The sequence below is a fragment of the Staphylococcus sp. LKG3-1 genome (genome assembly GCF_048568385.1).
Classification (GTDB): Bacteria; Bacillota; Bacilli; order Staphylococcales; family Staphylococcaceae; genus Staphylococcus; species Staphylococcus saprophyticus.
Map to the genome: position 1 here is coordinate 1,730,143 of NZ_CP183796.1, position 57,671 is coordinate 1,787,813.

The following is a 57,671-nucleotide window of genomic DNA, read 5'->3' on the forward strand; positions in this document are numbered from 1 at the left end:
TTGTTTCATCATTTTAGTCCATGTATCTACTGGAAATTCTGATATATCAGTGCTCATGTGTGAGAATGAATATTCAAATTCTGTTGCTGTATGCTCATGATATGTTTCTAATGACGGTTGCTTATCGTTTTCGATAATCAGTTTATCTATGGGTTCGATATAATAGCCCTTACGTTCTTGAGTGTAAATATAACCTTCTGCTAGCAACTGTTCATACGCTGCTTTCACACTATTTATGCTAATATCTTTATGTTTGGACATCACTCGCTTAGACGGTAATTTTTCATGGCTATTATATTTAAATGCTAAGATATCTTCTTTTAATTGTGTATATAGTTGTCTATAAATGTATAAGTTACTATCACGTTGCATAGCACACCTCAATTGTTTTGTTTATCAAATCATTATTTATATTATTAAAATGTTTTTCAATTATTCTAATAATTATATCATATAAAAAATCAGTAGTTATACGATGATAACTACTGATTCCAACAAAATTAATATTAAATTAAATGCTCATTTTGACTTTTATAATATTTGTGAGGCTAATTTGGCGATGGATTGTTTAAATTTAATCCAGTTTGAACGTTGATTATAACGTTCTTCTGTTAATTCTTTTGATACTTTTAAATCTTCTAAAAATGCTGCTTTAAGTTGTTTCGTAATTTGTTCGTCATACATAAAGGCATTTACTTCAAAATTCAATTCGAAACTACGGATATCCATATTAGATGAACCGACACTTGCCACTTCATCATCGATAATCATCATCTTAGAATGAATAAATCCATTTTCATAAGTATATACCTTCACACCATCTCTAATTAATTGCGCAACGCTTGTAATGGTCGCCCAGTATACAAAAATATGGTCTGGCTTATTAGGGATAATTAAACGAACATCAACCCCTGATTTAGCGGCGATTCGCAACGCATTAATATAACCTTTATCTGGTATAAAATATGGACTATGCATGTATATGGAGGATTTGGCATTCATAATCATTTTCATATATCCAAATTCAATTTGATGCCAATTATCACTTGGTGCACTCAGTGCGAGTTGCATTGACACATTACCACCTTGGTGCGCATTATCTGGAAAATACTTCATATTATATTCTAACTGCTCACGCTTAGCCTGGGAGTTCCAATCATGTATAAAACTTAATTGTAAGGCATCAACGCCGTCACCTCTCACTCTCAGGTGTGTATCTCTCCAATAACCAAACTTATCATTTAGACCCAAATATTCATCGCCAACGTTAAAGCCACCAACATAACCTGTCATCCCATCAATGACGACAATTTTACGATGGTTTCGATTATTCACTCTAAAGTTGATTAATGGTATTTTAGCTTGGAAAAATGCCTCCACTTGTCCGCCATTTTCTCGGAATTTTTTAAATTTCGACTTATGTACAGATTTAGACCCTACAGCATCATAAAGTAACTTCACTTCAAGTCCCTCTTCTGCTTTTTGTTCTAAGATATTAATGATTTCAGTACCTAAACCATCTAAATTCAATACATAATATTCCATATGAATATACGTTTTCGCATTGCGCAGATCTTCTTTCATTTGACTGAATAAATCATGACCATCTGTATAAATATCAATATTATTATCATTACTTAAAAAAGAAGGTTCTTTTGTTAAAAGTGTTGTTGCAATATCACGGTGTTTTCTCACAATAGGATTATCAGAATCACTGATTTTATTTGTCGAATCTTGTAGTTGGGCTTGAACTCGTTTCATCCCATCTTCTATCTGATTGTGCGCAAAGCCACGTTCACGTTTCTTACGAATACCTCTTCCGAAAAATATATAAATGAAAAATCCTAAAACAGGCATAACAAAAAGTAAAAATAACCATGCCCATGTTGCAGTAGCATCTCTTCTATCCCTGTCTAAAAAGACTATAACAAAGGCTAATATCACATTGATAACAAAGAAGAATGCTAACACACCCCGATATATGGCACTTACACTTGGATCAAATATTAATTGCATAACTTCACCTCATCATTCTTTCCCTAATATCTAAAAATATTTTCAACTATAATGTTTTAGTTCTAAAATTTTATATTACTTATACATATATTAATTTTAGTATAATTGGCTCCAATGTAATCTGATTTATTTCACATTGATTCATACCCATTATATGCCATTATAGGTATATTTACCATTTAAGCTTTAATCTAAATTCTATAAAATCAAGTTAAACACTTCACTTTTGAAGTGATTGTTCGATTGTTCGATTACGTCCTGCTTGTGAACCAAACAAAGTAATGATAACTGCTGTAAATAGTAATATACTTAAAGATGCAATCCAAGTACCCGTCATATCATGTAGAACACCAAATAATAACGGACCCATAGCGGCAAATAAATAACCAATAGACTGTGCCATACCAGATAATTTTGCTGCCGTTTGACTATGTTCTGTACGTAAACTAAAGAACGTATTAACAAGTCCAAAAGCGATTCCCCCAGCAACACCTATCAATATTGTAGAGATAATGGCCAGTTGAGGTACGCATAACATAATGATTACACCCGCAATAAACAACAATCCTGTCACGAAAGTTAATGTAAATTGCGATTTCATCTTAGTTGCAAATATTGGTGTGATAAAAGTAAATGGAATAATTGAAATCTGTAACACAGATAAATATACGCCCGCTTCACTAATAGACATACCACTCTGCGACAAGTATGCTGGCATCCAGTTGATGAGAGAATAAAATATAAGCGATTGCCCGCCCATTAATATCGTGATTTGCCAAGAAATTGGAGATTTCCACACATTCACACTTTTACGAGGTAACGCTGTAGCCATTTCTTGTTTACCTTTTAATTGAAATGACCAAATAATTATCGTCACTAATGTTACGATACCGATTAAGCTTATTGCTACATTATAATGAAACGACTTTAGCAATGGCGCAGTACCGTATGATGATAAACCACCAAATACATTCATTACAACAGTATAATATCCCGTCATGATACCGATATGTAATGGGAACTTCGCCTTAATGACTGCGGGTGCTAGGACATTACCAAATCCAATACCTATACCAATCAGCACTGTCCCAATATATAACCAGGAAATTTCTGTCATTGATCTTACAATAATACCTATAAAAATTAAACATAAGGCTAGAAAAATCGTTTTTTCTAAACCAAATTGATTACTTGTTCGTGCTGCAAATAATGAAATGACTGCAAAAGCTAATAATGGTACTACCGTAATAACACTAACAGCACTATTCGACATTGCTAAATCCGTTTTAATATCAGGCAATGCGACCCCAATAGAAGTAATAGGTGCTCTTAAATTCGCACCGACAAGTAATATTCCTATAAATAACAACCAATTGAATGGTTTTATTTTTCTATAATTTTCCATAATCTATCATTTACCACCTTATCAGGTCTATTTTGAAAACAACACATTATATGGTACGATATGTACGTTATAATGTAAATAGGAGAGATATATTTGTATAATATTCAAAGCATCGTAGCAAAAAATATTGCCGATTATCGAAAAAAGCATCAATTAAGTTTAGATAAAGTAGCTAATGCAACAGGCGTCAGCAAAAATATGTTAAGTCAAATTGAAAAGGGACAATCTAATCCAACGATTACCACATTATGGAAAATAGCAAATGGCCTTCATATTTCATTGTCGCAATTAACTTCTACATCCAATGATACAATCGATTTTATCGACGAAAGTGATATCATCCCTCTCATTGATAAGGAAGTTTCAATATATCCATACTTTCCTTATGATGAGAACAAGAAATTCGAAATGTTTAAAATGGAAATCCAACCTGGTGGCAAAATGCATTCCGACCCTCACCACCCTGGTTCCGAAGAGTATATTATTGTTAATGACGGTGTATTAGAAATCGAAGTCGATGGTAAACAATATACAATCAATCATCATCAAGCTTTTCGATTTAATAGTGATTTGCCTCATAGTTACTTTAATCCAGGAACATCAATCGTAGCACTAACTTCTACAATGTATTATCAATAACCAACGTAACACCCTCTGAATCATTTATGACAACCCTATACATCATTGTTATGTTTCACATTTTAATTGTGTGGAATATAAATAGTAAAAGCAATTTAGGGAGGTAATATGATGACTTTTGAATTTAAACATGATTTAGGTACAAGTGAATTACCAGAAGATATAACTTCAGCAGTAGCATTAGAATTTTCATTCGTTGATGCATTAGTTGCTTTAGATATAGATGTTAAAGGTATTGCCGATGACGGTGATAGTACAAATTTAACATCACCACTTAGAGAAGCAGTAGGCGATTATGTCTCAGTTGGTACACGTTTAGACCCAGATTTTGAATCTATTAGATCATCAGCACCACAACTCATTATTGGTGATTCTGATCGCCACAAAGAGATTTATGAAGAGTTAAGTGAAATTGCGCCTACCATTCTTTTCAAAAGCTTCGATGCTGGTTATCAAGAAACATTAGAAGTATTCCAACGTATTGGTACTGCCGTTTCTAAATCTAAAGATGCTAAAGAGCGTCTAGATAGACATCAAGCTTTAGTTAATGATTTTAACAATCAAATTTCTATAGATAAAAATAAAGAAACATTAGCTGCAGTCGTATCAGAACAAGGTGTGACGGCGCATTCAAATAGCACGTATGTAGGTGAATTTTTAACTAAATTAGGCTTTGCAACAGCACTTAATGATAAAGTTGCAGACACATTACCTGCTTACAGAGAATCAGATTATTTAGAAATGTCTTATGAACAACTTGCAAATGTTAACCCTGAAAGATTAATCGTGATGGTAGAAGACGATAACGATAAAGATTTAAATAAATTACAAAATAGTAATCAATGGGATGACTTAGAAGCAGTTAAAAGTCAGCGTGTACATTTTGTAAGCAGAGATGACTGGGCTAAATTACGCGGTCTTATCGCTTCAGAAGATATTGTTGAAACTCTAGCTAACCTTAATGAAGCATAAGCAATGAGGTCATAACAATGTAAGCTAACAAAAAAACGACCATTTCTATTAAAATAGAAGTGGTCGTTTTTCTGCTTTTCTTTAATATGATTAAAATTTCAAGGCCGCTAATCCAATATTTTTCCTGTACTCAGTGACTCGTATATTTATCTTAATATCTCTTATTCTCTCTTTTTGAATCATCTTATAAGCATTTTTCAATATAAAAGGCAGATTCTTCAATGGATTTATACTCTGTATTAATAACCGTTGCATTTAATTTTTCAAAAACTTCTTCTGCATGAATTAGCTCTTCTCTGATTCTATCCATACTATTATAGTTTGACGGACCCGATAACCCTAAAATTTTAACGCGCTCATTACGAATATTTAAAATATAGTCAGGACTCGCAGTTAAACCAAATACTTTCAAATGCTTATGTTTAAACACCTCATCTGGAATATCAACCTCTGGTACCAATGGAATATTCGCAATCTTATAGCCCTTATTTGCTAAGTACATGCTTAATGGCGTTTTAGATGTTCTTGAAACACCTACAATCAATGCATCCGCCTCTCCAATATCTGTAAAATGTTTACCATCATCATATTTCACAGCATACTCCATTGCTTCGATTCTCTTGAAGTAATTTTCATCTAGTTTACGTAATGCCCCACTTTCTAGTATGGGGTTACATTGTGTTTGTTGTTGAATAATGCCTATCAAATCAGACATATAATCGATATACGGAATTTGCAATTTTTTCGCAAGCTGTTGACCTGCAATATTGAAATCTGGATTCACTAATGTCGTAACAACAACGGCACTCAACTCTTTAGCTCTGTTTAAAATATGCATCAGTTCTTCATCATTTTTAATGAATGGATATTTTTTTATCTCTATTTGTGAAATGTCAGGAAATTGCGTTAACGTCGCATGAATCATTCGTTGCGCTGTCTCTCCTATAGAATCCGATATGACAAATAATCTCAGCTGTGGTGATTGTTGATCATCAAACATGTAATCGGTCACCTTCTACTTCACTTTGCGCAGTTGAAAGCAATGCACCCGGCACTCTAAATGGCGAACAAGAAACATAATCTATGTCTAATTGATTAAAATATTGAATGGATTTATGATCTCCACCTAGTTCACCACACACACCAATTGTTATGTCTGGATTCGCTGATTTTGCTTGTTGTGTAGCGATTTTTATCAGTTCACCTATACCTTCTACATCTAACGTCTGGAACGGGTCGTGCTCTAAAATGCCTAATTCAGAATAAGTACCAATAAACTTACCAGCATCGTCTCTTGAAAAACCGAATGTTAACTGTGTTAAATCATTTGTTCCAAAACTAAAGAAATCACATTCTTTTGCTAACTCACTAGCAATCAAGCAAGCACGTGGTGTCTCGATCATTGTTCCAATCATATAATGAATATGTTCTCCTGCTTCTTGTTGTAATGTTTCAATTCGTGAAATAATTTGCGCTTTCAACGTTGTAAATTCAGCAACGGTGGAAACTAAAGGAATCATAATTTCTGGTTGGCATGACACACCTTGCGCTTTCAGCTCCAATGCACTTTCTATAATCGCTTCTGCTTGCATGATATAAAGTTCAGGATACGTAATGGCTAACCTACATCCTCTATGTCCAAGCATTGGATTCACTTCATTTAAACTTTCAATATACTGGTCTAATTCCTTAATCGTTACATTCAATTGCTCTGCAACTGTTGCTTTTTCGTTATTTGAATTGGGTAAAAATTCGTGTAACGGTGGATCTAACAAACGAATAATCGTTGGTCGTTCACCAGAAAGTTTTAGTATTTCTTCAAAATCATTCTTTTGGTACTGCTTAATTGTGTTTAAAGCAGCAATACGTTTATCCTGTGTATCAGACAAAATAAATCTGCGCATTTCTATGAGTCGCTCTGGCGCGAAAAACATGTGCTCTGTTCGAACAAGTCCAATCCCTTTAGCACCAAACTGATAACCTGATTGAATATCTTGTGCTGTTTCTGCATTCATGCGTACATCTAATCTTGCATTTTCTTCTGACCATTGCATAAATTTCTCAAAAGCATGACTACGCTCTGCTTGGATTGTCTCAACTTCACCAAAATAAATATCCCCTTTGGCACCATCTACTGAAATGATATCACCTTCATATAGTGAACCACCTTTATAATGTACAACCTTATCTGTAATATTAATTTCTAAGTCTGAACAACCTGTGACACAACATTTGCCCATACCTCGTGCTACGACTGCAGCGTGTGATGTCATACCACCATGCGTTGTAACAATTGCCTCACTTGCAACCATCCCTTCAATATCTTCTGGTGATGTCTCAGGACGCATTAAAATCACTTTATTCCCTTTTTCTGCTTGTTGTTTAGCCGTTTCTGCAGAAAAAACAATTGCGCCACTAGCTGCACCAGGACTGGCAGGTAAGCCGACCTTAGTTATAACTGACGTCTGTTTTAATGATTGTTCATCAAAATTTGGATGTAATAATTGATCAATAGATTTCACTTCAACATTCATGACCGCTTTTTCTTTGCTTATCACATCTTCCTCAACTAAATCAACAGCGATATGAATCGCAGCATTGGCAGTACGTTTACCACTTCGTGTCTGTAATATATATAAGTTTTCATTTTCTATTGTAAATTCAATATCTTGCATATCTTTATAATGCGTTTCAAGTTGTGTTGAAACTTTTACAAATTGCTCATGCACATGTGGCATTTGTTCTTTCAATGTTTCAATATCTTTAGGTGTACGAATACCTGCTACAACATCTTCACCTTGAGCATTCAGTAGATACTCTCCAAATAACTTTGCTTCTCCCGTTATAGGATTACGCGTAAATGCTACACCTGTACCACTTTTTTCACCACTATTACCAAATACCATTTCCTGTATATTGACTGCAGTACCAATATCATGTGGTATTTCATTTAACTGACGATATACACGCGCGCGATCATTATCCCAAGATTTAAATACTGCTTCAATTGCCTCTGTTAATTGGTCAATCGGTTCTTGTGGGAATGGTTTATATGCTTCATCTAAGTAAACTGCTTTAAAATGTTCACAAATTTCTTTTAACCCTTCGGCTGGAATTTCTGCATCGCTTTCATAATGATGTTGTGTCTTGTATTGATCAAAATATGTATCAAAAGATGACATTGGAATACCATAAACAACCTGACCAAACATTTGCAACAATCTTCTATAGCAATCATATGCAAAGCGCGAATCATTTGTTTTATTTGCTAATTTTTTTACATTTTCATCGTTCAAACCTAGATTTAATATCGTATCCATCATACCTGGCATAGAAATTTTTGCACCACTTCTTACAGAAACTAGGAGTAAAGCACCATCATCAGAAAATGATTTCTGTATACGTTTAGATAACGCATCCAATTCTACATCTAACTGTTTCAGTAATAAATCAGGTAGTTTTGAATGGTTATTTAAATATTCTATACATGCTTCCGTTGTAATGGTGAATCCGTCTGGCACTGGTAAACCTAAGCGTTTCATTTCAGCTAGATTTGCACCTTTTCCTCCTAATAAATCTTTCATACTTTTTTGGCCTTCATCAAATGCATAAATATATTTTGTCATACTTAATCACCTCTATAAGTTATTATGTTATACTTATTGTTATAGAGTATGTCACATTAAAAAGAAAAAGACAACCATTATATTTAACATCAATAAAATATATTTAATTTTTTGTCTATTATTTAAACAAATACACATTGATAAACTGTACGTTAAATGACTAAAAAAAGCCTCAGTAACAATGAAATCATTGTTGCTGAGGCCATATTGTTTCACCAGTTTATTGTCCTTTTAAGTGAAAATATCTCCTGACATACTTAAATAATGATATGGGTTGGGTGGTAGTAATCAAAATAGACGCATTTATAAAGGCTACCCTATAAATGATAGCTCACGTTACAATGTTTTCTATTTCAAATCATATGTTCTTTAAACTGGTCCTTAAAAATGAGGAATTAAAAGTAGGTGAAATAGATAAAATCTAGAGTCTATGCATTGGGTTTTATAAATGTATACATTTCACTTAAAAGTGACTGAATACCATAGTATAAAGCGTATTCAAGTAGGTACTGTAATATATAATCATTTGAAAGTGGTGAAAGAGGAATACTTGTTATTAAATTACAACAAGTTTAAGGGTTCACTTCACGTTAATTTTGACGTGATTAGACTGTTTGTTTTGTAGTGTAATTATTTTTTACGCTAAAACTTAGTTACAAAATAAGTCATGTGTCATCATATCATACCCATCATATTCACTCCCCATCTTTTTAAATACATCAAAGTAAGATTGATGTGAGTCATTACTCAATAACTCAAAAAATGGCGCCATTTCTATAACAAGTAAATTCAGATTGGAAACAAAACGTTTTGTATCTATAAAGATTTTTATTCTAAATTTAATAGAATTATTTAGTAATAACTTAATTTTATTATATTGTTTCTCGTGTAATTTGTAAAGCGCTTTTTTGTATTTACTAAAATAACATTTTTCTCGCCTTATCATATTTGTAAAATGAAAACCTCAAAAAATACTGTAATCTTTTTAATTGATTATAGCTATTTTATAAAATATTTTGTACTTAATGTCTATACTATTTAACACCACAAAGCAATTTGTAATTTGATTGCATCAGAATATTTTTTGGGGTTCAAACCTGTTTGTAGTTTACATTTTTCTAAACGATATAGCAGTGTGTTGCGATGAATATAAAGATACTTAGCCGTTTGTGCAATATTCAAGTCATTTTCAAATAAACTTTTTAATGTTTCAATACTTTGATTGTCTAACTCACCTAGTATTCTTTTTTTATATCTCTCCCTTATTTCTTCATTTATCTGATAAAGTAATGTTTTTTCTTCCACATCTTCAAATGAAGCGAAAGATACATTTTCTTCGTTTAACATAAACACAAGTTCACATTCTTCGTAAGCATTTTTAAAATCATTTAAACTTGTAAACACTAAACTAGAAGCAATACGTACATCTAAATTTAAAGATGTAAATACTTGATGAATGCGATATATTTTTTGATTCAGTTCATCTTGTAGCTCATCTGTTGCTAAAATAACAATATGATTATAATTAGTAAAAGCGACTGCGAAAGTCGCCTTATCCATTATTTTAGCTAATCTTTGTACAATACTACTTCGTGAAAAAATTTGTTTCTCCAAATTAATAATGATGCATTTTCTATAAGTTAGAAACGCTACATTTAATTGTTTTGTTAAATATTGGATAAAGGATTGTGAGGGTTCACTTTTCAATAATTCCTCGATTAGTAATTCCTGACTACGTAACTGTCCTTCTAATTCATATGTAAAATAATTTTGATAAAGTAACAACTCTGTGGACATTTTCACCAAATCAGCAACATGCACTAATGCTGATGGATCACCTGTAATACCAATCACACCTACTACGTTATCTTGAAATATAATTGGTAAATTAATACCCGGCTGTGTACCTTGTAAATAACTCGTTTCTTCTTCAGACAAGATCACTATATCCCCACTCGCTAATACTTTGCGCGCACCTTCATGAACTTGACCAATTCTACGCTTATCAAACGAAGCAATGATTTCTCCATTAAAATTCATTATATTAATATTACTATTCGTTCTTTTTACTGTTTCCTCAACGATTAATGCAGCTAATTCATCTGTTAATACATTCATCATTTTATCCCCTATCATTTTCATACAAATTAATAACATCATTTTTGTATATTTTAACCCTATTTTCAATAAAATTAAATCGATATAATAGAATAATACAATAATGAAATCGTTTACAAGGAGGATGGCGTATGAAAATTGTTTTAGCACCGGATTCATTTAAAGGTAGTATGTCAGCTACTGAGGTTGCTCGCTATATGAGTCAGGGTATTTCTGATATATTCCCTGAAGCCGATATACATACCTTACCCGTTGGGGATGGAGGTGAAGGCACCATGGAAGCTTTGGTAAATGCCACGAACGGTACATTCACCACACTCAATGTGACAGGACCACTTGGCGATACTGTCTCTGCACAATATGGTGTACTCCATGACAAGGAAACCTGTGTCATAGAAATGGCTGAAGCGTCTGGATTAAAGCATGTGCCAGACAATGCACTTAATGTGATGCAAGCCACTACATATGGTACTGGAGAATTAATTCTTGATGCATTGGATAGCGGTTATACGCAATTCATCCTTGCAATCGGCGGGTCTGCAACGAATGATGCAGGTGCTGGTATGTTACAGGCACTTGGTGCCAAACTTTTAGATCAGCATCATCATGAAGTTGATCTTGGTGGTGGTAATCTACAAAAGATACAGCATATTGACTTAAGTCATTTTGATGCACGTATCAACCAATGCAACTTTACGATTGCCACTGACGTACAGAATCCATTAATTGGTACAAACGGTGCTTCCTACGTTTTTGGTAAACAAAAAGGTGCAACAAAATCAGATTTAAAACAATTAGAACACAACCTGACACATTGGGCCGATTTAGTAGCCCATAAGAAAAGCATTCGTCTGCATGACTTACCTGGCGCTGGTGCTGCTGGCGGTTTAGGTGGTGCTTTCAAAGCCTTTTTCCCTAGTCATTTTGAAGATGGCATTCAAGTCGTCATAGACTATATCAAACTGGATCAATATTTAGAAAATGCTGATCTAGTTATTACAGGTGAAGGTAAGATTGATTTTCAAACTTTATACGGTAAGACACCTATGGGTATTGCCAAATATGCAAACAGATACAATGTCCCCGTTGTTTTTATAGGCGGATCGATTGATGTCGATATCGATCAATTTAAAGATATGGGGGTAATTGGTGCTTTTAGTTTAACCGATGGACCGATGTCGCTGGAGGAAACAATAAACCAATCAGAAAAATTAGTTAAAAAAACAACCCAAAACATTGTTAACCTCTTTTTTCATGAGTCAGCAATTTTATCTAAATTTTCTGAATAATGTTAAACTAAACTTACTAGTCATGTGTTATATCATAATTTGAAGTATAAGGAGGAGATTATTTTGAAAACAAGCATATTATATGGTAAATCCAATGTCGAAATCGATTTACCGGATCACAGTGTATTGATTGAACCTACTGATATCGATGCACTCGATGATGATACAAATGCAATTCGTAATGCTTTAGCAGATCCTATAGGCACTAAACCATTAAAAGAAATGGTAAGTGCAAACCAAACCGTCGCCATTGTCATTAGCGATATTACTAGACCAACGCCTAATCATATCCTCGTGCCATTGATCCTAGAAACGTTATCACACGTACCGCCTGAGAATTTCGTCATCATAAATGGTACAGGCACGCATCGTGATCAAACACAAGAAGAATTGATACAAATGTTAGGTAAAGATGTCGTCGATCAAATTAAAATTGTTCATAATCATTGTAACGACAAGGATACTTTAAGTAAGGTAGGCCATAGTAAATATGGATGTGATGTCTATTTAAATAAAGACTATGTTGAAGCCGATTTTAAAATCGTCACTGGATTTATCGAACCGCATTTCTTTGCTGGATTCTCTGGTGGCCCAAAAGGCATAATGCCTGGTATTGCAGGTATTGAAACAATCATGACTTTTCACAACGCTAAAATGATTGGCGATATACGCTCTACATGGGGCAATATGACGGATAATCCTGTCCAGGATATGACTAGAGAAATCAACGCTATGTGTAAACCTGACTTTATGCTCAATGTCACTTTAAATAAAGAAAAAGAAATTACCGCAGTCTTTGCTGGAGAATTATATGAAGCACACGATAAAGGATGCGCCTATGCTAAGGCTCATGCCATGTTTAAATGTGATGATCGTTTTGACGTAGTGATTGCTTCAAATTCTGGTTATCCGCTAGACCAGAACTTATATCAAACCGTTAAAGGCATGAGTGCTGCGCACAAAGTAGTTAAAGAAGGTGGCAGTATCATCATGTTATCAGAATGTAGCGATGGTTATCCCAATCACGGTAACTACGCTGAAATACTGAAAATGGCAGACTCCCCGCAAGGCCTTGTGGACATGATTAGCGATCCGAATTTTGCAATGCTCGATCAATGGCAAGTTCAAAAACAAGCAGTCATTCAAACATTTGCTGATGTATATTTATACTCTAAACTGACTGATAAACAAACAACAGATGCTATGCTTCATCCTGTACATGAGATTAATAACACATTAAAAGAACTGGAAACAAAATATGGAACTGACATGACCATAGGCGTCATGCCGTTAGGACCACTGACAATTCCATATGTTGAATCATAATTGAGGAGGAATACTATGTTAACTGAAATGATTACAAAAGAACAAAAATTAGAAACGCTTCTTAAAGATATGAACAGTGTTATTGTTGCTTTTTCTGGTGGTGTAGATAGTAGTCTTGTGCTAAAAAAAGCAATCGATGTTTTAGGACATGATCATGTCAAAGCCGTTATTGTTAAATCTGAATTAACTAGAAATGAAGAATTTGATCAAGCCATTGCTTTAGCTCATCAACTCAATGCCCAAGTAATTGAAACTGAGATAGAAGCTTTAAAGGATCCACATATCGTTGAAAATACCCCTGATAGTTGGTATTACAGCAAACGTCTATTATATTCTAAGCTCGAAGCATTACGCGCACAGCTCAACTTTAACTATGTAGTTGATGGGATGATTATGGATGACATCAATGACTTTAGACCAGGATTAAAAGCAAGAACAGAATTTAATGTTAGAAGCATTCTCCAAGAGGCTGAATTGTTTAAATCTGATGTGAGAGCTATGAGCAAATCCAACCATCTACCTGTTTGGAACAAACCCGCATTATGCAGTTTCGCTTCTCGTATTCCTTACGGCGAACCGTTAAGCATTTCAAAAATAAATAAAATCAATGAAGCTGAAAAATTTATTTTAGCTTTGGGCTTAAACCATGTTAGGGTCCGCTACCATCAAAATATTGCTAGAATTGAAGTCAACGACGCTGATATACCTACTGTAATCCATAACAAAGACCAGATAACCGTCTACCTTAAAGAACTTGGATTCGACTACGTTACGATTGATCTTGAGGGCTACCGTACAGGCAGTATGAATGAAGTGATCGATACGCATCATACACATTAACAAAGTAAAGGTGGCAGTCAAATGGTAGAAAAATACGACGCAATAGAACAATTACTGAAAGCTGTACATGCAAATGAATTATCTGTCGACGATGCAAAAGACCAATTAAGTCACTACGACGAGCTAGGCTTTGCAAAAATCGATCTTCATAGAACACAACGCCAAGGCTTTCCTGAAGTCATTTTTGGTGAAGGAAAGACAAAAGAACAATTGCATGATATCGTGCATACACTTATTAAACATGACTCTATTGTTCTGATTACGAGAATTGACCAAGAAAAAGCTGACCATATTACTGCCAAATATGATCAGCTTGAATACCATGAAACGGCACGCATTGTCTCAACACCAATCAAACATATAGCTAAGACAAATCATTATGCCTCCATCATTTGTGCAGGTACTTCAGATTTACCAGTTGCCGAAGAAGCTGCTATCACCGCTGAAGTCATGGGGATTCACGTTCAACGTTTTTATGATGTAGGTGTTTCAGGTATTCATCGATTATTTGCACATATTGAATCTATTCGACAAAGTAAAGTTTCAGTAGTTGTTGCTGGAATGGAAGGCGCCCTTTCAAGCGTTGTTGCTGGATTAGTTGATCATCCGGTTTACGCTGTACCCACGAGTATCGGTTATGGAGCCAATCTACAAGGTGTAACAACTTTATTATCTATGGTTAATTCATGTGCACCAGGTACAAGTGTGCTTAATATTGATAATGGTTTTGGTGGTGGTTACAATGCTGCTATGATTATTAATATGATTGAGAGTCATTAAAATTGGAGTGGTAAATTATGACAAATGGTCTTTATTTAGATTGTCATGCGGGTATCGCGGGTGACATGTTATTATCCTCTTTGGTAGATTTAGGTGCAGATGTAGATTATGTGCATCAACACTTATTATCACTACCTTTAGATCAATTTAGTTTAAACTTTGCTAAAAAAAATAAACAAGGCATACAAGCGATGGGTCTAACAATTGACTTTGAAGAAGCACATCATCATAGAAAAGCGTCAGACATTTTCAACATGATTAACGAGAGCACTTTACCCAACAGAGTCAAAGAACGTAGCATGCTGATATTTGATGTTATTGCACAAGCTGAAGCAAAAATTCATGGCATGAAAATAGAAGATGTCCATTTTCATGAAGTTGGTGCGATGGATTCCATTATAGATATTATAGGTAGTTGTCTTGCATTAGAAGATTTGGGTATTGATGAAATAAAATCGTCACCCGTACCTACTGGAAATGGCAAGATTAAAATTGCACATGGTATATATCCCATTCCAGCGCCAGCAACCGCTGAAATACTTAAGGATATCCCACTTGCAACATTTGATGTTCAAAGTGAACTGACAACACCCACTGGTGCGGCATTTATTAAGGCTTTAGCAACACATATCGGTCCTTTGCCTGCTGTATCAATGTCAAATATTGGTTACGGTTGTGGTACAAAAGACTTTGAGTTTCCAAATGTCATACGTGCTATACAATATACAGCGACAGAAACGACTCCAAATCAAGTACAAGTATTAGAATGTCAAATTGATGATATGACGCCAGAAACACTTGGTTACTTTATAGAGCAAGTGATAAATGAAGGCGCATTAGACGCATTTTACACACCTATTACGATGAAGAAAAGTCGGCCTGCGACTCAATTAACAGTAATAAGTAGCGTCACACAAGCAAAGGAATTCGAAGATTTTATTCTTAAACACACTACATCTCTCGGTGTGCGCAGTTACGCTGTTAATCGCAAAATTTTGCATCGTCAATTCCAAACCATCCATACAACATATGGCGCCATTTTAGTCAAACTAGCAATGAAAGACAATAAAATTATAAAAGCAAAACCTGAATTTGAAGATGTTAAAAATGCAGCACTTCACTCTGGACAGTCTTTCACTAATGTATATAATGACATTCAAAATGAAGTCAGAAAACACATTCAAATAGATTAAAATGAAAAAGTGAGAACCTTCATCTAATCAACTAACTAGATGAAGGTTCTCACTCTTTTTTATAGCAGTAATGACTGCTCATCATTTGAAGAAAATCATCTTTAAACGCTTCATGCGTTCTATTTTTGCGATGGTCCTACTTTGATGTTTGCACTATCCAATGCTTGTTCTAATACTTCAATAACTTGGATACTATGTTCTAACTTTTGGGCGGCTAAATCATTATTTTTCTGTTTAATGATTTGGGCAATTTTTACAAATTCTTCATACATGCGGTGATTATGTGGGTTTACTTGATATGACTGTGTGCCACCCTGGTTATATTTTAATTCGAATGCTTTTAATTCATTGGTCGGTCCCTTTATATTAATTGACGCATTGTCACCTTGAATATAAGACTGATTGTCAGAGTTTGAATCTTTAGCCCCTATACATACTACTTTTACATCATTATAATCCAGTTGTAATATGCCTGATGTGTCTATACCCTTTTGAATGTTAGCAAAATATGCAACGCCCTCGGGTTTACCAAATAATCCAACAGCCAAATGTATGTTATAAACATTGATATCCATTAATGCGCCGCCACCTTTAGACGGGTCAAAAGCAGGTGCTACAATGCCTTCTTTGAACTTGTCATATCTTGATGAATACTGTGAATAATTAAATTGTGCAATTTTGCAGTTTCCAAGCTCATTCATAGATTGTTTTAAAACTTCAAAATTACTCAAATATAGATTGGTAATTGCTTCAATAATAATGATATCATGGGCTTGAGCTAAATCTCTTAATTCTATTAATTCCGCTTTTGTTAACGTAAATGGTTTTTCACATATGACATGCTTACCTTGTTGAATCGCTTTACGTGCATAGGCATAATGTAAGTGATTAGGCACTGCTAAATAGATTGTATCTATCATTTCGTCTTGTATAAATTGCTCATAATCATCATATATCGTTTTAATATTAAATTGCTTTTGTAAATTTTTTACATTTTCTGGATTTCTCCCTGAAGAAACAATACTTTGAAATGTAAATTCTGAAATTTGTTCCATTACAGGTAATGCTTCTTTGACAATTTTCCCCGCACCAACGATTCCAATATTCATTAAATTACCCCTTTTTGTTTTATATTTTTTCCAAAACAATATGTATAGGTATAGGACCATTTACATCTCGTTTAACTTAATTCTTTTTCATTTATTAGCTTTATTCTACTTTATCGGTTCTGTGAATTCAAAATCTATCACTTCCTAGATTGGTTAACTATTTTACCAAACTGAAAATTCATCAAAAAAGTCTGAAACATTAATATGTCCCAGACTATATATTCGTTGTATTAACTTAAAATCACATCTGCAATTTCTTCGGCAGTTGTTTTGCCAAAATAATATGTCAAATCTATCTCATTTAAAGCTGCAACAATGTCTTCTTTTACGACACGCACACCCATTAACTGAGCTTCTACATCCTTTATATCACCTTGACCGAAAAAGTCTCCATAAATACGACATGCAGCAATGCGTCCTTTTTCAACTGCAAGTGAAATGTCAATTGTTCCAGCAGTCAATCTTGCATCTCTATTATATTCATAACGTGGAGAACGTCCAAAATTCCATTCCCAATTATGATATTTATTGTCGAGCATTTCATCAATGACTTTCCAATCCACTTCCGTTAAATCATAACGTTTCGCTTCACTTAAATCATCAATGCCTAAAATTTGCTTAACCATTAAATCTTTAAATTCATGAATCGTAACATCTTGGTATTCAGATGCTAAATACGGTCTGATACTACCGACACGAGAACGCACGGATTTAATACCTTTAGATTCTATTTTTTTACGATTTGATTTCAGTACGTTAACCATTGGTTCATAATCTACATCTAATAAAAGTGAATAACCACCGTAAATACGTCCTTTAATCAATGTCATTGCTGCACCAGATATTTTCTTACCATTAGCCGCTAAATCATTACGGCCACTTTGTACAACTTCCGTTGCTCCAAGTTGATGAAGGGCATCGATACCAGGTTCATAGAATTTTTTGAAATCACCATAAATCGTGCCATCGTTTTCCAATATACAGCACATATTCACTGCACCACGGTCTACATAAACTGCACCACCACCAGTATCACGGCGTACAACTTTAATATTGTGCGCTTCTACATAGTCTTGATTAATTTCTACTGCCGTATTTTGAAAACGACCGATTTCCACTTTAGGATCACAATAATACGGGAAAATGAACTGTACCATCTTTACCAATAACACGGGTATCTTCACCTTCATAACGTACCAGTGATTTAAACGCTTCATATATACCTGCTTCTTTAAGTGGGAGTTGTCCTGTATCTGCGTGAATATCCAATGAACCCCCACGATTTTTATTTATCTCCGGTGATTCCTTTTCAAAAATAGTAAAATTATAACCCTGTTGTTGTAATAGCAGCCCTAGCATTAATCCACCTGGACCGCCTCCAATAATTGCTATGTTTTTAATATTTTTTACAGTCATACGATACCTTCTTTAATTAATATAATTGCTTTAATTCGTTTTTAGTTTTTTCAATAAATGCATCAAACTTTTGTTTCTTCTCAGCGTCATTCAATGCTTCTTTATTTTTTTCCATAATTTCTCTGAATAAATCTTATAACTGCGTACGTGCTTCCTTCATTGCTTCAAAATCCATATTTTTAAAATGTTCTAATCGCTGTAACATTTCATTGTTCATATTTTCATTTAAAAATGCATTACCTTCTTCTATAATTGTGTATATCTTTTTCTTGCCGTCCTGAGAAATAGAAACAAAGTCTCTATCTTCTAACATTTGTAATATCGGATATACTGAGCCAGGGCTTGGTGAATAAAAACCTTTAAATTGTGCCTCTAAATCCTTAATGATTTGATAACCATGCTTTGATTCTTCTTTAAGCATCTTGAGTATGACAAATTGTAAGTTACCTTTTTTAAAAAATCTTTCTCTACCTTGAGGACCTCCAAATCTTTCTTGACCTCTACCAAAACCGAATTCAAATCCTTCACGATTTCTCTTTGTATTATGAAAATGTCTTCTAAACATATAAATCACCTTTCTTTATTTCGATATATCGAAATATGTCAACGATATATCGTTATTCTTTAAAATTTATTTATATCTAACGTAAAATAAAGAACGACACAAACCCAAATTTTACCTTCGGATTTGTCTCGCTCTTATCTTTATTAATTATACTGCTAATTATCTAATATATTTTAATGACTGTAATCTTGCATCATTGCAACGATATTAACCATTTTGTTTTGCGAAAGCTTGGCCAATTGCATTTAATTTATGTGGCGCGTCATGAACACCCATCTTAACTTCAATGAAGTGCATTGTGTCTGGTTGCGCTTCTATTTGAAGTAGTACTTTTTGAAATGCTTCACTCGTATTTACATCATGTACTTGAACTTCATCTTTTCCACCAAATACGGTAGGTAATAATTTATAATCCCACATCTTAATATCGTTATACATAGCATTTTCACCATGGATTTTACGTTCTACTGTGTAACCATCATTATTAATCACAAAAATAATAGGTTTAATCTTCTCTCTAATCATTGTTGATATTTCCTGAACCGTAAGCTGTAGTGATCCATCTCCAATCAACAATAAGTTTCTACGACTTGTATCTGCCATTTGTGTGCCTAAAGTAGCTGGTAATGTGTAACCAATAGAACCCCAAAGTGGTTGTCCAATAAATTTATTGTTATGTTTCAATGCTAAATCATACGCACCAAAGAATGATGTACCTTGTTCAGCTAATATAACATCTTCTTCTCTAATAAAATCTTGCATCATTTTGAAATACGTTTCTTGTGTTAACGGCTCATCAGTCAAATCGTAATCATGTGCTTTCGGTTGTTTAAATTTTGGAAATTCACCATTATTCACATAGTTAATGGTATTCAAGCCGTCCAATAAATCTACCAATGATACTTCTGTATCTTTCGTTTCATTCATTTTAAAATGATGATGATTAATCATAACTACTTCGTCAATATCAAATTGATATGAATAGCCAGCTGTAGCAGAGTCAGTTAATTTTGCACCTATATTTAAGATAGCATCACTTTGATCTACGTAATTTCTAATATCTTCTTCGGCTAACGATGCATCATAAATCCCCATGTAGTAAGGAGATGTTTCATTAAATGCGCCTTTACCTAATGAAAGTTGTACAACCGGAATTTGAGATTGCTTTACAAACTGTTCAAGCTTCTCATGTAATTTAAAACTATTAATTTCATGTCCGGTAATAATAACTGGTTTGTCTGCACTTTGTAATTTATCTTTAACCATTGTCATGTACTTCGTTACATCAGTCTGTGGTCGTTGTTCAATTTCAAATGGTGTTGCTACATCAATTTCACTATTTGCCACATCAATGGGTAAATGAATATGCACAGGTCTTTTTTCATAAAGTGCTGCATTGATTACTCTTGGAATTTCACTTTGTGCATTTTCTGGTGTAATATACGCTTGCGCTGTAGTAATGGATGCATACATATTTCTATAGTCATCAAAATTCCCTTCTCCTAGAGAGTGATGTACATATTTCCCAGCGTTTTCAACTGCTCTTGTAGGTGCACCAGTTATTTGAATCACAGGCACACGCTCAGCGTATGAACCAGCTATACCATTAACGGCACTTAATTCTCCAACACCAAATGTCGTAACCATTGCGGCTATACCTTTCATGCGAGCATAACCATCTGCTGCATAACTCGCATTCAACTCATTCGTATTACCAATCCATTCCATGTCGTCTCGGCTAATAATGTCATCTAAAAATGTTAAATTAAAGTCTCCTGGAACACCAAACACTTTATCTACACCAACATCACTGATACAGTCCATTAAATATTGTCCAACTCTTTTTTTCATTTTCATTTCTCCTTTCAAACCATCTCAATTACACTACAAATTTAACTCATTTATTATAAAAGGTCAACAATGTTGACTTATATATTGATAGCGACTTTTTGTTTTAAAAAAGAAAACGATACAGCTCGTTACGCTATATCGTTAGTTAGACACTCATATTTATTTGTTAAAATCATCTTTTAGATATTTCACTTCCTGAAAACCAGTACGGTATGAAGCCAATTCTTCCATAATTGCATACCAATCATTACCTACTTTTTTCTGTATATCTTGAAACATATCATTTTGTTTTTTATTTAACTCTCTAACTAATTTCGTACCTTTATCAGTAGGATATAACGCTTTGACACGCTTATCCGTAGCTGTTTGCTTTTCAATGATGTAAGCTTCATCTTTTAATTTTTTTAATGTGGCATGACTACCTTGTTTAGATATTTCTAAACTTTTCAATAAATCTTTAATTGTAATACCAGGTACTTTCTCAATAAAAAATAAAAAACGATGATGTTGTCTATTCAGCCCATATTTTTCGATAATTTCATCTGCAGTGTTAATAAATGTTTTATAGGCAAAATAAAACAACAAATTCTCATAATCATTGTTATTACTATTACTTTCCATTACACACAATCCTCTGTTTCTTATTTTAATACAATTTTACTAGCTGAAATCCATTTGAGCATTATCCATACGTATATTACTCACTATTTTCTTTATTATAACAGTTCTCATACCACGGATTATCTAATTTTCATATATTAACTGTTGAGATGTCTAATTAATAATAAATGATTACTTTTTTGTTTACTTATTTTCTAAAATGCTTACACACTTAAAAGTGATTTCTTATTGCTAAATCATCATCAGTACCCATTCATTTTTCAATCATTATGGTCTCTCTAAATGAATCATATCGTCAGCATGATCCGTAAAAATACCATCTACGCCCCAATTAGCTAATTGATTCGCACGTAGTGATTTGTTAACTGTCCACACATTTAATGTATAACCTGCATTTTTTATCATTTTCACACGCGCTTGAGAAAGTTTGGCATCTTCAATATTCACAATATTTGATCCACAAAAATCTAATAAAGTTCTCCAATCTCCTTGGAACGCTGCAGATTTAAAAATTAATGCTCTTGGATATTCTGGCAATAACGCTTCGGCTAATTTAACTAAATAGACATTAAAACTTGAAATCAATACTTCTATATTCGAATCTAGTTCTTTTAATTGTTCAGCGACTTGTGTAACCATACTTTCAGATAAGGCCGTACCATTCGAACCACTTACGCCCTTTAATTCAATATTTAGATTTATTTGCGTTTCATTCGCCATCTTGATGACATCTTTAAAAGTCGGCAATCTTTCAGCTTCAAATGCTTTGCCAAACCAACTGCCAGTCGAAGCATTTTTTATGTCCATATAATCTAATTGAGTTACTTCACCTGTCATATCCGTTGTTCGATCAAGAAAATCATCGTGTATGATAACTAGCTGTTCATCTTTCGTAATTGCAACATCTAATTCAATCCATTTTAAACCAGGTATGTCAGCAGCCTTTTTATATGAAGCCAGTGTATTTTCTGGCGCTTTACTCGGTAAACCTCTGTGACCATAGATTGTAAACATCGAACCATCCTCTTCCGTTATCGTTTTCCATAATTATGATATGAACATAGCCATATTTCAAATAATCTATGTAAGATTCATGAAACTATTATTTATAATATGCCTTATTTAAAAATTAAAAACACCCTCAAATATGTACTAAATTCCTAAAATTAGGTTTTCATACCAATTTTCAGGTGCACATCATTGAGCGTGTTTCACTTTTATCATTACTAAAAACTATTTAAAGTATTGTCACTATTTTCGTTAAATACTAACTTATTTTCTAATTAAAGCTAAGATACCAGCAACTAAAATTAAAATTCCTGACAATATGCCAAAAAAGCTAATAAACACGATATTTAAAATGCCACCAACTAATAGCAACACTCCTATAAGTACTCTTTTTTTATTTATTATACAACTAAGCACTAGAGTTATAATACATGTTAAAATAACTGCTATGCCTAATCCTGTAATACTACCACTTTCAGTAGCTCCAAATTCTGCACCAATACCATCAAGCATAATAGCAAATAATCCACCTAAAATACCAAATATACTTCCTAAAATTCCTAAAATCATTTCTGCTACCCTGTTTGTTTGTCTAACCGTTTGATTTTGATTCATATTTATTTACCTCTTTCATTTTTAGTTTATGCTGCGTCATCTTCTGATGTATCTTCATCCGTTGTATCTTCTTCTTCGATTTTCTTCATTTCTTCTTCGTATTCTTTATCTATAGCTTCCATTTCCTCTTCATACTCTTTTTCATCTTGTTCCATTTCTTCTTCTAAAGCTTTGTCTTCTTGCTCCATTTCTTCTTCTAAAGCTTTATCTTCTTCATCCATTTTCTTATCATATAATGCGTCAACACGTGCTTCTAATTGATCATATTCGATTTCTAACACATCATCGTCTACATGATTCATTTTTTCACCATCAGTTAATGCGTTATATTCATCCACTAGTGCGTTATACATTTCTGCTGAATATCCTGTTTCTTCACTTTCAGTATCTTCTGAGTCTTCATCTGTTATTTTTGGTTCTTCGCTGTCTTCTGATTCAACATTAGTGTCTGTTTCCGCTTCATCATTCGACTCATTACTATTAGCTACAGATGCTTCCTTGATATCTGTTTTTTTAATTTCCCATTTAGCTTTTACATTATTGAATTTTGGCGTAGCATCCATCTCTAAAGTATAATTATCACTATCCGGCACATCATAAGTTATGTATCCAGAACCAGTGTTCCCTTTATTTAATTGATGAGAAAAGCCTGTATTCGTATCGTCATTACCAAACCATTCTTGATAATTTTCATTATTTACCTTCATGCTAAAGTCAGATGAATCCATAAGCACCTGATCTTCATTATTATTTTTAAATTTCAAATACACTTTAATAACTTTTCCGTTTTCTGGTGCACTATATTCGTCATAATCATTAACATATTCAATTTTAGTTAATTTCACTTGCACACCATCTGCATCAACAGCCTGTCCAATTTTAAACTTTTTCATTTTGCTAGTTGCTTTTGATTTATCTGAATCTTTATCCGCGCTTTTTGCTTCATCATTTTCAGTACCACAACCAGCTAATACAAACATAACCATTATTACAAAAAATAATAATCTTTTCATATTATCCCAATCCCCCAATTTTATTATTATTATTTATTTAATGTGTTTTACTCCATTTTAAAATTAATTATACACATACTCTATAATCTTATAAAATTTTTAATTAAAATCAATAGTTTTTAAAAGAAAAATTTTACCTTTTAAAATATTTTTGAATTGCGTATATAAAATGACTTAAAATAACAAAATAACCGTACAAAATTTATTTGTACGGTTATTTTGTGTAATTATTTTTGGAATTTTTAATACTAAACGAAAAAGTATGTATCTCATTCCTTTTCATCTTGATTGTGAAGCCACACCAACAAATACGCCTCACTATTCGTAATAATGAGGGAAGCGATGTATAAATGAATGCTTATTTTTATCACGCGTATTATAACACCACAGCAAGTAAGAAAGAAAAATGGAAGTTAACTCAAATATAGTTAATTATTTAAATGATTATGCCTCTATTTTTGTATCTTTGAAAAATATTCAATCAAACTTTCTTTAGTTTTATTTATTATTGGAACCTTGTTACTTTTATTTTTATAACACAATCCTATCGTTCTTTTCGCATCATGATTTTTTATTGGAATTTGTTTCAAATTAGGTAAGCGCACATCCCTCAAATGTGGCAATATAGATACGCCCAGTCCAGAACTGATAAATGTCGCTATTGTAATAACTTCGTCACCTTCAAAACTAATTTCCGGTGTAAATTGATATGCTTTTAATATTTCATCTACTTGTTGTCGTAATAATAAATTAGGCTTTAATAATATGAATTTTTCATTCACCAATGCTTCAATAGCAATTTCACTACAATGGCTTAACCTATGCTGTTCATGTAATGTCACATATAATTTTTCTACAATGAGCGGTTCAAAATGCGTATTCTGACTTGTTTCAGAAATAGTAGTAATAATCATATCCACTTCCCCGTCATCTAACATTGTAATTAAGCGTTTCGCATCATGTTGTATCAATTTCAATTGGATATTTGGATATGCTAAATTAAATGACTTTAAAAATTCTGATATATAGGTCACGCCCACTGAATGTAAAAAACCTATGACTAATTTCCCATTATATACATTAGTAGCATCAAGCACATTACTTTTATAGATATCCATTTCATTGATGATATTATTCGTCGTTTTTAAAAATGCGATACCGTACTTATTCAGTTTAATCGTTCTTCCAACCCTGTTAAAAAGTGGGATGCCTAGTTCCGCTTCTAAGTTCTTTATCGCCCTACTCAACGTTGATTGACTTACGTTTAACATTTTTGCACACTCTGACATATTTTCAGTTTGTGCTAATTGCTTAAAGTATTCAAAGTGATGCCATTCCATCTCAACAACCCCTTATGCATATTGTGCATTCATTAAATGAAAATAATGCATTTTTTATATTATTAATTACATGCTAACATAAATACATCAGATCATAAGCGGGGTTTTAACATTGGACGATTTAAAAAACAACTATGTCAAAAAAGGATCACAGGCTTATATAAAAATCATTGTTGCCCTGTTCATTTCAGGATTCACTATATTTTCAATTCTTTATAGTGTGCAGCCACTTATTCCACATTTTACAAATGCTTTTAATGTAAGCGAAACCGTTGCTAGTTTAGCGCTGTCTGCAGCAACAATCACCTTAGCGATTGCAATGCTGTTCTTCGGTGCACTATCAGAAGTTTTAGGTCGCAAACCGATTATGATATTTTCTGTTATGTCTGTGTCACTTTTAGCATTGGTGCAACCTTTTATTTTAGATTTTAATACTTTTCTAATCGTGCGCTTGATACAAGGTATCTGTTTAGCAGGGCTCCCTTCCATAGCAATGGCTTATATTGGCGAAGAAATTTCTTCACATAATTTACCTGAAGCTATGGGAATTTATATTAGCGGTAATGCTTTTGGTGGTGCTTTTGGGAGGATATTCACTGGTTTTATTTCTAGTATTTATGGTTATCAAACAGGTCTAATTTCAATAGGTATCATTAGTGTGATTGCTGCAATTCTTTTTACATTTCTATTACCTGCATCTAACCATTTCGAAAAACAACGCTTTTCTGTCAAAGCATTATTAGTGAGTTACAGTAAACATTTGAAGAATATTAGATTATTAAAACCATTTATGATAGGTTTTTTGCTTTTAGGTTGTAACATTGCAGCCTTTAACTATATCGGTTTTGTATTAGCGGATGAACCCTATCATTTACATGATAGTGTGATTAGCTTTGTTTATTTATTATTTTTAATCGGTATGATTTCATCTATACTTAATGCAAAATTAAGAGCACAACTTGGGACTTTAAATGCTTTGAAATTTAGTATATTGCTGCTCATTTTCGGTATTTGGATCACACTTCTACCGCCATTACCCTTTAAAATACTAGGTTTAGCATTTAGTGTTTATGCGTTTTTCAGTGGTCATGCAATTGCAAGTGCAGTTGTTACAAGTCGTGCCGAAGATCATAAAGCACAGGCATCTAGTTTATATTTACTTTTCTATTACATGGGGTCATCTGTCGGTGGTACTTTAGCAGGGATTTTTTATGGCGCTATTCAATGGCCTGGTGTTGTATTGATGATTACAGCATTTATGATCATTGCCTTTATCATCGCGCTTACTATAAAACAAAAATAAGAGAATAGAACAGAAATCAAATTTTCTAATAGAGATTTGTTAGTTACATCCCTGCAATGTTGGCTGGGATAAAGGGTTACCCTAATCTAAAGGTCATATATAAGAACGACGCGTTTCTCTAAAAATAGAAAATAGTCTCTTTAAATAAGTGAGACTTTATATTTTCAATTCTGTCACCTACTACCTAATTGCAAACAGAGTCCGAGACAACTATCTATACCTCAGACCCTCATTACTATAATAAAAAGCTAACTCAGAATCCTTATGATTTCAGAGCTAGCTTTTATTTTTGATATTTTTATTTGACTTGTTCCGTTTGTGCTTCAAATTCATCAAGTAATTTCCGAGCATCATCTGTCGTATTCGTACTCATCAATTGATGTCTTAATTCACTTGCACCTCGGATGCCTCGCACATATATTTTAAAGAACCTACGTAATGGCTTAAACTGACGTGGTTCATTTTCAGTATATTGATCGAACAAATCAAGATGTAATCTCAATAGTCCAAGTAACTCTTCACTCGTATGTTCTCTCGGCTCTTTTTCAAAGGCATATGGATTATGAAAAATCCCACGGCCAATCATTACGCCATCAATGCCATATTTTTCTGCAAGTTCAAGTCCTGTCTTTCTATCTGGAATATCTCCGTTAATTGTTAACAACGTGTCTGGTGCAATTTCATCACGAAGCTTTTTAATTTCACCAATCAATTCCCAGTGCGCATCTACCTTACTCATTTCTCTACGTGTACGTAGATGAATCGACAAATTTGCAATATCCTGTTCAAATACATGTCTCAACCAGTCTCGCCATTCATCAATTTCAGAATAACCAAGACGCGTTTTCACACTTACTGGTATACCGCCCGCTTTAGCTGCTTGAATAATTTCTGCAGCTATTTCAGGACGTTGAATTAAACCCGAACCTTTTCCTTTTGTCGCAACATTTGGCACAGGGCAACCCATATTCAAATCGATACCTTTAAACCCCATCTCTGCCATACCGATACTCATTTCTCTAAAATGATCTGGTTTATCTCCCCAAATGTGAGCAACAATAGGCTGTTCATCTTCGGTAAATGTTAAACGCCCACGCACGCTATGGACACCTTCAGGATGGCAATAACTTTCTGTATTCGTAAACTCAGTAAAAAATACATCTGGTCTGCCCGCTTCACTAACCACATGACGGAAGACCACATCAGTAACGTCTTCCATCGGCGCTAATACAAAAAATGGACGCGGTAATTCACGCCAAAAATTTTCTTTCATATATAATTAAACCTTCTTATCTATTATTATCTCGAATTTTTATTCATGACGATATTACCACAAAATGTCAACTTACACAAAAAGATGATAACCAATAAAAAAGACTACACACATATATCTTCAGAAGCCTTTTATAGATATAAATCATTCTTGCTTTGATATTATGATATGCTATACAAAAACACTTTGCACAAAAGTTAATCTGTTACTCTATAGCTATAAAAACTACTTAATAAGCCGATACACAGTATAACTGCTGCAAATATTAATGCTGCATTATAATTACCTGACTCGCCAATTAATACACCTGAAAAAGCAGGTGCAATCATTTGTCCTAAACTATATATGACAGTTAATGAAGCGACTAAATTAATTTTACTAGCACTTTCAAACATCAGCGTTTGTGCTTTAGACATGAATAATGTCGTCAAGCCAAGGAATGTTGCTCCAAAAAATAGCGAACTAATCACCAAACTCATCATACTTCCTGAAAATACTGGCAATACCACAGCAATAATTTGTAGGATAAACGCCAAATATATTGCTTTCGCATGCCCTAGCTTGTTAGCCATCATCGACCACAAAATCGTTGACGGAATTGCACCCAAACCTACAAACATCCAACTTAAAGCTGCATAATCGGCTAATTCGGGTATAGATTTAACGATGGCTACTAAGAAAGTACCCGTTATAATATATCCTGCACCTTCACAAAAATATGCTATTGAAAATCCCCAAATAAATTTTTTCTTTAACTTAACCGCTACATTATTTGTGTTATTTGATGAATTGGAATCTTCATTTTCAGTGATTGGATTTTCACGCATTCCAAATAATACAAAACTTCCCATAATTAATGAAAAAAGACTAAGTACAATCCAAGTCATCTTCCACGTGTCAGCACTAGTATAGATGAAAATAAATATACTACTTGTAAAAATTCCTAAACCTACACCACTGTACAATAAACCTGAAATACCATCTTTCTTAGCTACTCTTAACGCCTCAAGGGCTACATTTGATGCTAAGACAAAAACAGTACCACTTGTTATCCCAGAAATGAGGCGTAATATGGTCCAAACTGTAAAATCGTCCAATAACCCCATCATTAAGGTTGAAATGATATTTATAAATAAATAAATTTTCAAATCTGTAACTTTGTTAACTATAACTAACCACATAGGTATGATAGCACCTATTAAATAACCTAAATAGTTGATTGTTGCCAATAAACCAGCACTTTGATTATCCATATGACCTGTTTGTTGCATAAATGGCATTATAGGTGTGTATGCAAAACGTCCAATCGCCATCACTATAAATAAACAAACCATCCCTAATATGAGTTGTCGGTATGCGTGTTGCACTTTCACCACCACTTTCTAACTATAATGATTCCATTATACGCCTAAGCTTTCACTTTACATATATTAAATTCCAAAAATATATGAATCACTTCTACCCCCTTTTAATTTTCGAATAGTAAGTATACAATAGATGCTATTAATATTTAGAATTTTCTTTATATTCAGATTATTGTAGGGGTGATTGATTTGGAACAACAAAACAACTTATGGAAAGATTGGAGATTACATAGCATCGTTTTGGTCATAGTCATTATTTCCGAAGTCATCGGTGCACATAAAATACCTTTGGGCATGACATCAATCCTCTTATTACCCGTAGTGTATGCTGTACTATTAGGTTTAGCTGTTTATTTCACGCCATTGATTAAGCACAAACAAGCTAAAAATTCTGAACCTATGGTGTTCATTTCTGTAGCTTTACTTATAGCAAAATTTGGTGTAGAAGCCGGACCTGCTTTACCCAAAATTATTGCTGCTGGTCCAGCTTTGATACTTCAAGAAATTGGTAATTTAGGAACCATTGTATTTTCTTTACCTTTGGCGATTTTACTTGGACTTCGTCGTGAATCTATCGGTATGACCCACTCTATAGGGAGAGAACCTAATTTAGCATTAATCACTGAAAAATTCGGCATTGCCTCTCCTGAATGGCGAGGCGTTATGTCCATGTACATATTTGGTACTATTTTCGGCGCTATCTTTTTCAGTATATTTTCTGGCATCATCATTTCAATTCTACCTTTAAGTCCCATTGCTTATGCTATGGCAACAGGTGTGGGAAGTGGTGTAATGACTGCCGCCGCACTTGGTCCTCTGGTAGAAATGTATCCAGATCAGACAAGCACAATCACAGCTTTTTCTGGTGTAAGTAATTTACTCACGTCCGTGACTGGTTTATATGTCGGCATGTTGATTGCACTACCTTTAACTAGAAAATATTATAGTTTAATCATGAACATCAAAAATAAATTTACTAAGGAACAGGAGTGATTAGAATGTCATCAAAAGTGATGAATTGGATACTTACTTTATGTGTTGTCGGTATTATTTCTTTATTAAGTAACTGGATAGGCTATAGCATTATGCCATTAAACGCTTTACCAGGCATTCTTTCACTCATAGCCATCGCATTACTAGGATTAATACTCCGTGACATCGTGCCTTTTAATATCCCTAGTATTGCCTACATAGGCATTATTGGCTTGTTATTAACTATTCCAGGTGTACCAGGTGCAGCACATATAGTTGAATGGACTGAAAAAGTAGACTTATTATCACTCGCAACACCTGTCGTTGCTTATGCAGGTGTTTCAATTGGTAACTCTTGGGCAGATTTCGCAAAGTTAGGGTGGAAAACAGTTGTTGTGGGTATTGTCATTTTAATAAGTACATATATTGGTTCTGCCTTAGTTGCGGAAATCGTATTAAGAATACAAGGGATTGTATAAAATTTTCGTAGATATAGTTTGGCAATGATGAATAGATAGTTCAAAATAGCCTGAGACATAAATAGATGTCTCAGGCTATTTTCCAATTAGATTGATATGAATACTTAAATAACTAACACTAATACCATAAAATTGATATTTTAATTTTCCTATAAATCATCAACTGACTATTCAAAAAAGTTGCCTAAGACAATGCCTTATGTCCCAGGTGCCAAAGTTTTTAAACTATCAATAGATAAATCAATATAATCAAATTCAAAACAAATAATACGATGGCTGGCAGTGCTTTTTTAATAGAGTCTTTCCCAAGGAATACAAGTGAACCTGCACCTGCCAACATAGTTGAAGCTAATAAAATACTCGCAAATATAGCCAATGGTATATAAAAAATACCAACAAGCATTGCTATACCACCTATAAGTTCAAACAGCCCTGTAATTTTATTAAAAATTGGTGGATAACCTAATTTTGCAAATTCCTGTTTCATAGCACCAGATAATATTTTCAAGCCTGTCATTATAAAAAAGATACCTAAAATAATTTCCAATATGATAATAATAATCCCCATAACAAACACCTCATTTCATTTTATTTACGAGATACCAATCCAGAAATAATATAAGGTGTGACACTTTGAATATATGTCTCAGCTGGAACATCACTAAATCCATGACACCACTTTTCAGAAGCTCTATAAATACTTGCGCTTAACATACTCGCTGAAAGCTGACGAATACTATCATCTTCAAAAGGAACATCTGCTAATAATTTATACAACATTCTCTCGGTATGCTCTTGAATGATACTACCTATTGTTTCAGGATAACTCCTATGATATCTTCTATTTAATGATAATTGAAATTCTGCAATAGCTTTAAAAATACTGGCAATTGTTTCTTCATTCAACTTATTATCTTTAAAATCTTCATAATTTAAGTTAATCAAAAGTTCTTCAGCTAAAACTTTGTCCAATAGATCATAAATATCACTAAAGTGATAATAAAATGTTGCTCTATTAATTAATGCTTCTTGCGCAATGTCTTTTACCGTTATATTTTTAAAATCTTTTTCATCTGAAAGCTTTATGAATGCTTGCATAATAGATTTTCTAGTTTTAATAACTCGTAAGTCTGATTTTGATTCTACCATTCGGCTCCCTCATTTTCCTCCAACATTCGTGTCCGTATATTGAATATCCAACATAATACACATTTTGTTGGTACTTATGATATACATTTATCACTATTATAAAGCTATATACTTTTTAATTAAACTTTGGAGGTTAGGAACATGAAACAAAATATGGTATGCGATATCTATTCTGGCATTTGTACATCTAGTGATGACAACACAATAGAAACTATTGATTTTAATTTCGATACACCTAAGCTAACTTTATACTATGTAACAGATCCAATGTGCTCACATTGTTGGGCATTTGAACCTATATTAAATAAATTATTAGTACAGTACAGTACGGTCATTTATTTAATTTTCAAATGGTCATGGGTGGATTACTAGAAGCATGGGGAGACGGACCATAGACCCCGCTAACGGTATTTATAAACCTGCAGATGTTACACCACATTGGCAAGAAGTCGGTCAATACTCACGTATGCCGATTGATGGTACAATTATGGAAACAGATCCCATTCAATCTTCATTTCCAGCATCTCGTATATACAAAGCCATTCAGCAGTTAGATTCTCCTTCAAAAGCAATAGAATATATCCGTCTTGTTAGGGAATCTGTATTTGTTTTCAATAAAAACATTTCAAATCAAACCGTATTAAAAGATATTGTTCATACTTTATATAAGGATAATCATGATATGGATATAAAACATATTTTCGATTTAGCTAATAGTCAGAAAGGCCACAGACTACTAACAGAAGACTTCAATTTAGTGCGTCAATTAGGTGTTCGCGGATTCCCGATGATTGTTATTATAAATAATGACAACAAAGGAACCAAAATTGTTGGTTCTAGAGCATTAAATGTTTATATCGAAACATTAAAAACACTTGATACTACAACAAAAATGATGACAAAACCACTACCAAACCTAGAATTGTATTTAAAAGAACAACATAGATTATTTTCCAAAGAAATAGAAACAATGTACGATATTAAGGAAGATGAAGTTCCCCAATTTGTCAAAGAGCATATAGATCCTTCACGCTTTAGTGCCAAATCTATACTCGGAGAAAACTATTTCGAAAGTACTTCTACATAAAACATAAAAAAAGAGCTTGGGACATAAATTGAATTGCACCCCGTCAAGTAGACAAATAAATAATTAAATTATCGGTTAATCTCGGTTTATACGAGATTAGCCATTTTTAATGTAATTCTTTCATTATTAAAGAATGTTATATACTCATTGATAACTTGAAACACTTGTTCTATTAGATATATTACCTGCTTTATCTGTAATATTGATAATAAGAATTTCATTACCTAATAACTTAATTTCACTTGGTATGCCTATAGAAAAATCACCTTGTTCATCTGCTTTTCCAGTAATAATTTGTTTATTAGGGAATTGAATTGTCACGCTTGCATGAGGCTCTGTTTTACCTATAATTTGAATATCGTTATTTGTGACATTATCAACTTTTGGTGCTTCTGGCACCGTTTCATCAGCGACATCTTTCGTTGTTTTTGGTGATTCGTTGCCGGCTTTATCTGTCGCTTTGGCGCTAACTTCTCCTCCATTGTTTAGCGCTCCTGTTGGAATATCTACAACGTAGCGACCTTGATTATCGGTAGTCGTTGTCACTTTTTGGCCGTCCGGGAACGTAATTTCAACTGTTGAATTTGGTTCAGATTCTCCTGTAATTTGGGTATCATTACTTGTGAAATCTTTCATTGTTGGCGCTAATGGCGACGTCACATCTTCAACTATGACAGAATTCGAAACATTACTATTAATGCCATTTTTTTCTGCTATTGCTGTTAAAATAGTTCCTGCTTTTAATGGTTTTTTTAAATTAATAATACTTGTAGTTTGTCCATTATTTAATATCGTCTGACCAACAATAACATTATTTTCATCTTTAATAATGATTGTTGAGCCCTCAACACCATTAATTTCAATTTCCTTACTTTGATCATTCACAGGATTTATGCTAGGTTTAAGTATTTCTTTTATATCTATAACTTTGAAAGTGTTAACTTCATCATTAGTATAATTTGGAGATTCGATAGCTATTGTATAAGTCCCTGGTTTTAATTTCGGAACTTGCATACTGAATGTACCATCCTCATTTAAAGTATCTATACTTATTAATGAGCCGTTTTCATCTAGTATTTTCACTTTTTGTTGAGGCGCTAAAAAATCTAAATTTACTTTACCAATTACTGTAGTATCTTCTGTAGTTATATCATCGGCTATAGGTTTTCCTACTAATGGAGAAGCCCATAACGTAATACTTTGTCACCATCATTTTTACGGTCACCATCCGTATCTTGATTAAAGGGATCCGTGTGTGATTTATGAAATTCAAAGTTATCTGTCAAACCGTCTATATCTAAATCTTGAATATAATAAGTAGATGATCCGAATGTATTTTTAATCATCCCACCATTCTTATCTGTCAGATACCCATAGAATGCAAAGTCTTCTTTTACTTTTGTAGTATTGCTAATTAAATTACCATTTTCGTCATATTCAGCATTTCTTGTTAATGTATTATTTGGACTTTGATTATATTTGATAACCAATCTAATGCCCACTGTTTCCGGTAATGCGTTATGAAACACAATTAAATCATTTAAATTACTACTTGTAATTGACCCTCTACCATCTTTATCTATTGCCAAATCAGCGACTTTATTTTTAGGGTAATAGGTTTTATCGAAACCACTCACTCCATAAAAGTCATAACTATGTAATTCAATTGAACCAATATATGGAACAAGTTTCGAATCAATTTGGTAGTGATATCTCCATTGTTTATTTAATCCTGAATCTATTAGAGGGCCACCATAATTAAAAGTTCCATTTTTTAATATTTGTTGGTCTACCGTAATACCACCAAATTCACCAATATCGGAATCAAATTGGATAGCACCACTACTTCCTTTAAATGCACTATTCGCGGCATCAGAGTTTGATGAGACAATACTATTAATTAAAGTTTCAGATGGCGTTAGGAAATAGCCGCTAGTTTCAGAAGTTTTAATCTTTTTGTTTTCTTGTGAATCTTTTACATATATTAAGTAATTTAACTTATCACTATGGTCTTCCATTTTTTCTAATATGTTCCGTACGGTATCGTCCAATTCTATTTTTCCGTTTTCAGCTGTGTACTGACTCAATATTTCCGCTCCACCAAAAAGGCCACCACTAGCTCTAATAAAGTTAACTTGCCAAATATTTGTTGCCTTACCCTCTTTATTTGCCAGTCTTACTAATTCCACTAATGAACTACGACCGGTTGGGTTTACAGTTATTTTCTTAACATGGTTTGCAATAATGGGATCTAATTGTAAATTAATCTTATAAACATCTCCTGAATTTGCTCCTGTTAAATAACTATGTATTTGGAAAGGTATTGTTTTACTGTCTAACACTTCCTTCGTAGTTAATGGTTCTGGCTGAAAAATTAACGTTTGAAATGTATAGTTGTCAGAATAATCCAATGCTTCCAATGAACTATCTTCTGTCATTTCTCTTACACTTTTTGTTACTACAGGGTGATACAAATCATGTTTAGCAAGTAGCTTTCTTAATTTTATAATATCTTTATCAGTTAATTTTTTATAAGCTCTTGATGTTCCAATTATATTTTTATTAGGAGTTTCACTTTTATTTACTGTTTTTATATTTTCAAAATCAGTCGTTGCTCGTTTCACAGTTACTTTGGTTTTAATGTGATTATTGGTTTGAGATTGGTTATTTAGATTCTCTTTCGTTCTTGTTTGAATGGCATCTTCCTGAACCGCATCATTCCCCATTTTTTTATCGTTTATAGTTCCATTAAAATGACCAACATCTTCCGTTTTTATCTCTGTAAACTTTCGATTATTATTTTCATTTGGCTTAAGTTTTTCATCTTGTTGTTTATCTTGTTTTTCATCCTTTAAAACTGCTTCATCGAATTTTTTGTCTTCTACATTATTTCTAATAATATTATTTTCACTAATTTGTATTTTTGATATTTCACTATTTTTTTCAACGTGATTATTATCTTTATTTACCACAGAGATATCGTTCTCATTATTATCCTTATTTTCATTAATAAGGTATTATTGAAATTGTAAAAAATCAAAACTTATTAGGTAAACGTTATTTACTATCTGGAAATACCTATTCTATGGAAGCATTAGCGCAAATTTTATCAGAAGTTGCAAATTCAAATATATCCTATGACCCAGTGACACTTGAAAAATTTGGAAAAATGTATGATGAACCTAAAGGATTCGGTCCTTTACTTGCCTCCATGTATAAAGCCGGAGAAATGAGATTACTAGATCAAAGTAGCAACGATTTTGAAAAACTTACTGGAGGAAAACCAGATACATTTGAAACTTATTTGCATAAGCATTATAAAAATTAAATTCAGCTACAATCTCCCCCTACATACTTTAATACTATGTAGGGAGATTTTTCTATATTGACTATTAGACCATGTGTTCATTTATAAATCTTTACTTCAGACCACAAAAAATCCCCTTGATGCCACAGCGCACCAAGGGGTATATTTTTGACTATTTATGATTTAATTCTAATTCAGCATTACTCGCTTGACGTATTTGTTTCAATAAAGCATAGTCCTCAATTAATGATTGACCATAAGATGGAATGATTTCTTTTAGTTTAGGCTCCCATTGTTTAAGTTGTTCTGGGAAGTTTTTCTCAATAACTTCTAAAGCAACTGACACTGATGTAGACGCACCAGGAGATTCACCTAATAAAGCAATCACAGAGTGATCTTTTGAATTAACTACTTCTGTACCAAATTGGATAAAGCCTCTGCCGTGTTCCTTAGTATCTTTTATAACCTGAACACGTTTACCTGCTTGCATAATATCCCAATCCTCATCTTTAGCATCTGGAACAAAGCGACGTAATTCTTTCATACGGTCTTCTTTTTTAGCTAACACTTCTTGGATTGAATATTTAATTAATGGGAAGTTCTTCGCTGCAGCTGATAACATCGTTATAACATTACTTGGATTGATAGATTTGAATAAATCTAAGTTTGAACCATTTTTCAGGAATTTTGGTCCAATTGCTGCGAATGGTCCAAATAGTAATGAATTTTCATCTTGAATATAACGTCTATCTAAGTGAGGTACAGTCATTGGTGGTGTACCTTCAGGTTCTTTACCATAAGCTTTAACTTCGTGCTTAGCTACAACTTCAGGATTATTACATACTAAGAATTCTCCCGTGATTGGGAAACCGCCTAAATGTTTACTTTCTGGTATACCTGTTTTTTGTAATAATGGAATCGCTGCACCGCCAGCTCCAATAAATAAGTAGTCTGTAATATGATGTTCTACTTTTTTCGTTTTAAGGTCTTTAATTTTAACTTCCCATTTACCATCTTTACGACGACTAAAATCTTGTACTTCATGACGATAGAAAAGTTCTGCATTGTCATGTTCACTTAAATTTTTAGCCATTTTTCTAGTCAATTCACCGAAGTTAACATCCGTACCTTCATCAATTTTACTAGCCGCTACGGTTTCATTTGGATCGCGACCTTCCATCATTAGTGGCATCCACTCTTTTAATTTTTCATGATCTTCTGTATATTCGATACCTTTAAACATTGATAAAGGAGATAATGCTTCAAAACGTCTTTTTAAAAAGTTTACGTTTTTATCACCTTGAACAAAGCTAATATGAGGTAATGGTCTAATAAAGGCTTGCGGATTTTGAATTTGTTTACTTTTCACTAAATGAGACCAAAATTGTTTTGAAATCTCGAATTGTTCATTAATTTCTTTCGCTTTTTCAACATCAATTGAACCATCTTTTTGCTCTACCGTGTAATTTAATTCACATAGTGCAGCATGTCCAGTACCTGCATTATGGCGTTCATTAGAACTTTCAATTGCAGGTTTGTCGAGTCTTTCAAAAAGTTTAATATTCCAATCTGGTGCAAGTTCTTTTAATAATGTCCCAAATGTCGTACTTAAAACACCAGCACCAATTAAAATAACGTCTTTAGAATTCTTTTCACTCACCTTTTTTCCACCTTTCGTATTTACTTTTCAATAAGTCATTTATAATAATTAATAGCGATGTATATTCATATAGTAACTATTTTACGTATAATTTATCTATACCCTATACTACGTATGATTATCATAAAACTATTTTCCTTGATAAGGATCTTCCATATTAATGATAAAACAACCATCCATAAATGTAAAATCTATATTGCAATACTATAAATCATACCATTTATATTTATTCAAGATTAAATAGCGTTATTATCCTTCTATAATAATATTATCAATTAAGCGCGCTTTACTAAATTTGACAGCGAGTGAAATAAAAATGCTGTCTTTGATTTGTGTTTGCTCGACAAGTTCTGGATAACTATATATTGCAACTGTTTCTATCGTTCCACTTGTGTGTTCTGTTAAGTAGTCCCGTGTCGCTTTGATAATTTTTTCGCTATTATGCTCTCCATTTTTATAAAGCGATTGTGCTAGACATAAACTTTTATACAGGTGCACCGCTTCTATACGTTCATTTTTAGTAAGATAGATATTACGCGAGCTTTTCGCTAATCCATCATCCTCTCTAACAATATCTACACCTTTGATTTCAATTGGATGATTGAAGTCCTCTACCATTTTTTCTACTATTGCCAACTGCTGTGCATCTTTTTTCCCAAAATATGCTTTATGCGGACGTACAATATTAAATAATTTATTAACAACCGTTACCACACCATCAAAATGTCCTGGACGTTCAGCACCTTCCAAAACGGATGCAAGTCGGCCTGCTTTTAATTCAATTGTCGGTAATTCTGGATACATTTCTTTAACTGTTGGATGAAAGATATAATCCACGCCTACAGATTCAGCTTTTGCAGTATCACCTACAATATCACGTGGGTAAGAATCTAAATCTTCGTTCGGACCAAACTGTAATGGATTGACAAATATACTAATAATCGTCACATCATTTTCTTTCGCTGATAATGACATCATTTTTAAATGTCCGTCATGCAATGCACCCATGGTAGGAATAAACCCAACTGAACGACGCTGATTATGAAGGTTTGCTATAATACTTCTCATTTCTTCTATTGTTGTAATTAACTGTGTCATTCTGTAACCTCATTCATAATTTGCTTTTTATAGGTATGGGCCTCACCAGGAAATTGTTCCGCTTTCACCTCATTGTTATATTGCTTTAATGCATCAATGCCCACTGAGAAATCACCAAATTGTTTAACAAATTTCGCTCTATGTTCTACAGCATAATTTAATAAATCATGATAAACCAATACTTGTCCGTCTGTTTCTTTTCCTGCTCCAATACCGATAACAGGAATATCTAGTTTATCTGATATTTCTGCTGCTAAATCGCTTGGGACTGCTTCAAGAACTAACATCACAGCGCCCGCTTGTTGCACAGCATAGGCATCTTCAATAAGTTGTCGTGCAGCTTCTTTATTACCAGCTTGCATTTTATATCCCATAATACCAACACTTTGTGGTGTTAATCCCAAATGAGACACAACTGGAATACCCATATTGCTACAATTTTTTATATATTGAGTTAAATGTGCACCTTCTGCTTTGATTCCATTGGCATCTGTTTCTTTATATAGTTTTACCGCTATTTCTAAATCATATTGATCATTGACACCTACTGCCCCGAAAGGTACATCCACGATCACATATGTATTAGGTGCACCTCTTCTAACTGCTTTTGTATGATGGATCATATCTGCTACTGTAACCTGAACTGTACTATCATAACCTAGTACCGTCATTCCTAATGAATCACCAACTAAAATGATGTCTATATCAGCCGCTTCGACTTGCTTCGCACTTGGATAATCATATGCTGTCACCATTGAAATTTTTTCTTTATTCACTTTTAAATCTTGTAACTGATTTAAAGTTTTCATTTAAAATCAACTCCACATTTTGATATATTTACATTGTTATCCATATATTAACCAATCTTTTTAGAAAAGGAAATAAAATAATATGAACAATGTCGCAATTATAGGTCCTGGTGCAGTAGGAAGTACCATTGCATTTGATTTAAGAGACGCCTCATTAAATGTACAATTACTTGGTCGCCGCAATGAAACGCTTCGGTATCATTCAAACAATGATCTTCACCCTACGTATCAACTAGATGTACGCGCACTTAATGAATATCATGAAACTGTAGACATCTTATTTATCGCTGTCAAAATCCCCCAACTGGATCCCGTTTTAACATCGTATCAACATTTATTACATAAAAATACGATAATTATCCTCGCACAAAATGGACACGGCCAATTACACAAATTTGATCATCCTTATGTATATCAAGCTGTCGTATATATTAGTGGCCAAAAAACAGGGAATACCATCACACATTATCGTGATCACAAATTAATATTAGACCAAAATGCACATACGCAAGCATTGCATCAATGTATATCCAATTCTTCTCTTAATATTGAACTTACCACTGATATCGATAAAGCTATTTGGTACAAGTTACTCGTAAACTTAGCAATTAATAGTGTTACAGCCTTAACTCGTTCTACTGCATCAGTATTAGAAGTACCAGGGATAAAAAAACTCTGTGAACAATTACTCTTAGAAAGCATTAACATCGCCAAAGCTGAACACGTACACTTTGAACCAAACATTGTAAATACAATACTTAATATTTATGATGGCTACCCTGCTGAAATGGGCACAAGCATGTACTATGATATAGTTGATGGCAGATCATTAGAAATTGATGGTATTCAAGGCTATCTATTCTATAAAGCAAGAAAACATCATTTAAATACACCTATTTTAGACACGATATACCACCTACTCCTTGCGCAACAAAAATAAATAATAGCACTTTTAATATTCAACTTTAATTAACATAAGCGAGACGGAACAAACCATTTGAAATGATTGTCCCATCTCGCTTTTGTTTCTTTAATAGGTACTCAGTCCTTAATACAAAGAACTCTGTAATGTATATAAGCAAAATGAAATGATATTAGATAAATATGACCTTTGTTATGTCTTTTTTCTAAATTGTTCATATTGTATTCATAAATTAACTTTATATTGTAATTATTAACAAATTGGAGGTACACATTTATGAAAAAATTAATGTACAGTTCTGCTTTTTATACTTTATTAGGTCTACTCAGTGGGCTATTTTACCGCGAAATGTCAAAAGCAGAAAACTTTAGCGGATACTCACAATTGAATATCACACATACGCATTTATTAGTATTAGGTACCATCATGTTCTTAATATTTATGATTATCGAATTTCAATTAAAGTTAACCGCAAACAGACAATTATTTAACTATTTCTTTTATATTTTCCATTTAGGTGTATTAATTACGGTTACAATGCAATTTATAAATGGCATCGCGGCTATGAAAGACTTTAATGTAAGTCCTGCTATCGCTGGCATTGCTGGGTTGGGTCATATTATGATTACGCTTGCTTTTATATTATTCTTTGTTTTATTAAATAAAAGAATCAATGCGTATACTGGTAAAAACGTATAATAATATATAATAAAACCTACTTTCGCTATGATGTGAAAGCAGATTTTTTAATGAGCAAAAATAAGTAACAATCCTAAAAATGCGATAAATAAATATAGCCATTTATCAAAATGATAATCTAATGTGTGGCGTTTGCAGTATTTACCAATTAACACTGAAATAAGTAAAAACGGACATGCTAAGAAAAATAAAGGTAATGTAGCACTTGTCCAAATATCACCTGTATCCCGTCCTATAACAACTAAAATGGCTGTTATTAAAAAATGAGCTTGTATGGTGCTGCTTAATGTTTTTACAGATAAGCCAGTTAAAGTACTATATATCACTACTGGCACACCATGTGAATTATAAAGACTGCCTAGCACACCAGAAATGATACCTGTTAGACCAGCCCATGCCTTTGATTTTAATATCATTTTGGTTTTATTTTTGAAATAAACCTTTCTCAAAAATGCATAAGTTCCATATGAAAATAAAAATAAACCAAGTAACCATTGAACCACACTTGTATTTACAAAATTTAAAATCCATATACCTAATGGAACCCCTAAAAAACTACCTATTAATAGTGCAGCTAATAACCTATATTCAATATTTTTAAAATCTAAAAAAATATTGAAACTCGCTACTAAAATGCCTGCTAAACCGATAACCGAAACGGAAGTATGTATATCTAAACCAATAAGTGTTAGCAACGGCATACTAACTAACGCTTCTCCAAATCCAAAGTATGTTCTTACTAAACCGCCTAAAAATATTGCAAATAGAATTAATACGCTAATTATATCCATATAAATCTCCCAATCATTAGCAAATACCAAGTATTAAAAACATTTTTAAATATGATTCTATTTCAATATAAAATATAACATTGTTTATTAGAACATTCACTAATCATTAAATATACGCTTAACAGGGAGTGGGACAGAAATCGAATTGTTTAATTGAGATGTCGTAGCCCTATCTATGCAATCAAGGCAAGGATGACTGGGATGGAAAAGATTTCTTGAGCTTAAGCTCATGCATAAGTGTCCTAGAATTTTTATGCAAAATACATAAGCTCTGGCTTATGCATACGAACTACTCATTTTCATAAATAGAAAAAGGAGTGCTTTAAAGCAGTGAGCCTTTTCATTTTCAATTCAGTTATCTACTGCCTAAATCAAAAAGCGTCTAAGACATCTATTTTTGTCCCAGACGCTTAATTGGTTATCACTTTATTATTTTAATCTTTTTCATATAGGTTGCCATTTTCCAAATGTATTCTAAAGGACCTAACTTAAAATATTTTAACCAATAGGTGCTAATCAATAATTGAAAAACATAAACACATACACATATCCATAGAGTGTCCACGTGCGTCCAGTGCTTCCCACTGAATATTGAAATCGCTAAATAAATTAACAATGTTTGTCCAATATAGTTTGTTAATGCCATGCTTCCATAATACTTTAATGGAGATAAAACCTTTCTAGCCCAAGAAATATTTAATAATAAAATAAGACTCGATGCATAAAATATACTCATAAACGGTGAGAAAATCGTAATCAAGTGATGATAGTGATCTACATTTTCAGCATAATGATTAATACTTACTTCCGATTTTTGTCGTAATAACTTAAAGTTCGGTACTACATACACATTCTCTAATAAGTACCAACCAATCGTTGAAATAATACCTGAAATCAAAGCAACGACTGACCATATTTTATATCTATTAAATTTAAAAATCATCCCAAATTGCGCACTAGCCAACCCTAAAATAAAATAAGGTAATGGTGTCAAAATTTTAGCATCAAGATATAAGACCATAATCAGTAATAGGATGCCAATAACTAGATTAATAAATTTATTAAGGTTAAAAAATAGTATCAACAATAATCCAAAAATTGAGTATACTACTAATGCTTCTCCTGGTTGAAGTTGCATATGAATCAATCCAAATATAGCTAGGATCAGAATACGGCGCAGATATATAAAATATTTATTTCCAGGTTTCTCTTCTGCTCTTTGCATAAAAATATAAAAACCAATACCAAATAAATATGAAAAAATAGAAAAAAACTTACTTTCTATAAAAAATCTAAAAATTTCTTATATGTTATATCTTGTGACGACTCAGGTATACCAATATTCGCAATGACTGCAATATTCACGAGCATAATACCTATCAAAGCGAATCCTCTCAAAAAATCTAATGTTTCAATTCTTGTGTTTATTTGATTTAAATTCATACTCCTTTTTTCTCTAATATAATAAATAGCCTTACTGCACAGTGCCTTATTTTAGCATTGTGATCTCACTCACCTCCTGCTTTTCACATGAAAAAAGGATGACAAATTTGTTATATAAAAAAACAGAAACATAAAATCTTTTATCGTTAGATTTCATATTTCTGCTCCCCATATATATTATTTTCTACCGTACCATTATATCTAGCACTAAATGCTTACTTTGTTATTTGTAATTAATCACCATAGAAATGAGTGTCATGTCTTCACCATGATTGGTGTAACTATGTGCGATATCGGACTTAAACCTCAAGGCATCTCCTTTACCTAAATCAATGACTTCGTTCTCTAAATGCATTTCTAATTGTCCATCTACAATAATAATTGATTCTTCCGAACCGGATAAGTGTGGTTCTGAGTCTAATGTCGCACCTGGATCTAATTCTACATAGAAAAACTCAAAAGATTTACTTTTTTCAAATGGAAAATAAGGGTACACACGATATTTCCCTTCATCTTCAGTTACCGGTACAACATCTTCTTTATTAACCTGAACATAATCTGACTCCGCTTCACTCATCAAACTACTAAAAGACAGTTTTAACCCGTTACTGATTTTCCAAACTGTATTAATAGAGGGAATGGTATTCCCCTTTTCAATCTCATTTAATGAAGATGTACTGACACCCATAAGTTTTGATAGTTTTTCCAAACTCATTTTATTTTTCTTTCTATTATTTATTTAGTCAAACCGTGATAAATAAGCGTAGACCAGGACTTATTGAAGAACATCGAGAAATTGTTACTGCGCTTTTTAACAGAGATATTGATTTAGCAGTATCCTTATTAGAATCACATTTAAAAAAATGATTTGGAATTCAGTCTATATTATTTAGACTTCAAAAATAATAAATAATATAAAAAAGTACGCGTCTCTATTTCTTCGAGATTCGTACTTTTTTATCATTCCACTGTCTTTTTCTTTAAATGTAATAAATTTGCAGCTTCACATGAATCCATTTATATTATTACTATTAGTATATTTTTTATACTTATTAAGTTTATTTTTGTTCTAAAAGGAAATGATTATAGCAATTATGATATAAATTGCTTTTGGAGGTCTCTTTTATGAATATTATCGGACATCATCATATTTCAATGTATACAAAAGGTGCACAAATCAATAAAAATTTTTACACACAGACATTAGGCCTACGCCTAGTTGAAAAATCTGTAAATCAAGATAATCCAACGATGTACCATTTATTTTATGGAGATGAAATCGGTACACCAGGGACATTGCTTAGCTTTTTCGAAATTCCAAATTTAGGTAAAAACCGTCCAGGTACGAACAGTATACATCGCGTATCACTACTCGTTCCCGATGAATCTGCATTGACTTACTTTGAACGTCGTTTAAATGAACAGCATATCACAACAAGACAAATGACTTATTTAAATCATCATGCGCTGTTATTCAAAGATATGGATGGTTTAGAAATATTATTACTTGCAAATAACCATCGCAACACACCTAACGCTTGGAGAAAAAATCCTTATACAGATATTCCAGAAGCATATCAAATTTTAGGTATGGGGCCAGTGGAACTGCGCTTACGCGACATTCAACCAACACTTCATTTTTTAAAAAATGACTTACGTTATTCGTTAAGAGAAAATGTAGATGAAACTGTATTGACATTAGATTCTGATGGGCTCTATACGGATTTTGTCTTAGTTGAAGAACAAGGTTCACGTGCTCGACCTGGACAAGGTTATGTGCATCATATTGCAGTCAATACGCCAAATGATTCAGATTTGTACGCTGTGTTAGATACAATCAATCATAACCCGGGAAATCATAGTGGCATCATTGATCGCTACTTTTTCAAATCCCTTTACTATCGCCATAATAACATTATGTTTGAATTTGCAACGGCAGCACCTGGTTTTACAGTAGATACAGCGATTAAAGATTTAGGTAAAAAACTGAACCTCCCCGATTTTATGGAAAATCAAAGAACAGAAATTGAAGAGAAATTACATGATTTATAAAGAAGGATGAAAATAACAATCTTAAAAATAAATGCATTAGGTGTTTTGATTTAGATAACATATTTCAAATATATTTAATGCACTTACGTTACACCCTATTTAAATTGTTGTTCAATTTTTTCATCTAAAACTTGAATGATTGCATTCCAAAATCTGACTATTTAATCCCACATCTACCTATTACTTTCAAAAATAAAACGGTGCCAAGAATCCTAAATTAGAAATAGGTTCTCGGCACCGCTTCTGTCTATCATGAAATTTAATTCACGAGACCATTTTATTCATATTTATGAAGATGTATGATTCAATTTATTTGTTACAAATCCTTGGACTGGTTCAAATATTGTCATGTCTTCTTTTAAAATCAAATCTTCTGTTAATTGTAATTCGGTAATTTGATTTGTGTCATACCACTTGAGGTACATTGTGCGAGTTGTTAAATTAAATACCGTTTGATATAACGTATAATGCATATCGCCGTTTTCATCTAAGACAGCGCCTTTAGGTATACTCACACTATCTAATAATTTAAAAGCATCCATCACATCGTATTCTGGATCTTCACTTCCAATTAAATAATTTTTCAAATAAGCTGTTTTAATGAATCGTTCCGGTGACGTATAACCACCAGGCAATCCATAAGTACCACCTTCATTGCCTAAAGAGCCTAATGATTGGCCCATGACATTTTTAGCTTCGGGTTTATGCGGTGTGACAGCTGTATAATTTCTTAAATTCTCATAATGCCAATTTAAATCTGGATTATTTGTCAAAACACCGATTGGATTCTCGTTAATTACAATTTTCCCATCCTGGAAAGTAAGTTCAACTGAACGACCTGTATCATCTGTAATATGATAATGTAATGGTGGGACTTCAGCAATATCATTAAGCACGTGTGCGACAACATTTACTTGCTTACCATTTTCAATCAAGTCATCAATATTTTTATTATAGCCAAGCACCCATGTAATCACTTCATTTTGAGCGATATTCATATATCCTTTACGCACTTCTGTCGCATATGAAGCATAGCCTCTAAAATACTGTATCGATACACCTACACCATGCTCATTTAACCCATCACCAAATAAGAATCCTTCCATGTCACTTCCTGCACCAATGAAGCCATATTGTGTTTTACCTTTATATTCGACACGCGATTCCCAATAGAAATGACGTGGTTGTACTGCAGGTTGACCCTCTAAGTGATAAACAAAGTCCATTGTTCGACCAAGTATCGCCTGCTTACTTTTTGATAAAAATGAAAATCCTGTACACATACATTATCTACTCCTTTACATTATGATGACTTATATTTTGATGATTCATAATTGTTTTGTTTGGATATCTATTTTACAACCAATTCACGCTTATTTCATCTAACTTACATTAATGCCTTTGAGCAAATCATGTATATTATAATTAACTTTTGATATACTCACACACCCTGCGCCTTTGCAATGATGCTTGAACATCGATCACGCGTTGATTCATTGAGCCTTTATACGGTAAATTAGGTCTATATAAATGATTAATAAATGGACCATCTACTAAGACGTCAATGAGCTCAAGCAATGTCTTTCTTTCTGCTGAATCTCGCTCTAAATATTCAAATAAAAAACCAGTCCATACCCATAATGATTTGGTATTTCCAAAACGTTTTCTAAAAGTTTGAGCACACTTCAAAGTGATATCTACATTACAAAAAGGTTCGCCACCAAGGATACTGAGTCCTGAAATATAATTTGGCGCACAGTATGCCATAATTTCTTCTAATGTGTCTTCATGAAATGGCTCACCGTATTTAAAATTTTGAGCCACTTTATTATAACAATTTTCACAGGCAAATGGGCAACCTGAAACATATAGACTGCAACGCACACCTTCACCATCTACAAAGCTTTGTGCTTCTATTTTAGCGATATGGCCTTGCCCATGTCTTATTTTTAAAATATTCATACTGATGCATCTTTCAAATGTTTAACGCGCGCGCACATTTCTTTATGGCGACCTTCTATCGTAGGGCGTTGAACAGGATTGCCTAAATAGCCACACGTACGTTTAACCACATCTACCGACTTAGGATCATCATTGCCACATTGCGGACACTGATAGCCTTTTGCAGTTGTTTTAAAATCTCCGTCAAATCCACATTTTCTGCAATGGTCAATTGGGATATTTGTGCCTAAATAACTTACTTTATCGTAAGCATAATCCCAAACCGCTTCTAATGCCTTTAAATTATGATTTAATTTCGGGTACTCGCAATAATGGATATAACCACCACTCGCATATTCTGGATAATCTTTTTCAAAATCAATTTTCTCAAAAGGCGTCACATCTTTTCTAACATCATAATGGAATGAATTTTGATAATAACCTTTATCTGTGATATCAGCTATTTCTCCAAATTGTTCACGATCTAGTCGACAAAAACGATCCGTTAAGGATTCACTTGGTGTGCTATAGATACTAAACCAAATATCGTATTGCTCTGTCCATTTTAACTGATATGCTTTCATGGATTTTAATATATCTAATGTAAATGCTTTGGCTTTAGATAAACGTTCCCAATGAGGCCCATAAAATACCGTTGCCGCTTCATATAGCCCAATATATCCTATAGACAAAGTTGCACGTTGCCCTTTAAATAATGTCATAATGTCATCTGTTTCTTTTAATCTGTGTTTAAATGCCCCGTTTTGATATAAAATCGGTGCATTCTCTGGCGTAGCTTGTGCAATACGTTCAATTCGATAAACCAGTGCATCGTGCATTATGGCCATACGCTGATGAAATATTTTCCAAAAAGCTTCCATGTCACCTTTTGATTCCAGAGCAATCCTTGGTACATTCAGTGTTACCACACCTAGATTACAGCGGCCATTATTCTCATAATGACCGTCTTTATCTTTCCATGCAGGTAAAAATGATCGGCAACCCATAGGTGCTTTAAAATCTCCTAATAGTTCCACTGTTTTATCATAGTTTAATATATCTGGATACATGCGTTTAGTTGAACATTCTAAAGCGAGCTGCTTAATGTCATAATTAGGATCTGACTCATTTAAATTAACACCTCTTTTAATTGAAAAAACTAATTTAGGAAAAATTGCAGTAATTCGGTCTTTACCTAACCCTTTAATTCTAGTAGATAATATCGCTTCTTGAATCTTGCGGCTATATCGATCAGTTCCTAATCCAAAGCCGAGTGTAACAAAAGGTGTCTGCCCATTCGAAGTGTATAGCGTATTGATTTCATACTCGAGACTCTCAATGGCATCCCCAATGTCTTGCGTTACTCGCTCATCTACATATGTATCAATGACTGACTCATGTACAAATTTTTCTGCAATTTGTCGATGTTTCATTTCATTAAATTTTGCGTATTTACTCAACAATTCATCAACGCGATCTATTGTACAGCCGCCGTATTGACTACTAGACACATTAGCAATAATTTGTACTAATTGTGCTGATGCAGTCTGTATAGATTTCGGTGACGTTACGGTCGCATTACCTATTTGAAAGCCATGTGACAACATACTTTCTGCATCAATTAAACAACAATTCGTGAGTGGTTGGAATGGATGATAGTCTAAATCATGAAAATGAATGTCTCCTGCTTCATGGGCTTGAGCGACATGCTTAGGTAATAAATAATCCAAAGCATACGACTTAGACACTACACCTGCTGTTAAATCTCTCATAGTCGAAAATGTAGCACTATCCTTATTAGCATTTTCATTAACTACAGTTGGATCTTTCGTAATGAGATGCTTTAAATTTTTTTCAAGTTTGTTCATATTAACCCTCATTTCTATATATAGTATATACATTAAATATAAAACACTATATATTGTGTTTCAAATCTGAAGATAGACATTAACAAATTCGTCAAAAGTTTATTAACACTTTGTGAATTTTATTTTGAAATTTTCATTAGAGCGAAAAATTTATTAGTGCTAAAATAATATATGTATTTAATTTATAAGGAGGGATTGTAATGTTTGTAGCAGAAGTTGCTTTTTCGACTAACAAGGAAAATGAACAACAACTATATAATAAAGTAAAGAAAACACAATCCGAGTTGCATAATGTGGCTGGTTTAAAATCATCAGAAGTGTGGACAAAATCTAAATCAGATGATGTTGAATATGTTGTTGTAAGTAAATGGGATGAGAAAAAAGATTTTCAAAATTGGGTTGCTAGACCTTCTCATGTTGAAGAGCATAAGGCAATGCATAAAAAATCTAAAAATGATGAAGCTGACAAGCCACCTTTTCAAAAGACATTACGTCAATATACAGTAGTAGAATTTTAAATACTTGAATCATATAATAAAATCAAAGGTGAACATAAGTGACTTAAAATCATAATTTAATCACTTATATTCACCTTTTTTTAATTTCATGAGCAAGCACATCATGATATAGCTGCTCCTATTAAAATAATATTTTAGACATGTATATCACGATGACAACTGTAATGGCACTTAATAAAGTAGATAAAAAGACAAGTTCTGCTGCTAATTCAGGATGATTATCATATTCTTGTGCGATAACTGAACTATTTACAGACGTTGGCATTGCTGATGCGATGAATAATGTTTGAGCTATGATGCCCTCTATCCCCATGATTTTGATAATAACAAGGGCAATCAAGGGCCCTATAATCAATCTTATAAAAACATACGCATAGGATTTGGACCACTTCAAACTAAATTTGATATTAGATATTTGAGCACCTAGCATTAATAACGCAATCGCAATCATAGCATCGGCAACATAATTCGCTGGTGTCCAAATAAATTCAGGAATAGGTATATGATTGTAATTTAATATAATTGCTAGTAATAATGCATATAACACAGGCATTTTAAAATAACCTAAAAGTGCCTTTAACTTTCCTATATGTAAAGATTGAATCGCAAATACACCATAAGAAAACGTGAATATGTTCTGCAAAGATAACACAATAACTTGAACAGACATTGCTAATGGATCACCTTTGAAAACTAAATCATTTACTGGGACACCGTAGTTGCCCGAATTAAAGAACATCAGACTGTTTGTAAGCGTTGTTGTCTCCCCTTTATCCGTTTTACGGAACATAGACAATAACTTACCAATAAGAAATAGTACAAACATATAGATTACGAAGAAAATGATAATGTAAAACAATAAACTTAACGCAAAATGCGTCTTGTAAAATTTCACAAAAATAAATCCCGGCACAAAGACATAGATATTAAGTTTGGCCAATGTATTTAAATCTAATGTAAATTTCTTTTGCAGTATGTATCCTAAAAATATCATGATAAAAATAGGTAAAAGTACAGTCTGTAGTATATATAACATTTCACTCATAAGCATCCCCCTTTGTTGCGCTTTAGTTATTTATGATTGAAGTTGCATTTTATAACTTTGCTATTTAACCTATATTACTATTAATCATATCAGAATATTAATCGTTTGACTTTAACCATTAATTTAAAATCATTATGTTTCACGTTAAACATTTTATGCATCTCAATAACATCATCCTTATGCCATATCTTAATTTTTTAAACTGCTATAATTTTTCAGTTCACAAGAAAAAAGACCGAAACATCTTTATATGTCTCGGCCTAATTAACCCTAAAATCGTACTACGCTATAAAACGACTTTTCCATTCCTACAGACTAATCATCCTTTTTGCGTAGGCACTATGAAATCTTTCTTTGGAAATTCGATTTTTACTTATATGTGTTCTTACGTTATATACACAAAAAGCTGCATAAGCTTTTCACTCTGATAACAATTATTTATCTTTCTTTTTATTACGATTTCTTTTTCTTTCTTCCAATATGGACATAGTAATAAAACCAACCACCAAAACAGGCAATAGCATGCCTAATGCCATCATCATCTTTCTCACCCCATTTTAATATTTAACTACTTTTAATCTCATTTTATTAAAATATATCACAATTTTTCTAAGTTTATATACATAATTGCTTTAAACATTAGTTTGCAATCGATGTATTATAAAATAGACTAGGCTACATTTAGTAGCCAGTCTATTTAGATATACAAATTAACAAAGTATCATTTAATACTTATAAGGATCTTCTTTCACTTTTTTTGATCTTTCATCTAAATCATCTAAGTTATCTAAATCCGTTTTATTATCATCTTTAGATTGTGAGTAAGCATCCTTTATTGTCTCTTGCTCATTTTCTTTTTGCTCTTCAGATAAAATAAATGAGTTATTACGCTCATTCACTTGAGATCCATCTTTAATATATGGATTTACATCGTCATCTTCTTCTTTGTCATAAATTGGTTCTTTCGGCTTTCTCACTAACAACATGATACCTGCAACAAGCCATAAAACCGCATTTATCCAATTTCCTAAGAATGAAATCACACCAGCGATAATTAATAAAACGCCTGCCACTTTTGCCTTTTTGCTAATTAAAAATACTGCTATAAGCGCTATGATTAATAGTATAATACCTAAGACTAAACCAGTAGTCAAAAGACCACTAAAAGTGCTAAATATCGTATTTCCGTCTTCATACGTGAAACTACTATCTTCTTGCATCATTTGACTAATGAATGCTTCTTTGACCTCGCCGTTACCCATCATAGGTATTAGAACAGCCATTAGTACAACACCAAGTATTTGTAAGACGATACCAATCCACGTCAGTACACGTTCTATTGTTCTTTTCATAACAATATACCTCCTGTAATTTTTAAAATAAATTTATTAGGACAATAATCTTTACCTACAATCTTTTTAAAAATATTTAATTATACAGTAATTATACTAATTGTTAATATTGAAGTACATTTTTTACAAATAATAATGTTCGCTGAATTACGTATGTCTTATATTTTCATAAAAAATGTTAAATAAAAAGTGCCAATATCCTATAGAATCGAATTGGCACTTTTTATATTATAATTCGCACATTTGTAAATGCCACAAGTACATCTATTAACTACTTATGTGCTTTAAACGCAATATCGATATGCGTAAGTTGCTCAACGAAATGATGTACTTCTTCGGCAGTAAATTTATTACCTAGTCGATCTTTTACTGCTTCGGTCATCACTGCAGTCGCTCTCTGTAAAAATGTTTCACCTTCGTCACTTAACATAATCAGTTTAATACGTTTATTATCTGAATAAGCGCGTTGTACATAGCCCATTTCTTCTAATTTTGCGATGCGTTTAGAAGCAGCAGTTTTAAAAATATTTTGTAAACCCGCTAATTCATTAATTGTTACTTTGCCTTCATTTTTTATAATTCTCATCGCATCAATTTGTTCTCTTGAAAGTAAATTACTTAAACCTGTCTCTTTAACAATTTCAACTATCTCTTTATTTAAATGCAACATAACTATCTGAAATTTCGTAATTGCTTCTTCAATTGTTTTATCTACGTTTTCCAAATAAGTCACCTCCGTATTGCACTTATTTAAATTCTATTGAAAATGGTACACGTTGTCTTTTGTTAAACCATAGTAATACTAAATATTGTAAAATCATCATTATGACAATAATACCAACGAGCAATGCTACTACAAATCCAAAGTTAAAGTGTCCTGCATTTGTAAAGATGGCTTCTCTATAACCCTGTATCGCATATGACATTGGAGAGAATGGGTGAATCCATCTAAAGAATTGTGCTGATAACTCTATTGGGAACATACCTTCACTCGCACTTAATTGTAATATGAGTAAAACCATAGATATGAATAGACCAATTCGATCTAATAATAAACTTAAGAATGTCGTAATAGTAATTGCTGCAATTGCCCATAGCAATCCGACTAAGATAAATTTACCAATGTTATCTATAGACATATTAAGTGCAAATATCGCCCAACTACTCATCAATAACGCAGATACCGCACCTTGTACGAGATACAATAATAACTTACCGAATGCTTGTTTTAGTGATGTAACATCTTTAGTTAACATTTTTCTCAGTGGGTATATTGCACTAAATGACACAGCACCTACAAATAAACTAACACTCGCCATATAAGGCACGATTGTTTCACCATATTTATCGGCTTCTGTAGCATTATTTTCATTTACTTTCGTTACATTATTTAACGCTTTTTCATTGTCACCTTCAAAAGCAACGCCGTCTTGTTGCTCTACAGATTGGTCTATTTGCGCTTTTAATTGATCATTATTTTGTTGCAATTGATTAAGTCCATCTGTGACTTGTTGATTGCCTGAAATTAATTGCTGTGCAGGTTGTCCTACTGTTGGTGCTAATTGTTTCAATCCATCCGTTACTTGCTGATTACCATCAATCAATTGTGATTCTGCATCAGACATGTCACCTAATGCATTTGAAGTATCCTTGAATCCAGATTGTGATTTTTTAGCACTAGCAAATAATTGATCTAAATAATTGGTACGAATATTATCCTTAATTGAATTTGTTACCGTATTAATTGCTTTTTGTGCTGATTGACTACCAGTATAACTAGACCCTGGATTGACTTGTGTTTCAATATTTATTTTTTTAGGATTTTTATCTAATAATGTCGTAGCGTTACTAGAGGCATCTTTAGGTATAATGATAGTTCCTACACTTTTACCTTTTTCTAATTGATTAAATGCCTCTTTTTTTGAAACTTCTTGAAAATCAAATTTATCGTTATCTTTTAATTTGTCGACAACATCATCACCTATTGTAACCTTTTCACCATTTAGCTTTGCACTTTGATCTTGGTTTACAATTGAAATTTTCAATTGATCTGTCTTATCATATGGGCTCCACATAGAACCTACGAATAAAGCAACATATAATAGCGGGATAGCTGCTATTGCAATAAGTGCTATGATTAACATTTTATTTCTGAAAATAAATTTAAATTCATTAAACATTTTCTTCTACCTTCCTATTTTTAAATTGTACACCTTGTGTACTATTAGGTTAAAATTAAACCCAAGAACGCATGAAATCCACCTTAGGCTATTGTTTACTATTCAAATTGATGAGGGATAGATCATATCTTTTGAATAGTACACCCCTTATACAGTTATCTATCATACTCTCCTTAAAAATCATTGTCAATTGCGATTTCAAAAATCTAGTAAATCCCTTTTTTTATAAACTAAAAATATATAAATTAAATTGTAAGTAGAATACATAAATTTTTAATAAAACAACTTATTTACTATATTGAACAAATTCATTTTCGTTGTTAAAATTAACTTATATAAGCGTAACATCAACAATTCATATAAATTTCATTAAAACTCTATTAGTTCAAAGGAGGACATTATGTTAAAAATAGATGACCTTTATAAACGTTTTAAAGAAGCCAATTTTAATGTTATTGACGGTGTTTCATTAACCATAAACCGTGGAGAAGTCGTAGGTGTAATTGGAAAAAACGGCGCAGGTAAAACAACATTTATGAAAATGATTGCTAAAACAAAACGACCTACTTCAGGTGCTATATTTTTAAATGACATAGATATTTTCCAACATCATAATATACTTAAAAATGTAGGTATCATGATTAATACGGTTCATTTCAAACACTTTTCAGCTAAAAAGAATTTAACTTATTATTTAAAAGTTAATCATAAAACGCAGTACTTAAAAAATATCGATAATATATTAGATCTCGTAGGTTTATCACATACATATGGCAAAAAGGTAAAAGATTTTTCTTTTGGTATGAAACAACGCTTATCACTAGCTATGTGTTTAGTTGATGAACCTGAAATAGCTATTATGGATGAACCTTTTGTTGGTCTGGATCCAGACGGTGTTAATACACTCATTCACTCGTTAAGAACTTGGGCTAGTAAAAAAGGAACCGCATTACTTATTTCTAGTCATCAATTAAATGAATTAGCAGAAGTCTGTGATCGCTTTGTTCTTTTAAAAGAAGGAAAACTCCAAAATATTGATTTCAATAAAGAACAATTGATAAAAATTGTAGTAAAAGAACAAATATATCCAGAACATCGTCAGGAACTTCTCAATTTGTTTTCTACAATAAAAGATATTGAGGAAAAAGCAGTTATCATGCAGTCAGGTTCTGAAGAATATAATGAAATCATAAATTATTTAGTTAAATACTACACTTTAGAAAACACGATTAATGAACAAGATAACTTATATCAATATTTCGATGGGTTCGAAAGGAAATGATGATATGTTAATTAAAAATATTTTCACTACAGTATCTTCGCGTAACTCTGCAATTATCTTTTATGCAATAGCACTTTATCCATTTTTATATTTAATCACACTTATACTACCTACCAATTTTATGCAAATTGGAGGAGAGACGAATTCACTCTCTGGTTTAGAATTTTATTATGGTATTTTACTTGCACAATCTCAATTTGCCGTACCATTGATTCTTATGACATATTTTGTCAGTTATTTATTTTTTGAAGAATATGAATCTGGTAGATTAATCTTTTATAAAGATATCAGCCGAATACGTCTATATAATTCAAAGTTAGTCGCCTTATTCTCTATGTATATAATATATTATGTAATATTATTTGTGTCTTCTGAAATTTTGTATTTTACGTATATACATCAATATGATTATGCTTCCGGTGCTTTCTTATCGAATGTTCAAGAAACTAATTACAGTACAATATTATGTATCGTCGGTATTTTTTGCATTACTTTAATTGCAATATGCTTTTCAGTCATGTTATCTATGAAATTGTCTACTGGATTTAATATTTTAAGCGTTATTGTTTTACTTATGTTTATGGTTATTGCACCAATGATTCATGGACTCAAATATTTATTTCCAAATGGTTATGATCATGCGATTACGCCTTCAGACTTACTAACAAAACTAGGTTTAATGATATTAACAACTCTATTGTACTCAGTCATTTGCTACTTAGTAGGTTTGAAAATGTTCAAAAAATTAGAATATTAATATAAGAGCCTGCACTTTCTATTTTTGAAAGTGCAGGCTCTTTTTTATTTATCTTGAATTTCATTATTTCTACGTCTTCTAAGGAGTATGATTCCTCCAAGCGCAGTAAGTAATGGTATCAACCCATTATGTTTATCTTCATTACCTGTATCTGGTAATTTATCTTTCTCTTTTTCATAGTTTCCATCATTATTTAGGTGTCTATTTAATGATTCGTATTCACTTATTGACTCACTGGCACCCAACGATTCGCTTTCACTTATTGATTCACTTGTACTAAGTGACTCGGATTCACTTAAAGACTCGCTGGCACTTAATGATTCGCTTTCGCTTATTGACTCTAACTCACTCAACGATTCACTTGCACTTAAAGATTCGCTCTCACTTAATGATTCACTTGTGCTCAATGATTCACTCTCACTTAATGATTCGCTATCGCTCAATGACTCACTCTCACTTAATGACTCACTGGCACTCAATGATTCACTCTCACTTAATGACTCTGACTCACTTAATGATTCGCTATCGCTCAACGATTCGGACTCGCTTAATGACTCACTCGTACTTAACGACTCGCT

General features: G+C 32.8%; 55 protein-coding genes and 3 pseudogenes (2 of these 58 only partly in view). 20 read left to right on the forward strand and 38 right to left on the reverse strand.

The window, feature by feature from the left end:
• The 3 genes from ACM595_RS08620 to ACM595_RS08630 all read right to left on the reverse strand — a co-directional run.
• Positions 1-372: the start of a PLP-dependent aminotransferase family protein gene (locus tag ACM595_RS08620; protein WP_002482138.1), read on the reverse strand. It extends 1,014 nt beyond the left edge of the window; the window shows 372 of its 1,386 coding nt (coding positions 1-372); it begins with the start codon at positions 370-372; its stop codon lies off the left edge, out of view.
• A 159-nt stretch (positions 373-531) separates the two neighbouring features.
• Positions 532-2,016, reverse strand: coding sequence for a cardiolipin synthase (cls, locus tag ACM595_RS08625; RefSeq protein ID WP_419744266.1), 1,485 nt, complete (start codon positions 2,014-2,016; stop codon positions 532-534).
• Positions 2,017-2,236: 220 nt separating this feature from the next.
• On the reverse strand, positions 2,237-3,421 hold the full coding sequence (locus tag ACM595_RS08630; protein WP_041079903.1) for a CynX/NimT family MFS transporter: 1,185 nt from the start codon (positions 3,419-3,421) through the stop codon (positions 2,237-2,239).
• Positions 3,422-3,514: 93 nt separating this feature from the next.
• On the opposite strand from ACM595_RS08630, the gene ACM595_RS08635 reads away from it, so the two are divergent.
• Both ACM595_RS08635 and ACM595_RS08640 read left to right on the forward strand, forming a co-directional pair.
• The gene (locus tag ACM595_RS08635) at positions 3,515-4,060 is read left to right on the forward strand and encodes a helix-turn-helix domain-containing protein (protein ID WP_002482135.1); all 546 of its coding nucleotides are present in this window, start codon (positions 3,515-3,517) and stop codon (positions 4,058-4,060) included.
• Between the two features lie 111 nt (positions 4,061-4,171).
• Entirely contained in the window at positions 4,172-5,032 is an 861-nt protein-coding gene (locus ACM595_RS08640; RefSeq protein ID WP_037537515.1) for an ABC transporter substrate-binding protein, read from the forward strand.
• 184 nt (positions 5,033-5,216) lie between these two features.
• Here the strand turns inward: ACM595_RS08640 and ACM595_RS08645 are convergent, their stop codons facing one another.
• The 3 genes from ACM595_RS08645 to ACM595_RS08655 all read right to left on the reverse strand — a co-directional run bounded on the left by ACM595_RS08645 (position 5,217) and on the right by ACM595_RS08655 (position 10,800).
• On the reverse strand, positions 5,217-6,032 hold the full coding sequence (locus ACM595_RS08645; protein ID WP_037537513.1) for a pyruvate, water dikinase regulatory protein: 816 nt from the start codon (positions 6,030-6,032) through the stop codon (positions 5,217-5,219).
• Positions 6,025-8,658, reverse strand: coding sequence for a pyruvate, phosphate dikinase (gene ppdK / locus ACM595_RS08650; RefSeq protein WP_069822084.1), 2,634 nt, complete (start codon positions 8,656-8,658; stop codon positions 6,025-6,027). The genes ACM595_RS08645 and ppdK overlap by 8 nt, the downstream gene beginning before the upstream one ends.
• Positions 8,659-9,696: 1,038 nt before the next feature.
• The gene (locus tag ACM595_RS08655; protein ID WP_228481606.1) at positions 9,697-10,800 is read right to left on the reverse strand and encodes a CdaR family transcriptional regulator; all 1,104 of its coding nucleotides are present in this window, start codon (positions 10,798-10,800) and stop codon (positions 9,697-9,699) included.
• 107 nt (positions 10,801-10,907) lie between these two features.
• On the opposite strand from ACM595_RS08655, the gene ACM595_RS08660 reads away from it, so the two are divergent.
• The 5 genes from ACM595_RS08660 to larC all read left to right on the forward strand — a co-directional run bounded on the left by ACM595_RS08660 (position 10,908) and on the right by larC (position 16,204).
• Positions 10,908-12,065 (forward strand): glycerate kinase, encoded by a 1,158-nt coding sequence (locus ACM595_RS08660; protein ID WP_002482129.1) that lies wholly within the window; start codon positions 10,908-10,910, stop codon positions 12,063-12,065.
• Between the two features lie 63 nt (positions 12,066-12,128).
• On the forward strand, positions 12,129-13,391 hold the full coding sequence (gene larA / locus ACM595_RS08665) for a nickel-dependent lactate racemase (protein ID WP_002482128.1): 1,263 nt from the start codon (positions 12,129-12,131) through the stop codon (positions 13,389-13,391).
• A 15-nt stretch (positions 13,392-13,406) separates the two neighbouring features.
• Positions 13,407-14,231 carry an ATP-dependent sacrificial sulfur transferase LarE gene (larE, locus tag ACM595_RS08670; RefSeq protein ID WP_206236985.1) on the forward strand — a complete coding sequence of 275 codons (825 nt, stop codon included), beginning with the start codon at positions 13,407-13,409 and terminating at the stop codon, positions 14,229-14,231.
• 21 nt (positions 14,232-14,252) lie between these two features.
• On the forward strand, positions 14,253-15,011 hold the full coding sequence (gene larB, locus ACM595_RS08675; RefSeq protein ID WP_002482126.1) for a nickel pincer cofactor biosynthesis protein LarB: 759 nt from the start codon (positions 14,253-14,255) through the stop codon (positions 15,009-15,011).
• A gap of 17 nt (positions 15,012-15,028) precedes the next feature.
• Positions 15,029-16,204: a nickel pincer cofactor biosynthesis protein LarC gene (gene larC / locus ACM595_RS08680; protein ID WP_002482125.1), complete on the forward strand. Its 1,176-nt coding sequence runs from the start codon at positions 15,029-15,031 to the stop codon at positions 16,202-16,204.
• A gap of 119 nt (positions 16,205-16,323) precedes the next feature.
• Here larC and ACM595_RS08685 read toward each other — a convergent pair whose 3' ends face one another.
• From ACM595_RS08685 to ACM595_RS08730, 10 genes and pseudogenes are all read right to left on the reverse strand, one after another.
• On the reverse strand, positions 16,324-17,313 hold the full coding sequence (locus ACM595_RS08685; protein WP_002482124.1) for a Gfo/Idh/MocA family protein: 990 nt from the start codon (positions 17,311-17,313) through the stop codon (positions 16,324-16,326).
• Positions 17,314-17,543: 230 nt separating this feature from the next.
• Positions 17,544-18,458 (reverse strand): annotated as a pseudogene (locus ACM595_RS08690) (lipoate--protein ligase); the annotation flags it as partial.
• Positions 18,454-18,729: pseudogene (locus ACM595_RS08695) on the reverse strand (FAD-dependent monooxygenase); the annotation flags it as partial. The pseudogenes ACM595_RS08690 and ACM595_RS08695, both read right to left, overlap by 5 nt.
• Positions 18,730-18,745: 16 nt before the next feature.
• Positions 18,746-19,294 (reverse strand): annotated as a pseudogene (locus tag ACM595_RS08700) (PadR family transcriptional regulator).
• A gap of 207 nt (positions 19,295-19,501) precedes the next feature.
• The gene (locus ACM595_RS08705) at positions 19,502-21,145 is read right to left on the reverse strand and encodes an alpha-keto acid decarboxylase family protein (RefSeq protein WP_206236983.1); all 1,644 of its coding nucleotides are present in this window, start codon (positions 21,143-21,145) and stop codon (positions 19,502-19,504) included.
• Between the two features lie 159 nt (positions 21,146-21,304).
• Positions 21,305-21,766: a MarR family winged helix-turn-helix transcriptional regulator gene (locus ACM595_RS08710; RefSeq protein ID WP_002482118.1), complete on the reverse strand. Its 462-nt coding sequence runs from the start codon at positions 21,764-21,766 to the stop codon at positions 21,305-21,307.
• A gap of 267 nt (positions 21,767-22,033) precedes the next feature.
• The gene (locus ACM595_RS08715) at positions 22,034-22,780 is read right to left on the reverse strand and encodes a glycerophosphodiester phosphodiesterase family protein (protein WP_011302166.1); all 747 of its coding nucleotides are present in this window, start codon (positions 22,778-22,780) and stop codon (positions 22,034-22,036) included.
• 258 nt (positions 22,781-23,038) lie between these two features.
• Positions 23,039-23,389: a DUF4064 domain-containing protein gene (locus ACM595_RS08720; RefSeq protein ID WP_011302165.1), complete on the reverse strand. Its 351-nt coding sequence runs from the start codon at positions 23,387-23,389 to the stop codon at positions 23,039-23,041.
• 26 nt (positions 23,390-23,415) lie between these two features.
• Positions 23,416-24,402, reverse strand: a complete 987-nt coding sequence (locus ACM595_RS08725) for a DUF4352 domain-containing protein (protein ID WP_115338315.1) — start codon at positions 24,400-24,402, stop codon at positions 23,416-23,418.
• A 452-nt stretch (positions 24,403-24,854) separates the two neighbouring features.
• Positions 24,855-25,742, reverse strand: coding sequence for a LysR family transcriptional regulator (locus tag ACM595_RS08730; protein ID WP_002482115.1), 888 nt, complete (start codon positions 25,740-25,742; stop codon positions 24,855-24,857).
• Positions 25,743-25,854: 112 nt separating this feature from the next.
• On the opposite strand from ACM595_RS08730, the gene ACM595_RS08735 reads away from it, so the two are divergent.
• Positions 25,855-27,045 carry an MFS transporter gene (locus ACM595_RS08735; protein WP_241092731.1) on the forward strand — a complete coding sequence of 397 codons (1,191 nt, stop codon included), beginning with the start codon at positions 25,855-25,857 and terminating at the stop codon, positions 27,043-27,045.
• Positions 27,046-27,343: 298 nt separating this feature from the next.
• Here ACM595_RS08735 and ACM595_RS08740 read toward each other — a convergent pair whose 3' ends face one another.
• Together ACM595_RS08740 and ACM595_RS08745 are read right to left on the reverse strand one after the other, a co-directional pair.
• Positions 27,344-28,318: a tRNA dihydrouridine synthase gene (locus ACM595_RS08740; RefSeq protein WP_002482113.1), complete on the reverse strand. Its 975-nt coding sequence runs from the start codon at positions 28,316-28,318 to the stop codon at positions 27,344-27,346.
• A gap of 197 nt (positions 28,319-28,515) precedes the next feature.
• Complete coding sequence (locus ACM595_RS08745) at positions 28,516-29,652, reverse strand: YbfB/YjiJ family MFS transporter (protein WP_048787506.1); 1,137 nt, start codon at positions 29,650-29,652, stop codon at positions 28,516-28,518.
• A gap of 219 nt (positions 29,653-29,871) precedes the next feature.
• Here ACM595_RS08745 and ACM595_RS08750 point away from each other — a divergent pair, with 219 nt between their 5' ends.
• Both ACM595_RS08750 and ACM595_RS08755 read left to right on the forward strand, forming a co-directional pair.
• Positions 29,872-30,675 (forward strand): DUF3100 domain-containing protein, encoded by an 804-nt coding sequence (locus ACM595_RS08750; protein WP_037537482.1) that lies wholly within the window; start codon positions 29,872-29,874, stop codon positions 30,673-30,675.
• A gap of 5 nt (positions 30,676-30,680) precedes the next feature.
• Positions 30,681-31,133 (forward strand): hypothetical protein, encoded by a 453-nt coding sequence (locus tag ACM595_RS08755; RefSeq protein WP_037537480.1) that lies wholly within the window; start codon positions 30,681-30,683, stop codon positions 31,131-31,133.
• Between the two features lie 220 nt (positions 31,134-31,353).
• Here ACM595_RS08755 and ACM595_RS08760 read toward each other — a convergent pair whose 3' ends face one another.
• The gene (locus tag ACM595_RS08760; RefSeq protein WP_037537479.1) at positions 31,354-31,701 is read right to left on the reverse strand and encodes a DoxX family protein; all 348 of its coding nucleotides are present in this window, start codon (positions 31,699-31,701) and stop codon (positions 31,354-31,356) included.
• Positions 31,702-31,721: 20 nt separating this feature from the next.
• On the reverse strand, positions 31,722-32,282 hold the full coding sequence (locus ACM595_RS08765) for a TetR/AcrR family transcriptional regulator (RefSeq protein ID WP_041079894.1): 561 nt from the start codon (positions 32,280-32,282) through the stop codon (positions 31,722-31,724).
• Between the two features lie 141 nt (positions 32,283-32,423).
• Here ACM595_RS08765 and ACM595_RS08770 point away from each other — a divergent pair, with 141 nt between their 5' ends.
• Entirely contained in the window at positions 32,424-32,654 is a 231-nt protein-coding gene (locus ACM595_RS08770) for a DsbA family protein (RefSeq protein WP_052463675.1), read from the forward strand.
• A 4-nt stretch (positions 32,655-32,658) separates the two neighbouring features.
• Positions 32,659-33,369: a DsbA family oxidoreductase gene (locus ACM595_RS08775; protein WP_052463674.1), complete on the forward strand. Its 711-nt coding sequence runs from the start codon at positions 32,659-32,661 to the stop codon at positions 33,367-33,369.
• Between the two features lie 86 nt (positions 33,370-33,455).
• Here ACM595_RS08775 and ACM595_RS08780 read toward each other — a convergent pair whose 3' ends face one another.
• From ACM595_RS08780 to ACM595_RS08790, 3 genes are all read right to left on the reverse strand, one after another.
• Positions 33,456-33,533 (reverse strand): IS3 family transposase, encoded by a 78-nt coding sequence (locus ACM595_RS08780; protein ID WP_368863875.1) that lies wholly within the window; start codon positions 33,531-33,533, stop codon positions 33,456-33,458.
• Positions 33,514-34,452, reverse strand: a complete 939-nt coding sequence (locus ACM595_RS08785) for an Ig-like domain-containing protein (protein ID WP_126424423.1) — start codon at positions 34,450-34,452, stop codon at positions 33,514-33,516. Before ACM595_RS08785 ends, ACM595_RS08780 begins: the two co-directional genes overlap by 20 nt.
• An 89-nt stretch (positions 34,453-34,541) precedes the next feature.
• A complete protein-coding gene (locus ACM595_RS08790) occupies positions 34,542-36,341 on the reverse strand; it encodes a DUF4012 domain-containing protein (protein WP_256106300.1) in 1,800 nt (599 codons plus the stop codon).
• 113 nt (positions 36,342-36,454) lie between these two features.
• On the opposite strand from ACM595_RS08790, the gene ACM595_RS08795 reads away from it, so the two are divergent.
• Positions 36,455-36,697 (forward strand): hypothetical protein, encoded by a 243-nt coding sequence (locus ACM595_RS08795; RefSeq protein ID WP_052463673.1) that lies wholly within the window; start codon positions 36,455-36,457, stop codon positions 36,695-36,697.
• Positions 36,698-36,848: 151 nt separating this feature from the next.
• On the opposite strand, the gene mqo is transcribed toward ACM595_RS08795, so the two are convergent.
• From mqo to panB, 3 genes are all read right to left on the reverse strand, one after another.
• Positions 36,849-38,336, reverse strand: coding sequence for a malate dehydrogenase (quinone) (gene mqo, locus ACM595_RS08800; RefSeq protein ID WP_002482103.1), 1,488 nt, complete (start codon positions 38,334-38,336; stop codon positions 36,849-36,851).
• A gap of 249 nt (positions 38,337-38,585) precedes the next feature.
• Positions 38,586-39,434 (reverse strand): pantoate--beta-alanine ligase, encoded by an 849-nt coding sequence (gene panC, locus ACM595_RS08805; protein WP_002482102.1) that lies wholly within the window; start codon positions 39,432-39,434, stop codon positions 38,586-38,588.
• Positions 39,431-40,243, reverse strand: a complete 813-nt coding sequence (panB, locus tag ACM595_RS08810; protein WP_041079891.1) for a 3-methyl-2-oxobutanoate hydroxymethyltransferase — start codon at positions 40,241-40,243, stop codon at positions 39,431-39,433. The genes panC and panB overlap by 4 nt, the downstream gene beginning before the upstream one ends.
• Positions 40,244-40,325: 82 nt before the next feature.
• Here panB and ACM595_RS08815 point away from each other — a divergent pair, with 82 nt between their 5' ends.
• Positions 40,326-41,183, forward strand: a complete 858-nt coding sequence (locus tag ACM595_RS08815) for an oxidoreductase (protein ID WP_069826116.1) — start codon at positions 40,326-40,328, stop codon at positions 41,181-41,183.
• Positions 41,184-41,441: 258 nt separating this feature from the next.
• On the forward strand, positions 41,442-41,864 hold the full coding sequence (locus tag ACM595_RS08820) for a DUF2871 domain-containing protein (RefSeq protein ID WP_037537474.1): 423 nt from the start codon (positions 41,442-41,444) through the stop codon (positions 41,862-41,864).
• Positions 41,865-41,911: 47 nt separating this feature from the next.
• Here ACM595_RS08820 and ACM595_RS08825 read toward each other — a convergent pair whose 3' ends face one another.
• The 4 genes from ACM595_RS08825 to ACM595_RS08840 all read right to left on the reverse strand — a co-directional run bounded on the left by ACM595_RS08825 (position 41,912) and on the right by ACM595_RS08840 (position 44,813).
• Positions 41,912-42,655, reverse strand: coding sequence for a sulfite exporter TauE/SafE family protein (locus ACM595_RS08825; protein WP_069826115.1), 744 nt, complete (start codon positions 42,653-42,655; stop codon positions 41,912-41,914).
• 421 nt (positions 42,656-43,076) lie between these two features.
• Positions 43,077-43,880, reverse strand: a complete 804-nt coding sequence (locus ACM595_RS08830) for a DUF418 domain-containing protein (protein WP_419744267.1) — start codon at positions 43,878-43,880, stop codon at positions 43,077-43,079.
• A 56-nt stretch (positions 43,881-43,936) separates the two neighbouring features.
• Positions 43,937-44,098, reverse strand: coding sequence for a hypothetical protein (locus ACM595_RS08835; RefSeq protein ID WP_002482096.1), 162 nt, complete (start codon positions 44,096-44,098; stop codon positions 43,937-43,939).
• Positions 44,099-44,321: 223 nt separating this feature from the next.
• Positions 44,322-44,813, reverse strand: a complete 492-nt coding sequence (locus ACM595_RS08840) for a helix-turn-helix domain-containing protein (protein ID WP_069826113.1) — start codon at positions 44,811-44,813, stop codon at positions 44,322-44,324.
• A gap of 35 nt (positions 44,814-44,848) precedes the next feature.
• Between ACM595_RS08840 and ACM595_RS08845 the strand changes: the two genes are divergently transcribed.
• Both ACM595_RS08845 and ACM595_RS08850 read left to right on the forward strand, forming a co-directional pair.
• On the forward strand, positions 44,849-44,965 hold the full coding sequence (locus ACM595_RS08845) for an FCD domain-containing protein (RefSeq protein ID WP_002482094.1): 117 nt from the start codon (positions 44,849-44,851) through the stop codon (positions 44,963-44,965).
• Between the two features lie 258 nt (positions 44,966-45,223).
• Positions 45,224-46,150: a VOC family protein gene (locus ACM595_RS08850; protein ID WP_069826112.1), complete on the forward strand. Its 927-nt coding sequence runs from the start codon at positions 45,224-45,226 to the stop codon at positions 46,148-46,150.
• 287 nt (positions 46,151-46,437) lie between these two features.
• Here ACM595_RS08850 and ACM595_RS08855 read toward each other — a convergent pair whose 3' ends face one another.
• The 3 genes from ACM595_RS08855 to nrdD all read right to left on the reverse strand — a co-directional run bounded on the left by ACM595_RS08855 (position 46,438) and on the right by nrdD (position 49,959).
• Complete coding sequence (locus tag ACM595_RS08855) at positions 46,438-47,433, reverse strand: choloylglycine hydrolase family protein (protein ID WP_037537469.1); 996 nt, start codon at positions 47,431-47,433, stop codon at positions 46,438-46,440.
• Between the two features lie 142 nt (positions 47,434-47,575).
• The gene (nrdG, locus tag ACM595_RS08860) at positions 47,576-48,112 is read right to left on the reverse strand and encodes an anaerobic ribonucleoside-triphosphate reductase activating protein (protein ID WP_002482091.1); all 537 of its coding nucleotides are present in this window, start codon (positions 48,110-48,112) and stop codon (positions 47,576-47,578) included.
• The gene (nrdD, locus tag ACM595_RS08865) at positions 48,109-49,959 is read right to left on the reverse strand and encodes an anaerobic ribonucleoside-triphosphate reductase (RefSeq protein ID WP_041079887.1); all 1,851 of its coding nucleotides are present in this window, start codon (positions 49,957-49,959) and stop codon (positions 48,109-48,111) included. The genes nrdG and nrdD overlap by 4 nt, the downstream gene beginning before the upstream one ends.
• Before the next feature lie 200 nt (positions 49,960-50,159).
• On the opposite strand from nrdD, the gene ACM595_RS08870 reads away from it, so the two are divergent.
• Complete coding sequence (locus ACM595_RS08870; RefSeq protein ID WP_002482089.1) at positions 50,160-50,477, forward strand: antibiotic biosynthesis monooxygenase family protein; 318 nt, start codon at positions 50,160-50,162, stop codon at positions 50,475-50,477.
• Positions 50,478-50,598: 121 nt separating this feature from the next.
• Here ACM595_RS08870 and ACM595_RS08875 read toward each other — a convergent pair whose 3' ends face one another.
• From ACM595_RS08875 to ACM595_RS08890, 4 genes are all read right to left on the reverse strand, one after another.
• On the reverse strand, positions 50,599-51,522 hold the full coding sequence (locus tag ACM595_RS08875) for an AEC family transporter (protein WP_011302140.1): 924 nt from the start codon (positions 51,520-51,522) through the stop codon (positions 50,599-50,601).
• Positions 51,523-52,247: 725 nt separating this feature from the next.
• The gene (locus ACM595_RS08880; RefSeq protein ID WP_048787496.1) at positions 52,248-52,874 is read right to left on the reverse strand and encodes a DUF4064 domain-containing protein; all 627 of its coding nucleotides are present in this window, start codon (positions 52,872-52,874) and stop codon (positions 52,248-52,250) included.
• Positions 52,875-53,145: 271 nt separating this feature from the next.
• A complete protein-coding gene (locus tag ACM595_RS08885) occupies positions 53,146-53,598 on the reverse strand; it encodes a MarR family winged helix-turn-helix transcriptional regulator (RefSeq protein ID WP_041079885.1) in 453 nt (150 codons plus the stop codon).
• A 22-nt stretch (positions 53,599-53,620) separates the two neighbouring features.
• Positions 53,621-55,054 carry a YhgE/Pip family protein gene (locus ACM595_RS08890; protein ID WP_002482085.1) on the reverse strand — a complete coding sequence of 478 codons (1,434 nt, stop codon included), beginning with the start codon at positions 55,052-55,054 and terminating at the stop codon, positions 53,621-53,623.
• Between the two features lie 400 nt (positions 55,055-55,454).
• Between ACM595_RS08890 and ACM595_RS08895 the strand changes: the two genes are divergently transcribed.
• Both ACM595_RS08895 and ACM595_RS08900 read left to right on the forward strand, forming a co-directional pair.
• A complete protein-coding gene (locus ACM595_RS08895; protein WP_069822076.1) occupies positions 55,455-56,336 on the forward strand; it encodes an ABC transporter ATP-binding protein in 882 nt (293 codons plus the stop codon).
• A gap of 4 nt (positions 56,337-56,340) precedes the next feature.
• Positions 56,341-57,093, forward strand: coding sequence for an amino acid transporter (locus tag ACM595_RS08900; protein WP_041079883.1), 753 nt, complete (start codon positions 56,341-56,343; stop codon positions 57,091-57,093).
• Between the two features lie 44 nt (positions 57,094-57,137).
• Here the strand turns inward: ACM595_RS08900 and ACM595_RS08905 are convergent, their stop codons facing one another.
• Positions 57,138-57,671 carry the final stretch of an SdrD B-like domain-containing protein gene (locus ACM595_RS08905; RefSeq protein WP_419744268.1) on the reverse strand. Its footprint extends 8,256 nt past the window's final position, so the window shows 534 of its 8,790 coding nt (coding positions 8,257-8,790); its start codon lies off the right edge, out of view; the stop codon is at positions 57,138-57,140.

What these genes read in the sequence shown, in the direction of transcription:
- ACM595_RS08820 (WP_037537474.1), top strand. Translation starts at nt 41,442, where the DNA reads ATGAAAAAATTAATGTACAGTTCTGCTTTTTATACTTTATTAGGTCTA.
- ACM595_RS08745 (WP_048787506.1), bottom strand. Translation starts at nt 29,652, where the DNA reads ATGGTTTGTTTATTTATAGTGATGGCGATTGGACGTTTTGCATACACA.
- larE (WP_206236985.1), top strand. Translation starts at nt 13,407, where the DNA reads ATGTTAACTGAAATGATTACAAAAGAACAAAAATTAGAAACGCTTCTT.
- ACM595_RS08710 (WP_002482118.1), bottom strand. Translation starts at nt 21,766, where the DNA reads ATGGAAAGTAATAGTAATAACAATGATTATGAGAATTTGTTGTTTTAT.
- ACM595_RS08890 (WP_002482085.1), bottom strand. Translation starts at nt 55,054, where the DNA reads ATGTTTAATGAATTTAAATTTATTTTCAGAAATAAAATGTTAATCATA.
- ACM595_RS08660 (WP_002482129.1), top strand. Translation starts at nt 10,908, where the DNA reads ATGAAAATTGTTTTAGCACCGGATTCATTTAAAGGTAGTATGTCAGCT.
- ACM595_RS08715 (WP_011302166.1), bottom strand. Translation starts at nt 22,780, where the DNA reads ATGTTTACAATCTATGGTCACAGAGGTTTACCGAGTAAAGCGCCAGAA.
- ppdK (WP_069822084.1), bottom strand. Translation starts at nt 8,658, where the DNA reads ATGACAAAATATATTTATGCATTTGATGAAGGCCAAAAAAGTATGAAA.
- ACM595_RS08840 (WP_069826113.1), bottom strand. Translation starts at nt 44,813, where the DNA reads ATGAGTTTGGAAAAACTATCAAAACTTATGGGTGTCAGTACATCTTCA.
- ACM595_RS08870 (WP_002482089.1), top strand. Translation starts at nt 50,160, where the DNA reads ATGTTTGTAGCAGAAGTTGCTTTTTCGACTAACAAGGAAAATGAACAA.
- ACM595_RS08835 (WP_002482096.1), bottom strand. Translation starts at nt 44,098, where the DNA reads ATGAATTTAAATCAAATAAACACAAGAATTGAAACATTAGATTTTTTG.
- ACM595_RS08685 (WP_002482124.1), bottom strand. Translation starts at nt 17,313, where the DNA reads ATGAATATTGGAATCGTTGGTGCGGGGAAAATTGTCAAAGAAGCATTA.
- ACM595_RS08850 (WP_069826112.1), top strand. Translation starts at nt 45,224, where the DNA reads ATGAATATTATCGGACATCATCATATTTCAATGTATACAAAAGGTGCA.
- ACM595_RS08725 (WP_115338315.1), bottom strand. Translation starts at nt 24,402, where the DNA reads ATGAAAAGATTATTATTTTTTGTAATAATGGTTATGTTTGTATTAGCT.
- ACM595_RS08720 (WP_011302165.1), bottom strand. Translation starts at nt 23,389, where the DNA reads ATGAATCAAAATCAAACGGTTAGACAAACAAACAGGGTAGCAGAAATG.
- ACM595_RS08770 (WP_052463675.1), top strand. Translation starts at nt 32,424, where the DNA reads ATGAAACAAAATATGGTATGCGATATCTATTCTGGCATTTGTACATCT.
- ACM595_RS08855 (WP_037537469.1), bottom strand. Translation starts at nt 47,433, where the DNA reads ATGTGTACAGGATTTTCATTTTTATCAAAAAGTAAGCAGGCGATACTT.
- ACM595_RS08760 (WP_037537479.1), bottom strand. Translation starts at nt 31,701, where the DNA reads ATGGGGATTATTATTATCATATTGGAAATTATTTTAGGTATCTTTTTT.
- panC (WP_002482102.1), bottom strand. Translation starts at nt 39,434, where the DNA reads ATGACACAGTTAATTACAACAATAGAAGAAATGAGAAGTATTATAGCA.
- ACM595_RS08880 (WP_048787496.1), bottom strand. Translation starts at nt 52,874, where the DNA reads ATGAAAAGAACAATAGAACGTGTACTGACGTGGATTGGTATCGTCTTA.
- ACM595_RS08830 (WP_419744267.1), bottom strand. Translation starts at nt 43,880, where the DNA reads ATGCAAAGAGCAGAAGAGAAACCTGGAAATAAATATTTTATATATCTG.
- larC (WP_002482125.1), top strand. Translation starts at nt 15,029, where the DNA reads ATGACAAATGGTCTTTATTTAGATTGTCATGCGGGTATCGCGGGTGAC.
- ACM595_RS08825 (WP_069826115.1), bottom strand. Translation starts at nt 42,655, where the DNA reads ATGGATATAATTAGCGTATTAATTCTATTTGCAATATTTTTAGGCGGT.
- ACM595_RS08815 (WP_069826116.1), top strand. Translation starts at nt 40,326, where the DNA reads ATGAACAATGTCGCAATTATAGGTCCTGGTGCAGTAGGAAGTACCATT.
- nrdG (WP_002482091.1), bottom strand. Translation starts at nt 48,112, where the DNA reads ATGAATATTTTAAAAATAAGACATGGGCAAGGCCATATCGCTAAAATA.
- ACM595_RS08645 (WP_037537513.1), bottom strand. Translation starts at nt 6,032, where the DNA reads ATGTTTGATGATCAACAATCACCACAGCTGAGATTATTTGTCATATCG.
- larB (WP_002482126.1), top strand. Translation starts at nt 14,253, where the DNA reads ATGGTAGAAAAATACGACGCAATAGAACAATTACTGAAAGCTGTACAT.
- ACM595_RS08900 (WP_041079883.1), top strand. Translation starts at nt 56,341, where the DNA reads ATGTTAATTAAAAATATTTTCACTACAGTATCTTCGCGTAACTCTGCA.
- ACM595_RS08875 (WP_011302140.1), bottom strand. Translation starts at nt 51,522, where the DNA reads ATGAGTGAAATGTTATATATACTACAGACTGTACTTTTACCTATTTTT.
- ACM595_RS08655 (WP_228481606.1), bottom strand. Translation starts at nt 10,800, where the DNA reads ATGAAAATGATAGGGGATAAAATGATGAATGTATTAACAGATGAATTA.
- ACM595_RS08775 (WP_052463674.1), top strand. Translation starts at nt 32,659, where the DNA reads ATGGGGAGACGGACCATAGACCCCGCTAACGGTATTTATAAACCTGCA.
- ACM595_RS08640 (WP_037537515.1), top strand. Translation starts at nt 4,172, where the DNA reads ATGACTTTTGAATTTAAACATGATTTAGGTACAAGTGAATTACCAGAA.
- ACM595_RS08705 (WP_206236983.1), bottom strand. Translation starts at nt 21,145, where the DNA reads ATGAAAAAAAGAGTTGGACAATATTTAATGGACTGTATCAGTGATGTT.
- ACM595_RS08630 (WP_041079903.1), bottom strand. Translation starts at nt 3,421, where the DNA reads ATGGAAAATTATAGAAAAATAAAACCATTCAATTGGTTGTTATTTATA.
- cls (WP_419744266.1), bottom strand. Translation starts at nt 2,016, where the DNA reads ATGCAATTAATATTTGATCCAAGTGTAAGTGCCATATATCGGGGTGTG.
- ACM595_RS08730 (WP_002482115.1), bottom strand. Translation starts at nt 25,742, where the DNA reads ATGGAATGGCATCACTTTGAATACTTTAAGCAATTAGCACAAACTGAA.
- ACM595_RS08765 (WP_041079894.1), bottom strand. Translation starts at nt 32,282, where the DNA reads ATGGTAGAATCAAAATCAGACTTACGAGTTATTAAAACTAGAAAATCT.
- ACM595_RS08895 (WP_069822076.1), top strand. Translation starts at nt 55,455, where the DNA reads ATGTTAAAAATAGATGACCTTTATAAACGTTTTAAAGAAGCCAATTTT.
- ACM595_RS08795 (WP_052463673.1), top strand. Translation starts at nt 36,455, where the DNA reads ATGGAAGCATTAGCGCAAATTTTATCAGAAGTTGCAAATTCAAATATA.
- ACM595_RS08755 (WP_037537480.1), top strand. Translation starts at nt 30,681, where the DNA reads ATGTCATCAAAAGTGATGAATTGGATACTTACTTTATGTGTTGTCGGT.
- ACM595_RS08740 (WP_002482113.1), bottom strand. Translation starts at nt 28,318, where the DNA reads ATGAAAGAAAATTTTTGGCGTGAATTACCGCGTCCATTTTTTGTATTA.
- nrdD (WP_041079887.1), bottom strand. Translation starts at nt 49,959, where the DNA reads ATGAACAAACTTGAAAAAAATTTAAAGCATCTCATTACGAAAGATCCA.
- panB (WP_041079891.1), bottom strand. Translation starts at nt 40,243, where the DNA reads ATGAAAACTTTAAATCAGTTACAAGATTTAAAAGTGAATAAAGAAAAA.